Genomic DNA, 57,037 nt, shown 5'->3' on the forward strand with positions numbered 1-57,037 from the left:
CTGCGCTGGCTCGGCGACTGGTGCACCGACCTCCGCAAGTGGATATTCACCCGGCGGGACGCCGAGTTCGACGTCAACTGCCACGTGCGCCGCGAGGGCTGCGTCAGCCAGCAGCAGGCCCTGCTCTTCCGAGACCACCTGCGCGCCCACCCCGAGGCGCGGCAGCGGTACGAGGACGTCAAACGCGGACTGGCCACGCGCGAATGGCACACCGTCGACGCCTATGCCGACGCCAAGGGCGACTGTGTGTGGGCCATCCTGCGCGAGGCCGACGTCTGGAGCCAGTCCGGCTGGCGCCCATCCCCCACCGACGCCTGATCACCCCGGTCGGGTCGCCCCGGGGCCGACGTTGTGTGGAGGATTTTGGACGGGCACGATGGCGTCCGACCGAGCACGGCGGTCGCCGGGGACCTGCGGCGGCCGGTCATAGAGGGGGAACAGCATGATCCGGCTGTCGGACGAGCCCATGACGTGGGTAGCGACCGGGGACAGCATCACCCAGGCCGTGTTGCACACCCATGGTGCTCGCGGCTGGGTCGAGCATCTGCATGAGCGGGTCCGGTGGCAGCTGGGCCACCTCACCGATGTCGTCGTCAACACTGGCGTCTCCGCGTGGGGCGCCGTCGACGTGCTCGCGGCCCACCAGCGCCTCATCGGCCGGTTCGAACCTGATGTGCTGTCGGTTTCGCTCGGCACCAACGACTGCCTCGCCGGGGAGGACGGACTGCCCGAGTTCCATGACGCGATGCATCGGATCATCGCCGGGGCGGGGCCGCGTACGCAGGTCGTCCTGCACACGCCGGCGCTCGTCAGCGCCTCGGGCCGGGAGCGGCGCGCGGCACTTCCGGCGTACTGCCAGGCCGTGCGGGAGATCGCACAGGAAAGCGGCGCGCTGCTCGTCGACCACGAGGCCCACTGGCTGGAGCACCACGGGACGGATGATCCGATCCCGTGGCTCGACGACCCGGCCCACCCCAACGCCGTCGGCCACCTGCAGATGGCGAACCACACCCTGCGGACCATGGGTCTGGGCGAACTGGACCCTCTCTAGGCCGCAGGGTGAGCCCCCCTGGTGCGGGCATATATGAGCCTGTGACGGGCGACGATAACCAGGGGCGGGCGGAGCTGTCCGTCCGCCCCGACGTCTTGGACGCGCTCGCCGACCAGATCGGCGTCACGGTGGAGCGGCGCGAGGAGATCCGGGTCTGGTCGATGTCGGCCGTGGAGCGGCTGATCCTGTCCGACGGATCGACGCTCATCCTGAAGTACGCCCGAGAGGTCTTCTCGGGCGAGCCCGACGTCCTCAGGCATGCCGCCGCGCACGGCGTCCCCGTACCCGAGCTGCTGGCCGGCGCACGGCAGCCGGACGGCTCCGTCGTCATGATCATGGAGGATCTCGGGGGCCCGGTCCGGGAGCCCGCCCTGGTTGACGCGGCGACCGCCGCAGTGTCCGTCCATGCCTGCCCACCACTGGCAGGGCTACCGGTACTGGATGAGAACGCGCTGACCAGGCTGCCGCTGCGCTCGTTGGAGTGGCTGGACGCGCTTCAGAGCGCAGGCCGTTGGACCAAGGATCCCTTCGGCCTCCGGCAGAAACTCGAGGCTCTCGGCACCGCCGCACCCCGGCGCGCCAAGGGGGCAGCCATTCCGCCGTACGGGATGTGCCACAGCGAGTTCCACCCAACATCCCTGATCATCCAGCCGGACGGGACACCGCGGGTGCTCGACATGGCCCGCGCCTACACCGGCAACGGCCTGCTGGACCTGGTGTCGTGGCAGGGAACCCCTGAGCCGCTGGACCTGGACGCGGTCAAAGACCTCATCGACGCCTATGTTGCCGCCGGAGGTCCCGAGGACGCGCTTCTCGACCGGGGCGGGCTGCCCGCCCACGTCTGGGCATCGGGCTGGGACAAGCTCTGGATCGTCGACTGGTTCATGGAGAGCAACCTCCGCTGGGACGATCCCGCGCGCGACCACGCCATGCAGAGGGCCATCAGCCGACACCTCGAAGAAGCGGTGGATTGCCTCGTGAAGTAGGCCAGGTCCACCCTGCCGCGCAGTGAGGATCGCAGCCTCTCTCCGTCGTCGGGCGGGATCTGGGGATCGTCCGGTCGAAGGTCGGAGTCCTTCAAACGATGCACGCCAGGACCGGACGAGCGGACGAGGCCGGGCCGGAGATCGCGCAGCGGCACCTGGTGCTCGTCCCGAGGCTCGTCGAGCGGCTTCCGCTTCCCTGGATCGGCTGGTCACGTGTCGCGATACTGGGGATGCCGACGGGGCCCGCTCCGTTGGCGTAACGGTGCGGGCCCCGTGGGGTTGGCCGGTCGTTGTCAGGTGGTGCTTGGCAGGTAGACCTTGGTGCGGGTTTCGGCGGTGCAGTTCCGGCGGGCCACATCGGCCGGGCTGCAGCGCCAGGTGACCAGGTTGCGCATGATGCCGGGCATGCGGGTCACGACGGTGAAGGTGATGTCGGCGCTGTGCCCGGCCGGCAGGTCGCCGGTCCAGGTGAAGGCGCCGCGCGTGCGGGTGACGTGGCCGGTGGTGGCGTGGACGGGTCCGCGGATGCGGCCGCTGCGCAGAACGCCGGTCAGATCGTCGGTGAAGGTCGCGTCATTGAAGACGGAGTGGCAGGTGTTGGTGACGTGGATGCGGTACCGGACCTTGCCTCCGACTCGGACCCTGGCCCTGTCCGCGGTCTTGTCGATCTTGAGTTTGTCCCAGCCGCAGGGCCGGGGCGGTGGGGGTTCTTCGGTGATGGTGACGGTCACCGGCGCGGACGTTGAGGGCGGACATACCTCGTTGCCCTCGTAGCGGGCGGTGATGTGGTGCCGGCCCCCGGGCAGTTCGGTGGTGGTGAGGGTGGCGACGCCGTCGGTGTCCAGTTCGGCGGTGCCGATGACGGTGTCACCGTCCAGGAAGGTGACGGTGCCGGTCGGGGTGCCCGCGTTGCAGGCCACGCTCGCGGTCAACCTCACCTCCTGACCTGGCTTCGCCGTCATGGGCTCAGCGGTCAGTGACGTGTCGCTGCTGACCCGTTGGGCTATGAGCAGGGAGTGGTAGAGGCCGGCTGCGACCTGGCTGACGTTGAGATGTCCCGGCAGCAGCATGAAGACCGGGGTGGGTTGTTGGGTGGTGGTGCCGTCACCCAACTGCCCGTCGGCGTTGCCGCCCCAGCCCAGGGCGCGGCCGTCGGAGGTCGCCGCCACGCTGTGGGTGGAGTGGGAGTCGAGCTGGGTGACGGTGACGCCCGCGGGCAGCGCCACTTCCACCGGTGTGTTGCGATCGGTGGTGGTGCCGTCGCCCAGCTGCCCCCGGTTGTTCTGGCCCCAGGCCAGGGCGCTGCCGTCGAAGGTCACCGCGAGGCTGTCGCGATCGCCGGCGGCGAGTCGGGTGACGTCGGCGCCCGGGGGCATCCCGACCTGCACTGGGCTGTAGTTCCAGGTGGGGTTGGTTCCCAGTTCCCCGAACTGGTTCAGGCCCCAGCCCCAGACATGGTGGTCGGAGGTCAACGCCAGACCGTGGTTGTCGCCAGCGGCCACCTGGGTGATGGTCAGGCCCGGGGGCAGCGCCACCGGCCCCGGGGTGTCGCGGCTGGTGGTGGTGCCATCGCCCAACTGCCCATAGCCGTTGTAGCCCCAGGCCAGGACGCGCCCGTCCGTGGTCAACGCCAGGCTGTACCCATAGCCCGCCGCGACCTGCTTGGCTTTGGCGCCGTCGGGCAGTGCCACTTCAATGGGTACCTCGCGGCTGGTGGTGGTGCCGTCCCCCAACTGCCCGTAGCCGTTGTACCCCCAGGCCAGGACCCTGCCATCCGAGGTCACGGCAAGGCTGTGGTGGTAGCCGCCGGAGACCTGGGTGACGGTGGCCCCCGAGGGCAGCGTCGCCCGCACAGGAAGGTTGACGGCGCCGCTGGTCTCACCGTTCCCCAGCTCACCGAAGGCGTTCTGGCCCCAGCCCAGGACCTGGCCGTCGGGCGTCACCGCGAGGCTGTGGTAGAAACCGGCGGAGACCTGGGTGACGGTGACGCCCGTGGGCGGCGCCGCTTCCCCCGGAGTACTGCGCGAGTTGAAGGTGCCGTCGCCCAGCTGCCCGTTGAAGTTGTAGCCCGTCGCGAGAGCGAGACCGGCGGGCGCGGCCGCCGGATTCGGGCGGCGGGCCGCCGCCGGGCCGGCGACCACGCAGGTCACCACCATCAGCAGGGCCGTCAGACCGGCCAGCCGTGTCCGAGGCCGCCACCGGCCGCCCCCTGGTCTGTTCCTCATGCCGCTCCGGCACGTCCTCATCGCTATCCCCCCGGATGACGCTCACTGAGCTGGAAGATCGGCCCGCTCACGACGGGCCGGCGCGATTTCCCACCAGGACGCCCGACCGATCGGACACGAACAGCAGGACCGGGGGTGACGACTCCCCGTGATCATGCTCTCGATGACAATAACGCTCCGGAGCGTCACCGAGCGTTATTTGATCACCGCGCGGCCAGCCGTGGCTCCTGTCACCAGGAGGCCGAGGCGGGCGCGAAGGCGGGCGCGCCTCGGCACTCCCCCGTCCTGTGTGGCCGCGGAACACCGAGGCGATGTCCCGTCGCGTCCTTCCAGGTCGTAGCGCGCCCGTTGCGGCGAGGCGGGGCTATCGGGCGGTTTGGGCCTCGACCTTGGCGGTCTCGAACTCGACGTATTCGATGACGGCGCCGCCGGGGTGCTGGACGGTGAGGTTGCGCCCGGTGGGGACGTCGTTGGGGCCGTCGAGGGTCTCGCCACCCTCACGGGAGACGATGGCGAGGACGTCGTCGAGGTCGTCGACGACGGTCGTGGCCTGGACGTTGCGGTACGGGGCCAGCGCCTCCGGGGTTCCCGCGACCAGCAGGTAGCCGCCGATGCTCGCCAGTTCCACGCCCCCGTAGAGGAAGCGCAGGCCCGGGCGGGCGGCGGTGAGCGCCTCGAAGGTGGGCAGGGCGGTATCCAGATCATCGACGTAGACGCGGGCGTAGCTGCGGAGGACGGCCATGGAGACTCCTTGATCATTTCGGCGTTTCCGAAACAAGGGAATGATCGTATGCTGTGCCGAGCGGGACATGTCAACCGGGCGGACAGAGGAGAGCGGGATGGGATCGCTGGCTCAGCCGACGGCGACGGATCTGGAGATGGTCGCCGTCCTGCGCGCGCTCGCCGACCCCGTCCGCCTGGAACTGGTGCGCCGGCTCGCCGCGGGCGGCGAGGTGTCCTGCAGCCCGGACGACCTGGACGTTCCGCGTTCGACGCTCTCCAACCACTGGCGCGTCCTGCGGGAGGCGGGCATCACCTTCACCCGCGCCGAGGGCAAGGCCCGCTACATGACGCTCCGGCGGGACGACCTGGAGGCGCGCTTCCCGGGCGTCCTGGACACCATCCTCGCCTCGACGGCGTCGACGTCCTGATCAGTCGCCGGGCCCTACGGTGGCGCGGAGTCCCAGGTGGTCGGAGACGTAGCCGGGTCCGCCGGGCATCGGCCGCTTGGTGGTGAACAGCAGGCCGGTGTCGTCCACCTCGACCTGCTCGGTGTGCAGGATGAAGTCGATGCAGTGCGTGCTGTGGCCCGGGGTGGCGTACTCGGCGTGGAAGGTGGGCGGGCAGGATCCCGCGAAGGCGTCGGTCAGGTCGCTGTCGCGGATGAAGTCGCGGAACAGGTCGGAGTCGCGGGCGACGTTGAAGTCACCACAGACGACCGCGGGAACGGACACCGCTCGGACGGCGTCGGCCAGCGCTGCGAGCTGCCCCTGTTGCAGGGTATGGAAGCGGTTCCCCTCGGACCAGTCCTTGTCGGTGTTGGCCATCGGGTGCGTGTTGACCACCGCCAGCCGCGTCCCCGCCGGGCGGGTGATCAGGCAGCCTCTCAGGGACGCCTTGAACCGGGTGTACCTGGAAAGACCAGAATCGGTCGGGGTGTTCGCGAACCGTCGGAAGGTATGTCCGGGCAGCGAACGCCGCGACACGGTGACCAGGCCGCCCGCCGGGCCCGGGAGCGACGGCCGGTAGACCACGTGGGAGAACGAAGGCATCCGGGTGGTCAGCAGCCGCAGATGGTGGTAGCTGAAGACCTCCTGAAAGCAGACGACGTCGATGTCGGACGCTTCGAACTCCGCGGCGATCGCGGCACAGCGTGCGGTCAGCCGCCCTCCCACCAGGGGGATCCCCAACGTGTTGAGGGACGCGATGGACAGCCGGTCGTCTTCCTGCATCCGGACGGGGGCGCTGAGTCTCGGTTCCCGACGCATCGGCCGGCCTCCTGATCACCCTGGGGAGACGTCCGGCTTGCCCGTCTCTCGCTCGACGGTCTTCTCTCCGACACTTCGACGCGCCTTCCCCCCGGATCGTTCCTGTTCGGCCTCGATCGCCGCCGCACCATCCCGCATTTGCCACTCGACGCGTCCCCGAATTACGCGTCGACGCATTCAACTTCCCCCTGGGTAAAGAATGCGCTAAGGTCGTCGACAGGTGAGCCGGGAAGTCTGGTCGGCACTGCGTGACGCGTTGTCCGAGTGCGTTCTGACCAGGGAGATCTCGATGGCACCTTCCATCTCTTCACACCTCGCCGTGCCGGTGGGGTTCACCGCGCGGTCGTATCTGATCGCGACGTACGGTCTTCCTGATCCGCCGTGATCGGTACCGCACGCGGGTCCACCTCCTGACTGCGGGTCCTTCTCTCTCCTTCGCCCGGCGACCGTTCTCGCGGCTTCGCCCTGGGCTCTCCTAATGCTGCCCTCAGACGCGGAAGATTTCTTCATGAGTGCTTTCTTGGATGCCGCGCTCGGATTCCCAGCCGCCCTTTTCAGTTTCGCGCTGATCGTGGTGGCCGGGTACTGGGTGCTGGTCCTCCTCGGTGCGCTGGGGCTCCATGTCCTGGACACCGACGCCGACACAGGGGCCGGCGTCGGTCACGGACATGGGCATGGCGGTCACGGAGAGGGGACGGGCGGGCCGCTGTCCGCCGCGGGGCTGGCCGGTCCGCCGGTCACGGTCACGCTGTCGCTGCTGATCGCGCTGGCGTGGTTCCTCAGCCTGGCGGGACGGGTGCTGGCGGACAGGCTGGCCGGCGACGGGCCGGCCGGGGGCTGGCCGGGGGCGGCCGTCCTGGTGGTCGCCGTCGCGGGGGCCTGGGGCGGGACCCGGCTGCTGGTGCGGCCGCTGCGCCGGGTCTTCCCGGACGTGGCGCCGCCGTCGCGGGTGGACTTCGTGGGCCGGACGTGCGTGATCCGCACCGGGCGGGTGACCGGCGACTTCGGCCAGGCCGAGGTCACGGCCGACGACGGGTCGACCGCGCTGGTGCAGGTCCGCACGCCCGAAGCCGCGTTGGAGGCCGCGCCCGCGGCCGGGTCCGGGGCAGAGCCCGAGGCCGCGTCCGGGGCCGGAACGGGGGGCCTCGGACGCGGCGCGACCGCCCTGATCTTCGACTATGACGCGGCGTCCGAGGTGTTCCTGGTGATGCCGTTCGACGAGACGTTCGGCGCGGGCCGTTGACCTCGCCTCGGCGGCAAGGCGGGCCCGTCCGGCTCGCGGCCCCGTGTTCTTTCTCTTCCCTCCACAAAGACGGGACTGTTCGATGGATGCACTGACCATGGGGATCGGTGTGCTGGTGGCCGTGGTGCTGCTGGTGGCGCTCGGTCTGCTGCTGATGGTGACCCGCCTGTTCCGCAAGGTCGAGCAGGGGCGGGCGCTGATCGTGTCCAAGACGCGGTCGGTGGACGTCACCTTCACCGGGGCGATCGTGCTGCCGGTGCTGCACAAGGCCGAGGTGATGGACATCTCGGTGAAGACGATCGAGATCGAGCGGACCGGCCGGGACGGGCTGATCTGCCAGGACAACATCCGCGCCGACATCCGCATCACCTTCTTCGTCCGGGTGAACAAGACCGCCGAGGACGTCATCAAGGTGGCGCAGGCGATCGGGACGCATCGCGCCAGCGACCGGGAGACGCTGCAGGAGCTGTTCGCGGCCAAGTTCTCCGAGGCGCTGAAGACGGTCGGCAAGCACCTGGACTTCGAGGACCTGTACACGCGCCGCAACGAGTTCCGCGACCACATCGTGCAGGTCATCGGCACCGACCTGAACGGCTACAGCCTGGAGGACGCGGCGATCGACCACCTGGAGCAGACGCCGCTGCACTCGCTGGACCGCGACAACATCCTGGACGCCCAGGGCATCCGGAAGATCACCGAGCTGACGGCGCGCGAGCACGTGGCGACCAACGAGCACTCGCGCAACGAGGAGAAGGAGATCACCCGGCAGGACGTGGAGGCGCGCGAGGCGATCCTGGAGCTGGAGCGGCGGCGGGCCGACGCCGAGATCCGGCAGCGGCGCGAGATCGACACCGTCCGGGCGCGGGAGGGCGCCGAGGTGGAGCGGGTGCAGGCCGAGGAGCGGCTGCGGGCGCAGACCGCGCACCTGCGGACCGACGAGCAGCTCGGCGTGCAGCAGGAGAACAAGGCGCGCGAGGTCGCGGTCGCGGAGAAGAACCGGGAGCGCGTGATCGCGATCGAGTCCGAGCGGATCGAGAAGGACCGGCTGCTGGAGGTCATCGCGCGAGAGCGGGAGACGGGGCTGTCGCGGATCGCCGCCGACAAGGAGGTCGAGACGGAGAAGCGCGCGATCGCCGAGGTCATCCGGGAGCGGATCGCGGTGGAGCGGACGGTGGCCGAGCAGGAGGAGTCGATCAAGCGGCTGCGGGCGACCGAGGAGGCCGAGCGGGACCGCCAGAAGATCATCATCCTGGCCGAGGCGGAGGCGCAGGAGAAGCTGGTCAAGGACATCAAGGCGGCCGAGGCCGCGGAGGCCGCCGCGCAGCACCGGGCCCGCGAGCGCAAGGTCCTGGCCGAGGCCGCGCAGGCGACCGCCGAGCTGGAGGCGGACGCCAAGCGCAAGCTCGCCGAGGGCGTCCAGGCGGAGAAGGCCGCGCCGGGGCTGGCCGACGTCCAGGTGCGCGACCGGGAGGCCGAGGTCATCGAGAAGGTCGGGCGGGCCAACGCCGCCGCCGCGCAGGAGGTGGCGCTCGCCGAGGCCGCCGCGATCCGCGAGAAGCTCAAGGCCGAGGCCGAGGGGCTGACCGACAAGGCCGCCGCGATGGCCGCGCTGGACGACGCGACCCGCCAGCACGAGGAGTACCGGCTGCGGCTGGAGGCCGAGAAGGAGCTCCGGATGGCCGGGCTGGAGACGCAACGGCAGGTCGCCGAGGCGCAGGCGGCGGTCCTGGCCGCCGGGCTGGAGAAGGCCGACATCGACATCGTCGGCGGCGACAGCATGTTCTTCGACCGGCTCATCGGGTCGATCACGCTGGGGAAGAGCGTGGACGGTTTCGTGGGCGCCTCGGACGTCGCGCAGAGCCTGGCCCGGCCGTGGCTCGACGGCACGGGGAGCTTCACCGACGACCTCGGGCGGCTGCTGGCGTCGGTGGACGCCTCGGGCGTGCGGGACCTGACCCTGTCCGCGCTGCTGGTGCGGCTGATCAAGGCGGGCGGCCCGGACAGCGCGCACCTGGAGAAGCTGCTGGGCGCGGCCCGGGAGCTGGGTGTCGCGGACGCTCCGCTGGCGTCCGCAGGCGCGTCCGGTGAGCGCAGGCACGCGGCCAACGGGGCCGTCCCCGCTCAGATCTGAGGCGACGTGGACCGGCGGCGTCCCGTGCCTGAACAGGAACGGGAGCGGGGGGCCGCCGGTCGTCGAGCAGGCCCAGCAGGCATTCAGGAGGAAGCGTGACCGAGGCCGCAACGGCATCCGAGCAGTCCGCCGCGCCGGACGCCGGCCAGACCGTGGGACAGGACGTCGACCAGGTTGCGGGGCAGAGCGCCGGGCAGGACACGGCCACGGGGCTCGACCAGGGCACCTACGACGTGCTGCGGTCGCGGCTCGCCGCGCAGGCCGCAGAATTGGCCGACCGGGCCGAGGCGCTGAACGCGCGGCGGCTGGAGACCTTCGGCGGGTCGGAGCTGCGCCTGGCGGGGACCGAGGTCGTCCGCACCGCGCACGACAGCGTGGCGCGCGATGTCGTGTCCGTCGGCGGCCTGCTGCTGTTCGGGTCCAACGGCACGTCCGGCGCGGAGGGCGAGATCCCCGTCGGGGACGTGTTCGCCCTGCGCCGCCTCGTCCCGTCCGAGGACGGGCGGACGACGCTCGCCGACGCCGGGCTGGACGCGCTGCCCGGCCTGCTGGACGATCCGGGGTTCCGGCGCGACTTCGGCGAGCTGCAGCGGTACTACAAGCAGACGCGTCTGCTGCGCCTGCGGCGGGCCGACGGACGGCTGCTGGCGGTGTTCCAGACCGGTCCGCGCCTGACCGACACGCGCGTCCTGCGGTGGCGGCTGGCGAACGACGGCACCGCCGAAGGCGCGGTGTCGTACGAGGACAACCGGGGTGAGCGCGACGACGTGCTCCCCTCCCCCTACGACTTCTCCTGGACCGAGGCCACCCGCGACGACCACGTGCAGGGACGGTTCCCGCACATCCGCGTCCAGGACGGGCTGTTCGTCGCGACGGTCGGCGGCCACCTGACGGTCAAGACCGAGGACGACACCGAGACCGGCGCCGGGATCTACCGCGAGCCGGTGGACGAGCCGCTGCAGAGCCTGGCCGACGCCGAGGTGCTGCACGCGCGCGTCGGGGCGCTGGTCCTGCTGCGCGTCCGGCCCTACAACGAGACGGCGTGGCGGCACCTGGTCTTCAACACCCGCACGCGGAGGGTGGAGCGGCTGGACGGCATCGAGCAGGCGTGCCGCCGCCTGCCCGGCGACCGGGGCGTCATCTTCCCCGGCGGCTACCACCTGGACACCGGGGTCACCAAGACCTTCGACGTCGACGTCACCGGACTCGAATACCAGGGCGTCGTGCGCTCGCCCAACGGCGAGGACGTCCTGTACGTGTTCGGCTCCCGCGCCGACGGGCGGTGCCTGCTCCTGCCGTACAACACCATCCGCGAGCAGGCCGCCGCGCCGATCACGGGCCGGGGCTTCTCGCTGTTCGACGACGGGACGCTGGTGGTGCTGCGCGGCTCGGGTGAGACGCCGTCGCGCGCGCATCCGACGCAGGTGTGGCGGACGCCGTTCGTGTCGGAGGAGCACGCGGCGTCCCGTCCGGCGGGCAGCGGGCCGCTGGAGCGCGTCGGCAACGCCGACCTGGTGCGCGGGCTGTCGGACTGCCTGGCGGTGACGCGGATGGCGCGCGACGCCGAGCCGTCCGCGGAGATGTTCCGGGCTCTTGTCGCGGCGTGCGTCCAGGCGGCCGACCGGCACCACTGGCTGGCCGACCCGGAGCTGGGCGGCCTGGCCGGAGCGCTGGACGAGGTGCGCGGGACGGCCGCGCTGGCGGTGGAGGAGTACACGACCGTCCAGGCCCTGACGGCGCGGGCCGCTGCCGCAGTGGACGAGGCCGCCGAGCAGGCCGGTGCGCTGGTGCGGCGCGCGGACTCCGACGTCCCGACCGCCGCGGACGGGTGGGTGGACCTGCTGGCCGAGCTGCGCCGCGCGCAGGGCCGGGTGGAGACGCTGAGGGAGATCCGCCACGTCGACACCGGGCGGATCGACGACCTCGCGGCCTCGCTCGGGGACGCCCTGGACACGGCGGGACGGCGCGCGGTCGACTTCCTCGTCCGCGAGGACGCGTTCGCCGGTCACCACCGCGAGATCGAGCGGCTGGCCGAGGAGGCCGCCGCGATCCCGACCGTCGCCGCGGCCGGGCCCGTCGCCGAGAGGCTCGCCGCGCAGAGCGAGGGCCTGGAGGTCGTCACCGAGGTCGTCGGCTCCCTCGACGTGGCCGACGCGGTCGTCCGGACCACGATCCTGGAGCACGCCGGGGCGGTCCTCGGCGGGATCAACCGCGCGCGGGCCGTGCTGGACGGACGCCGCCGCGACCTGCTCGACAGCGAGGGGCGGGCCGCGTTCGCCGCCGAGTTCGCGCTGCTGGACCAGGCGATCGCCGGGGCGCTCGCGGGCGCCGCCACGCCGGAGCGCTGCGACGAGGGCCTCGGGCGGCTGCTGCTGCGGATCGAGGCCCTGGAGGCGCGGTTCACCGACTTCGACGACTTCCTGGCCGACCTGGACGCCAAGCGCGGCGACGTCCACGAGGCGTTCGCCGCGCGCAAGCAGGCCCTGCTGGACGACCGGACCCGGCGCGCCGTCCGGCTGACCGAGTCCGCGGGCCGCGTCCTCACCGGGCTGCGCCGCCGTGCCGGGACGCTGGCCTCGCTGGAGGAGGTCAACGCGTTCTTCGCCGCCGATCCGATGGTGGCGCGGCTCGGCCGGATCACCGCCGACCTGCGGACGCTGGGCGACCCGACCCGGGCCGAGGAGCTGGACGGCCGCCTGAAGGCGGCCCGGCTCGAGGCCGGACGGGCCCTGCGCGACCGGCTCGACCTCTACGCCGACGACGGCGCCGCGCTTCGCCTGGGCCGTCACCGTTTCGCCGTCAACACCCAGCCGCTCGAGCTGACGCTCGTCCCGGACGGCGACGACCTGGCCTTCACCGTGACCGGGACGGGCTACCGCTCGCCCGTGCGCGACGAGGGGTTCGCCGACACCCGCCCGTTCTGGAACCGGTCCCTGCCCTCGGAGAACGGGCAGGTGTACCGGGCCGAGTACCTTGCCGTGTCCCTCCTGGACCGGGCCGCTCCGGGCGACGACCTGCTCGCCCTGGTCCGCGAGGCCGCCGCCGCGCGCTACGACGAGGGGTACGAGCGCGGCGTCCACGACCATGACGCCGCCCGCATCCTGGAAGCGCTCATCGCCCTGCGCAAGGACGCCGGTCTGCTGCGCTACCCGCCCGAAGCGCGCGCCGCCGCCCAGTTGTTCTGGGCCTTCCACGCCGACCCGTCGTGGGCGACGCAGGCGGCGTCCCTCGTGCGGGCGCGCGAGGCGTTCGGCCGCACCGCCCCCGTGACGCAGCTGGTGGAGCGGCTGGCCGAGGCCATCTCCGGCCCTGACGCCGCCCACGCCGCCCACGCCGCGGACGCCGCCCACGCCGCGGACGCCGCGCACGCCGCGCACGCCGTGCTCGCCGCCGAATACCTGGTGGAGGAGCTGGCCTCCGCTCCGTCCGGGTTCGTCACCGGGGAGAGCGCGCGGAACCTGCTGCGCGACTTCACCGAGGCGCTGGGCGACGCGCACGCCGAGTTCGTCCGCGACCTGAACGCCCTGGAGGACGACCCGCAGGCCCGCCGCCGCCTCGCCGAGGCTTGGCTGGAGCCGTTCGGCGACCCGGCCGACCTGCCCGAGGCCGTCGCGATCGTCCTGTGCGGGGACCGGCTCCCCCGCCACGACAGCGCCGCCGAGCTCGCCACCACGGTGACCGGCCTGCTCGGCACCCACCCCCGGATCACCGACCGCGCCCTGACGCTGCGGCTGGACGAGACGCTGGCCCGCGTCCGCCGCTTCCAGACCCAGGACGTCCCCGCCTTCCGCCGCTACCAGCGCCGGCGCGACGCCCTGCTCACCGCCGAGCGCTCACGGCTGCGCCTGGACGAATACCGCCCGCGGACGATGACCTCGTTCGTCCGCAGCCGCCTGATCGACGAGGTCTACCTGCCGCTGATCGGCGACAACCTCGCCAAGCAGCTCGGCACCGCTGGCGACGCCCGCACCGACCGGTCCGGGCTCCTCATGCTGGTCTCCCCTCCCGGCTACGGCAAGACCACGCTGATGGAGTACGTCGCCGACCGCCTCGGGCTGCTGCTCATCCGCGTCGACGGGCCCGCGCTCGGCCACGACGTCACCTCCCTCGACCCGGCCCACGCCCCGAGCGCCACCGCCCGCCGCGAGATCGAGAAGATCAACCTGGCGTTCGAGCTCGGCGACAACGTCCTGCTCTACCTGGACGACATCCAGCACACCTCGCCCGAGCTGCTGCAGAAGTTCATCCCGCTCTGCGACGCCCAGCGGCGTGTCGAGGGCGTCCACGACGGGGAGCCACGCGCCTACGACCTGCGCGGACGGCGCTTCGCGGTCTGCATGGCGGGCAACCCCTACACCGAGTCCGGCGCCCGCTTCCGCGTCCCGGACATGCTCGCCAACCGCGCGGACGTGTGGAACCTCGGCGAGGTCCTGACCGGCAAGCAGGACGCCTTCGCGCTCAGCTTCATCGAGAACGCCCTGACCTCCAACCCCGTCCTGGCGCCCCTGTCCACCCGCGACCGCGGCGACGTCGCCCTGCTGGTGCGGCTGGCGTCCGGCGACCGGACCGTCCGGCCGGACCGGCTCAGCCACCCCTACCCGCAGGCCGAACTCGACCAGATCCTGGCCGTCCTGCGCAAACTCCTGCGCGTCCAGCGCACCGTGCTGGCCGTCAACCGCGCCTACATCGCCTCGGCCGCCCAGTCCGACGCCTCGCGCACCGAGCCGCCCTTCCGGCTCCAGGGCTCCTACCGCGACATGAACAAGCTGGCCGCCCGCATCGTGCCGGTGATGAACGACGACGAACTGGAGGCCGCGATCACCGACCACTACACCGGCGAGGCCCAGACCCTCACCACGGGCGCCGAGGCCAACCTCCTCAAACTCGCCGAGCTCCGCGACCTCATGACCGCCGTCCAGGAGCGCCGCTGGGCCGACGTCAAGGCCGCCCACCAGCGGACCGTCTCCCAAGGCGACGGCGACGACCCCCTGACCCGCGCCGCCAACGCCATCACCCTCTTGGCCGACCACGTCCGCGCCATCGAATCCGCCATCGACCGAGCCGCCCACCACCCCACCCCACCCACCGGCCACTGAAAGTCGATGAGTCTCAGCACCCCTGACGCAGCTACCGTTCACTGGGTGCAGAGCAGTGAAGTAGAAGAGTCGTCGGCAGGGGCACTGGACGGGCGGGTCGCCGTGGTGACCGGAGTCAGTCGCAGAGCGGGGATCGGCTTCGCGGTGGCGGCCGAGCTGCTCGCTGCCGGCGCCTCCGTGCTGGTGCACTCGTGGTCGCCGCACGATGCCGACCAACCCTGGGGCGCCGACCCCGCAGGGGAGGCGGGGATCGTGGAACTGCTGGGCGGCGAAGGTCCCCGGCTGCGGCACATCGCCGCCGACTTCGCCGACCCGCAGGCGCCTCAGCGGGTGGTGGACGCCGCAGTGGAGGCGTTCGGCACGGTGGACGTGCTGGTCGCCAACCATGCCCGCAGTTCGAACCAGAGCCTGGCCGAGGTCACCGCCGCCGAGCTGGACCTGACCTGGGCGGTGAACGCCAGGGCCAGTGTCCTGCTGGCCCAGGCGTTCGCCGCCGTTCACGACGACGACCGGCCCGGCGGCCGGATCATCCTGTTCACCTCGGGACAGCACCTGGGTCCGATGAGCCAGGAGTTGCCGTATGCCATCAGCAAGGGCGCCATCCACCAGATGACCCTCAGCTTGTCCGACGCGCTCATCGGCCGGGGAATCACGGTGAACACCGTCAACCCCGGACCGGTCGACACCGGCTGGGCGGACCCCGATCTCGCCGAGCGAGTCGGACGCGCCCTCCCCCAGGGACGCTGGGGAAGCCCGGCCGATGTCGCTCACCTGGTCCGCTGGCTGGCCGGGGACGACAGCGCCTGGATCACCGGCCAGGTCATCAACTCCGAGGGAGGGTTCCGCCGCTGGGCCATGTGAGCGGCCGCGCCACGCCGGCCGCTTCAGCAGCGTGACCGACCCGATGGGCGATGTGTGGTCAGGGCGGGGTTCAGTTCAGGCCCAGTGACCTGACCAGGTCGAGCATCTCGGCGCGGTGGAGGGCGGCGGGGTTGCCTGCCACGGGGTGGATGTGGCCGTCGATCTCCAAGGCCACCAGGCCGTGCATCCGGCCCCAGACGCGTAGGGCGAGGGCCGCCACGGCGGGCGGCACGTCGGGGAGGTCCTCCCGGATCTTCGCGACGTAGTCCGGGTGGAGGTCGGACCAGGAGGTGTCCTCGGGCTGGTGCTGCCGGGCGTGCGGCCACGCGGCCGCCACCAGGCGGGTGAGGTCGCGGCACACGCGGCGGGCCGTCTGGTCGACCGGCCCGTCCTCGGGCGGCTGGTAGCCCGGGACGGGCTGACCGTAGAAGAGCCGGAAGCTCTCCGGATGGGCCAGTGCCCACTCCCTCAGCGCCTGGCCCCAGGCCATCAGCCTGCCACCGGGGTCGGTGCCCGGCACCGCGTCGCTGGCGGACTCCAGGGTGTCGGCCAGCGAGGCGGCGATCTCGCTGATCAGCGCCGTGATCAGGTCGTCCCGGGTGGGGAAGTAGCTGTAGATCGCGCGTGCGGTCATGCCCATCTCGCGGGCGATGCCCCGCAGCGAGATCGCTCCCGGCCCGTCCTCGGCCATCTGCCGCAGCGCGATGGCCTTGATCTCCCGGCTCGTCTCCACCCGCAGCCGCTCCCGGCGGCTCATCGTGCCGCCGGTGCGTTCGCCCTCATCGATGCCCACCTTGAGCAGGTTACAGGGATGCATTACTCTCCATCGAGTCAAAAGTACACGGTGTGTCCAAACGAAACGGGGTTTCCGTTGCCTGCTTACGTCATCGCCAACGTCGACGTCCTCGACGAGGAGGCCGGCTGGGCCTACGCCCCCGTGGCCCAGCGCTCGATCCTCGACCACGGCGGCCGCTACCTGGTCGCGGGTCCCGTGCCCGAGCCGACCGAGGGCGCCTGGGACTCCTCCCGGCTTCTGATCATCGAGTTCCCCGACATGGACCGCGTCCGGCAGTGGTACGACTCCCCCGAGTACCGGCGGGCCAGGGAGATCCGGGACGGCAAGGCCCGGGTCGGGCTGCTCTTCGTCGAAGGCTCCCCGCCCGAAGGCTTCACCCTGCCCTCCTCGGACGCCTCCGGCGACGTCCCCCCGGCCCGGGTCTCTTAGATCCGGCCTCGGATGACGCGGTGGGCAACGGCATGCCGTCACGACCTGATCGCACGCATGCCGTTGCCACCGCCCGTGGTCGGCGCCTTCCACCGGAAAGGCGGCGCGACCTGCCTATGCATAGTGTGTATACATGTGATGTATAGTCCCTGCCCGTGGCTATCGGACAGACTTTGCTGGGACTTCTGGAGTCCCGCCCCCAGCATGGATACGACCTCAAGCGGGCCTACGACGAGCAGTTCGGGCGGGATCGTCCGCTGCACTACGGGCAGGTCTACGCGACGTTGTCGCGGCTGCTCAAGAACGGGCTCGTCGAGGTCGAGGGGGTCGAGCCCGGCGAGGGGCCGGAGCGCAAGCGGTACGCGATCACCGAGGCGGGGGTCGCGGACGTGGAGCAGTGGCTGGGGAAGCCCGAGGAGGCCTCGTCCTACCTGCAGAGCACTCTGTACGCCAAGGTCGTCCTCGCGCTGCTCACCTCGCGGGACGCCGGGGAGATCCTGGACGTCCAGCGGACCGAGCATCTGCGGGTGATGCGGGAGCTCACCCGCCGGAAGGCCGACGGGGACCTGGTCGACCAGCTCATCTGCGACCACGCGTTGTTCCACCTCGAGGCCGATCTTCGTTGGCTGGAGCTGACGGCGGCGCGGCTGGGGCAGCTCGGCGAGCGGGTCGGGGGGCGGGCATGAGCGCCGCGCTGCTGGAGGGATCCGAACTCCGGAAGAGCTTCGGTGTCACGCCCGCGCTGGACGGGGCGTCCATGGACGTCGCGGCCGGGGAGGTCGTGGCGGTGATGGGGCCGTCCGGGTCTGGGAAGTCGACGCTTCTGCATTGCCTGGCGGGGATCGTCCGACCCGATTCGGGTCGGCTCACGTTCGCGGGGCGCGACCTGCTGGCCATGTCCGATCGCGAGCGGAGTGCCTTGCGGCGCACCGAGTTCGGGTTCGTGTTCCAGTTCGGGCAGCTCGTGCCCGAACTGACATGTGCCGAGAACGTGGCACTGCCGTTGCGGCTGGAAGGCGTCCGGCGCAAGGAGGCGGAGCGGCGGGCCGCCGAGTGGCTCTCCCGGGTGGACGTGGCGGACCTGGCCAGCAAGCGGCCCGGCGAGGTGTCGGGCGGGCAGGGGCAACGCGTCGCGGTCGCGCGGGCGCTGGTCACCGGCCCCAGGGTGGTCTTCGCGGACGAGCCGACCGGCGCCCTCGACTCGATGAACGGCGAGCTGGTCATGACGCTGTTCACCCAGGCCGCCAGGCAGACCGGCGCGGCCGTCGTGCTGGTCACGCACGAGGCGCGGGTCGCCGCCTATGCCGACCGCGAGGTGATCGTCCGGGACGGGCGCAGTCGTGACATGCGTGCGGTGGCATGAGCGGGAACGTTGCGGTCCGGTGGACGCGGGACGTCGGGCTCGGGGCGCGGCTGCTGTTCTCGGGCGGACGGGACGGCTGGCTGCGTGCCGCCATGACGGCCGTGGGCGTGGGGCTCGGCGTGGCGTTGCTGCTGGTCGGGGCCGCGGTGCCGACCATGTTGCAGGCCCGCAGTGAGCGAGGCGACCGGCGGGTGGCGAGCGTCGGCGCGGAGCTCGCCAAGGACAAGGACACCCTGCTCGTCGGGAGTGCCGACTCGGAGTTCCGGGGCGAGCCGATCCACGGCCTGGCCGTTCAGGCCGAGGGGTCGCGGCCGCCGCTGCCACCGGGTGTCGCCCGGCTGCCGGGGCCGGGCGAGATGGTGGTCTCCCCCGCGTTGGCCCGCCTGCTGGCATCGAGGGAGGGGGAGCTTCTCCGGCCCCGCTTCGACCGGAAGATCATCGGGACGATCGCGCCGGAGGGACTGATCGGTCCCGCCGACCGTGCCGTCTACCTGGGAAGCGACCGGCTGAGTGCCGACCGGGGGCCCGCGGGACGGCGCATCGACCACTTCGGGGCGGGCGGCCGGCACGAAGGGCTCGACCCGGTGCTGCTGCTGCTCAGCATCATCGGGATCGTGGTGCTGCTCGCGCCGATCGCGGTGTTCGTGGCCGCGGCCGTCCGGTTCGGCGGCGAGCGCAGGGACCGGCGGCTGGCCGCGCTGCGCCTGGCCGGGGCGGACTCCGCCATGATCCGGCGGATCGCCGCGGGCGAAGCGCTGGTCGGAGCCGGACTGGGCATCGGGACGGGCCTGGGGGTCTTCCTGCTCGCGCGGCCGCTGATCGAGCGGATCACGCTGTGGGACATCAGCGTGTTCGCCGGTGACGTCCGTCCGGCCCCGGCGCTGGCGGCGCTCATCATCCCGGCCGTGGCCGCCGTCGCGGTGGCGGTCAGCGTCCTCGCGCTGCGCGGCGTCGTGATCGAGCCGCTGGGCGTCGTCCGCCGGTCGGAGCCGGTGCGCCGCCGGATCTGGTGGCGGCTGCTCCTGCCGGTCGCCGGGCTGGCGCTGTTGTACCCGCTGGCCGGAGGCGGTGTGCGCGACTGGAACGGGGGAACCGGCCAGATCCGGGTGATCGCGGGGGCCGTCCTGTTGCTCCTCGGGGTCACGGCACTGCTGCCCTGGCTGATCGGCCTGGTCGTCCGTGGTCTGCGCGGCGGGCCGGTCTCATGGCAGCTCGCCGTGCGGCGGCTCCAGGTCGACAGCGGGACGTCGGCGCGGGCGGTGAACGGCGTCGCGGTGGCGGCGGCCGGGTTCATTGCGCTCCAGATGATGTTCGCCGGGATCGCCGCCGACTACACCAAGCCGACCGGTCAGGATCCGAGCCGCGCCACGACGTACATGACGTTCAGCCCGGGTGGGCCTGGGCGGGACGTCGTCAAGGCACGGTTCGCCAGGACGGCGGGAGTGCGCGACGTGGTCGCCTACGACACCGTCGAGGTCTCACCCACCGGCGCGTCCGACCAGCTGACCTCGTTGCAGTTCGGCGACTGTGCCGCGTTGCGAGCGCTGGCCGACGTCCCACGCTGCAAGGACGGGGACGTCTTCGTCGTGCGCGACCCGCGGGCGGACGCGGGCGCCCTGGTCCCGCATGCGGGCCAGCGGTTCCGCGTCCACGGCGGGACTGTGTGGACGGTGCCCGCCAAGGCGCGGAGTGTGACGTCCCATGAGGACCCGCGCGGCTTCACGGCGCACGGCCTGTTCCTCACGCCCAAGGCATGGGCCGGGAAGCGGCCCGTCAGCGCCGAGACCGTCGTGTACCTCAAGGTGGACGGATCCAGCGGCCCCGACGTCTACGAGCACGTCCGCAACACTGCGACGTCGATCGATCCCGTGGCGCTCGTGAGCGACCTCCAGGCGACCGACCAGAGCCGGAAGTTCGCCAACGTCAAGCGCGGCCTGCTCATCGGCACCGTCGCGACGCTGACGCTGATCGGGACGAGCCTGCTGGTGGGCATCCTGGAGCAGATGCGTGAGCGGCGCAGACTGCTCGCGGTGCTGGCGGCGCACGGCACGCAGCGCGCCGTCCTGACCCGGTCGGTCCTCTGGCAGAGCTTGCTGCCGGTGTTCCTGGGCCTGGCCTTGGCGGCCGTGGCGGGCACCGCGTTCGGCGGGGCGCTGCTCGCCATGGTCGGCCGTCCGTTCCGGTTCGACTGGACGGCGGTCCTCGGGATCTCGGGAATCGGCGCGGCCGTCGTGCTGCTGGTGACGGCGCTCAGCCTGCCGACGCTGGTCCGGCTGACGCGTCCCGAGGGCATCCGCACCGAGTAGACGGGCCGATGTGACGCTGAACGCGATGGTCGAGGCCAGGGCGAAGGCTCCGCCCTGCCTCGACCATCGCGCGCAGGTCCACGTTCGTCGGCGTCGTCACCCGGCCGCTTCGGCCTGTCGGCGGAGCTCCTTCTTGTCCGGCTTGCCGACGCCGGTGAGCGGCAGGGCGTCGGTGAAGTCGACGCGGTCCGGGACGTACATGGCGCCGAGTCCGCGCTCGACCCAGGCGCGCAGGTCGTCGGCGGTGGTCTCGGACCCGGCCTCGAGGACGAGGGTCGCGTGGACGCGTTCGTGGCCGCCCTCGCCCTTGACCCCGTAGACGGCGCTCTGCCGCACGCCGGGATGGGTGTTGAGGAACTCCTCCAGCTCGGTGGTGTAAACATGGCCGCCGACCACCGCGATCATGTCCTTGATGCGGTCGACGACGGTGAGGCGGCCGTCCTCGTCCAGGCGTCCGACGTCGCCGGTGTGCACCCAGCCGTCCCGCAGGACCTGCGCGGTCAGCTCGGGGTCTTTCCAGTACCCCTCCATGACGTACTCGGCCTGGACGCAGATCTCGCCGAGGGAACCGGGCGGCAGTGCTTTGCCGTCGGGGTCGCGGATCTCGACCCGGACGCCCGGAAGCACGCGTCCGGCGGTGCGCAGGACGTCGAGGCGGTCGGGGTCGTGCTCATCGGCGGGCAGCAGACTGATCAAGCCCACCTCGAACTGCCCGTAGCCGTGCCGGAAGACGCGTCCGAAGCGGCGGACGGCGTCGGCGATCCGGACCGGCGAGGACGGGGTGCCGCCGTAGGTGACCTGTCTGAGGCTGGAGGTGTCGGCGCGGTCGGCGTCCGGATGGTCCAGCACCTGGTACAGCAGCGGTGGCAGCACCCACATGTTGGTGATCCGCTCGCGCTCGATCGTCGCGAGGATCTCGCCGGGGTCGAAGCCGTAGTGCAGCACCACGGTGCCGCCGTTCGCGAGCGTGCTGTCGGCGATGAACCCGCCCGCGTGCGACAACGGTGTGCAGACCAGGTCGCGCGGCGCGTCGGCGCGCTCGAAGACCTCCCCCAGCAGCCTGAGGCCCTGCATCCGCCCGAAGGTGCTGCGGATGCCCTTGGGGTGCCCGGTCGTCCCACCGGAATGCCGGATGAAGCACAGGTCGCCGGGCCGTGCGGAGCTGGGCAGCGGCTCGTCCGACTGCCGCTCGGCGATGGCCAGCAGGTCCTCGCCGAGCGCCGGGGCGTCCTCGGTGACCGGGCCCAGCAGCAGGACGCGCTCCACCGGCACCGCCTCGACGAGTTCGGCGGCGCGGGCGGCCAGACGCGGATCGACGATGAGCGCGTAGGTCTCCACGTCGCGGATCATCTTGGCCTGCACGTCCGCGGCGAGCCGGTTGTACAGGTGGTTGTAGTAGCCGCCCAGCAGATTGACGGCGTAGCGGACGGCCATCGTCTCCGGCAGGTTGCCGCACAGCAGCGTCACGGTCGTCCCGCGGCCGACGCCGCACGACCGGAGGGCCCGCGCCGTCCGGTACACCATGCTTCGGAACTCGTCGGCGGTGATGCGGCGATCCCCGCTGACCACGACCTCCCGTCCAGGCACGTCGGACAGCCCGTCAAGGACGTCCTCCACGTAGTTACGGAACTTCGGCGTGAAATCCGGCATGAGGGCCATCCTCACCGAGCGATCCCCCACCGATAACCCACCCGCCCCGCAGACCTCCCTGTCCCCGCAGACCACCGCCCTATCACCCGAACGACAAAGGCACAGGAGCCCTGGGGGCACTGCGACGAGCACTCACCGAACCCAGGGCGGGGTCGGTCATGCGCCGAGCTCAGGACCACGCCCTGTCGGGGCAGCGACGTAGCGATAGAGCGCTACGACCCGGCAGCTGCTCCGTGGGCGTCGGCGTTCAGTTTCTCTCGCAGAGACGATGGGCAGTCGCCCAGGTGGCGGCGGATGGTCCGGGTCAGGTGGGCGTGGTCGGCGAACCCGTATTCGGCGGCGAGTTCGGCGAGTGGGGTGCCGCGGCCTTGGGCCAGGTCTTCCAGCACCGCGCGCACTCGCAGGTCGTTGCGGTATGCGGTGATCGTGCGGCCGGTGACCCGGCGGAAGACCCTGCTCAGGTGATCGAGGTGTAGGTGTAGTTCTCTCATCGACGGCGGGCCAGGAGCGGTTCGCCCAGCCGGCGAAGGGCGTCGGTCCGGCCATCACCTGCTGCTGATTGGGATATGCGCGGGGCATGCTGTTGGCGACCATCGGGCTGTGGCCCTGCCTCACCTCATGGCGTGGCTGCCGACGAACCATGGCCTTGGTGCCGGTGCGTTCGTCCAGGCAGTCCACGCCAGGGCAGCGGCAGGATCAGTGCGTTGTGGTGGTGTCGGTGTCGGGGCGGTGGTCGTCAAGTTCGTCCACGAGGCCGCGCAGGATGGGGCCGTATTCGGGGTGGGCTAGGGCGTGGGCCATCTGGGCGACGAGGTAGTCGGCCGGGTTGCCGGTGTCGTACCAACGGCCCTGGATGAGCTGCCCGTACACCTCCCTGGTGGCGGCGTAGGCGTTGATGGCATCGGTCAGGTAGACCTCGCCCACCGGCCGGCCCGCCTTCTCGGCCTCGTACCAGCGCCGTGTCTGCTCGCCCAGTTCGTCGATGACGCCGGGGGTGACGACGTAGCCGCCGATCGCCGCGTAGGAGGACGGCGCATCGGCCGGGGCCGGCTTCTCGACCAGGCCGGTGATGCGCAGCAGGCCTCCGCCGAGGTCGTCCTTGACGATCGGCACGCCGTAGCGCTGGGAGTCGCCGGGGTCCATGTGCATGAGGGCCAGCACCGGACAGCCCGTCTGCTCGTAGGCGCGGATCAGCTGCTGGGCCCGGGGCACCTCGGCCACGAACACGTCGTCGGGCCACAGCACCAGCACAGGCTCGTCGCCGAACGACCGGGCGGCATTGAGCACCGGGGTGCCGTTGCCGTACGGGCCGTGCTGGTCGAGATAGGTGATGTGGCCCTGGCGGGCGAGCTCGGCAACCTCCTCGACCGCGTCCGCGTAAGCCGTCTTGCCATCGGCGCGCAGCTGCGCGACCAGAGCGGGGTTGGGCCGGAAATGGTCCTGGATGAGGGACTTGCCGCCGGAGACGACGATGGTGATGTCGGTGATGCCGGAGTCCACCAGTTCGCGCACGGTGTGCTCGATCACCGGCTTGTCGCCGACCGGGAGCATCTCCTTCGGAATGGCCTTGGTCAGCGGCAGCAAGCGAGAGCCCAGCCCGGCGGCGGGGATCACGGCCCTGCGGATCGTCGGGGACATCAGGTCTCTCCCGGTCATCGAACGAGTCACCGTGCCGGCGGACACGGCATCCCCTCGACGCTACCAACGCGCCTCTTCTTCTGGTGGGAGGAGCGCCCGTGCGTCAGCCCACCGTTCGTGAGGGCCGATCCCGGTTCCGGCGGCGGCCCTCCCCGCTAGCCTTGCTGCCTGTCGTCCGCCGGGTTCGAACAAGGCCGAGAAGGTGCTGTGGTGAAGGTCCTCATCGCTGGTGGAGCCGGTTACATCGGCAGTACCGTCGCCTCGGCCTGCCTGGACGCGGGCATCACCCCCGTGATCCTCGACAACCTTGTCCGGGGCCGCCGCGAGTTCACCGAAGGACGCGCCTTCTACGAGGGCGACATCGCGGACGGCACACTGGTCGACCGGGTCTTCTCCGAACACCCCGGCATCTCCGCCGTGGTGCACTGCGCGGCGCTGATCGTGGTGCCGGAGTCGGTCGCGGACCCGATCGGCTACTACGAGGCGAACGTGGCCAAGAGCCTGGCCTTCGTCGGGCACCTGCACCGCAACGGCTGCGACCGCGTCATCTTCAGCAGCTCGGGCTCCATCTACCAGGCCGAGGACGGCTCGCCCGTCAACGAGGACTCGCCGCCGGCGCCGCAGAGCCCCTACGCGCGGACCAAGGCCGTGTGCGAGGAGATGTTCGCCGACATCGCCGCCGCCGGGCACATGCGGGTGCTGTCACTCCGCTACTTCAACCCGGTCGGAGCCGACCCCGAGCTGCGTACCGGACTCCAGCTCAAGCGACCCAGTCATGCCCTGGGGGTGCTCATCCAGGCACACCAGGAGGGCCGTCCGTTCCCGATCACGGGGACGAACTATCCGACGCGCGACGGTTCGGGCATCCGGGACTACGTGCACGTCTGGGACCTCGCCGCGGCCCATATCGCGGCGATCGAGCGCTTCGACTCCATCCTCGCGGGGACGAGGCGCTCGATCGCGATCAACCTCGGCACCGGCTCCGGCACCACGGTCCGGGAGTTGTGCGCGGCGTTCAATCGCGTCGTCAGCCCGCCCCTGGCAACGATCGACGCCGATCCGCGGCCCGGTGATGTCGCCGGCGGCTACACCAAGAGCGACCGCGCGGCCGAGCTGCTGGGCTGGACACCGAAGCTGTCCCTGGAGGACGGCATCCGCTCCGCCCTGAACTGGATTCCGGTGCGCGACGAGCTGCTGAACGACTGATCCGCCCTCCCCCTCCCACCGGACTGAAGTCATCGGATCTCTCGGGCCGATATTGGAGCATTGAAGGGAAAAATACGTGGCAAGTCTCGTTACGATGCCTCTAGGAGACAAATTGGTCTGACCACGATGCCGCGTCACGATGCCGACGGGGAGACAGGAGACGGTGTGGCCGAAGAGAGCACGCCCAGGACGACCGTGACCCAGCGGGCGATCGAGCAGATCAAGGCCAAGCTGGCCTCGGGCGACCTGCTCCCGGGACAGCGGCTTCCGACCGAGCGCGACCTCGCGGCCGAGCTGGGGCTTTCGCGCAGCTCGATGCGCGAGGCCATCCGGGCGCTCACCGTGCTCGGCGTCCTGGAGGCCAGGCACGGCGCCGGGGTGTACGTGACGCAGTTGGAACCCAGCGACCTGCTGGAGACGTTCGGCGCCGTCGCGGAGATCTCGCGCGGCGAGACGCTGGTGCACCTCGTCCAGGTCCGCAAGATCCTCGAGCCGGCCGCCGCGTCCACGGCCGCCGCGCGCATCACCGAGGAGGGCCTGGCCCGGTTGCGCGCCGAGATGCGGGCGATGGAGCGCGGGACGACCGCGGAGGAGATCGTCGGCCACGACATGGAGTTCCACCGCATCATCACCGAGGCGGCGGGCAATCCCGTCCTGTCGGCGATCCTGGGCGGGCTGAACAACCGCACGTTCCGCGCCCGCGTCTGGCGCGGTTATGAGGAGGAGCACGTCTTCGCCCGGACGTTCCGCGAGCACGAGGCCATCTACCGGGCACTGACCGAGCGTGACCCGGAGGCCGCCCGCACCGCCGCCGCCATCCATATCGGCGCCGTCGAGGGCTGGGCCCGCGCCCGTGCCGAGGAGGACGAGTCCTGACGCGCAGCGCCCCGCCCCTCCGTCTCGCGGCGGGGCCGAGGACGAGCGAGCCTCCTTACGTCCCGATGCCATAGACCCGGCAGGCCGTCCCGCCGAATAGCTGGGCGTGCTCGGTTTCGCTCAGCCCTTCGGCTGCCCGCTCCGCGATGTCGAGCACCACGCCGTAGCCGGTGGCCAGGGTCGCGACCGGCCAGTCGGAGCCGAACATCACGCGAGCCGGCCCGAACGCGTCGATCACGTGCCGTGCGTAGGGCAGGACATCGGACGGTTTCCAGTCCCGTCCGGCCTCGGTGACCAGGCCCGACAGTTTCACCGCGACGTTGGGCAGCGCCGCCAAGGCCGTGATCCACGACGCCCATGGCTCCCAGACCCCACCGGCGATGTCAGGTTTGCCTGCGTGATCGAGCACGAACCTCAGGTCCGGACACGCCCTCGCTATGGCCAGCGCCGCGTCCGCCTGTGGCGGTTTGACGAGCAGGTCGAACACCAGGCCCGCCTCGCCCACGGCGCGCAGCCCACGGCGGACGTCCGCCCGCGTCAGCCAGTTCGGATCGGGTTCGTCCTGGGCCTGGTGCCGGACGCCGACCAGTGGCCCGGACAGTCCGGCGATGGTGTCGGCCACGTCCGGGGCGGTCAGGTCGATCCAGCCGACCACGCCTTCGACCGGGCCTGCGGCCGCGACGCCGAGCAGCTCGCGCGTCTCGTCCAGGCTGTGCAGGGCCTGGACGACGATTGAACCGGTCACCTCGTGGTCCGCCGCCAGCCCGGTGTAGCGGGCGAGGTCGAACCGGCCGCGGATCGGATCGGCCCACGGCCCGTCCATCCACGGATAGTCCCTGGTGGCGGTGTCCCACAGGTGGTGGTGCGCGTCGATCAGCATGGGCCGTTCAGCTCCGTCCAGAGTGCCGGTGGGATGTCCCACCTGAACAACGTCGTGTTGTCCTCCACCTCGGTCGGCGTCCGGCAGCCGGTCAACACGCTCACGACCGCCGGATGTTCGAACGGGAACCGCATCGCGGCAGCCCGTAGGGGCACCTCGTGGCGCGCGCATATCTCCCGTAGCCGTTCGACCCGTTCGAGCGTCTCGGCAGGGGCGGGGGCGTAGTCATAGGTCGTCCCACCAGCAAGAACACCGGAGTTGAAGACGCCGCCGATGACCACGGACGTGCCCCTCTCGAGGCACGCGGGCAGCAGTTCGGCCTCCGCCGAGCGGTCGAGCAGCGTGTGGCGCCCGGCGCACAGCACCACGTCCAGGTCCAGCCGCTGAACGAAGCGGGTGAGCATCTCCGCCTGGTTCATCCCGGCGCCGATGGCCCGGACGACGCCCTCGTCCCGTAGCCGCGCCAGCGCCGGGTAGGCCTCGGCGTAGACCTGCTCCTCGTGGTCGTCCGGGTCGTGCAGGTAGACGATGTCCACCTGTTCGAGGTTCAGCCGTTCCAGGGACGCCTCCAGCGACCTGCGGATCCCGTCCGCGCTGAAGTCCCACTCCCGCTTGCGGGGAGGCTCTCCGGGGAACCCGGCGTCGTCGGGTCGTTCCCCGGGCCGCCGCGGTCGCAGCAGCCGGCCGACCTTGGTGGAGATCGTGTACGTCTCCCTCGGTGTGTCCTCGAGCGCCGCGCCCAGGGCGCGTTCGGCCGTCCCGGCGCCGTAGTGGGGAGCGGTGTCGAGATAGCGCATCCCGTGGTCGAGGGCGGACCGCACGGTCCGCGCGCCGCCGGCGACCGGCTCGTACAGGCCGCCGATGGCCGCGCTGCCGAACGACAGCGCGGTGACCGGCACGCCGGACCGTCCGAGGGTCCGCCGTTCGTCCACGTCCATGGTCGTCACTCCTGTGCCTGCCCGGACGTCACCCTGGAGACGACCAGCGCGAAGAGGATGATCGCACCGTAGATGGCCTGCTTCCAGAACGACGCGACCTGGGCGAGCGTCAGCAGGTTGTCGACCACGCCGAGCAGCAGCACGCCGGTGATCGCGCCGGTCATGGTGCCCTTGCCGCCGTTCATCGAGATCCCGCCGATGACGGCCGCGGCCATCACGGTGAAGATCATGTTCTGGCCCTGGTTGGCGTTGATCGCGCCCACGTAGCCGGTCAGGCAGAGCCCGGCCGCGGCGGCGAGCACACCGGCGATGGTGTAGACGGCCCAGGTCACGCGCTCCACCCGGATGCCCGCCGCCCGCGCCGCCTCCGGGTTGCCCCCGATGGCGTACAGCGACCGTCCGAGCCGGTGGTAGCGCAGGACGAATCCGGCCGCGGCGAAGCACGCGACGGCCAGCCACACCGACATCGGCAGTTTCAGGAACGTGGTGGTCGCGATGGAGAAGAACGACGACGGCATGTCGAAGAGCGTCTTGCCCTCCGTCGCACCGGTCAGCAGGCCCCGCAGCACGATGAGCATGGCCAGCGACACGATGAAGGCGTTGAGCCGCAGCTTCACCGATAGGAAGCCGTTGAACGCGCCGATCGCGCCGCCCACCACGAAGATGGCGAGGATCCCCAGCCAGGCGGGCCACTTGGTGCCGAAGCCCGCCGACGCGGCGGGAATGACCAGCAGCGCCCCGAGTCCGGGCGCGATGCCGACGGTCGACTCCAGCGACAGGTCGATCTTGCCGGTGATGAGGATCAGCGACTCCGCCAGCACCACCAGGGCGAGCGCGGCCGAGGCTCCCAGGATGCTGATGATGTTGCGTTCGGTCAGGAAGCTGTCGTTCACGACCGCGCCGAGGACGACCAGCGCGATCAGCGCGGGGACGAGTGTGAACTCGCGCAGCCTGCGCAGCATCGCACCGGATCCGGCGCGGTCCCCCGCCGCGGCTCGGGGCTTGGCCATGGCCTCGGTCATCAGGAGACCCCTTCGATCGATGCGACCAGGTCGTGGTCGTTCCAGCCGGCGGAGTGCTCGGCGGTGATCCGGCCGTGGAGGAAGACCAGCACCCGGTCGCAGGGGCGCAGGTCGTCCAGTTCGTCGGAGACGACGATCACGGAGGTGCCCTGGGCGCGGATCTCGTCCACGATGCCGAGCAGCGCCTCCTTGGACTTCACGTCCACCCCGGCCGACGGGTTGATCAGGATCAGCAGCTTCGGGTCGATGGCGAGGGCGCGGGCCATGACGACCTTCTGCTGATTGCCGCCCGACAGGCCGTTCACGGGCTGGTCCGGCCCCTGGGTCTTGATGTCCAGGTCGGCGATCGCCTTGGCGGCGACCGCGCGCAGCCGCCTCGGTCTGACCATGCCGTACGGGCCGAGCTTGTCCGCGACCGTCATCGTCGCGTTCTCCCCCACCGGCAACCCCGCGACCAGGCCCTGCCGGTGCCGGTCACGTGGGACGAATCCGATTCCTGCGGACATCGCCCGTCGGACGTCGCCGAACGGCAGCGGCGCGCCGTCCATCGTCGCGGTTCCGGAGCGGGGTCTGCGCAGTCCGACCAGCGTCTCGGCGAGCTCGATCTTGCCGCTCGCCGAGGACCCCGCCAGCCCGACGACCTCGCCGCGCCGGACGTCCAGGTCGACGTCCTCGTACGCGCCGTCCGACAGTCCCTTGACCTCCAGCCGCACCTGCGTGGTGACCGGTTCGCGGCGGCCGGTGCTGCGGCCGAGGTCGGCCGCCTCCCCGGTCATCGCCTCCACCAGCGCGGCCTGCGGCAGGTCGGCCACCGGCCGGGTGGTGATCCACCGGGCGTCGCGGAAGACGGTGACGGTCTGGCAGACCTCGTACACCTCCTGGAGGTGGTGGGAGATGAACAGGAAGGTCACCCCGGACTTCTGCAGGGACCGCATCCGGGTGAAGAGCCGCTCGATCTCGGCGCTGTCGAGCTGGGCGGTCGGCTCGTCCAGGATGATGAACCGCGCCCCGAACGACAGGGCCCGCGCGATCTCCACGAACTGCCGGTCCTGGACGTTCAGCTCGCGCGCCGGGACCGCGGGGTCGACCTGGACGTCCCAGGTCTCCAGCAGCTCGGCCGCCTCACGCCGCATGCGCCGCCACGAGATGACGCCCCGCCGCCCGGGCTGCCGGTTGACGAAGAGGTTCTCGGCGACCGTGAGCTCCGGGATGATCGTCGACTTCTGGTAGACGCAGGCGACCTTGGACCGCCAGCCGTCGCGGTCGCCCGGGGACGGGGCGGGCTCGCCGTCGAAGCGGACCTCACCGGTGTCCGGCGGGAAGATCCCGGTGAGGACGTTGACGAGCGTGGACTTGCCCGCCCCGTTCCGTCCGACCAGCGCGTGCGACTCGCCGGGGTCGACGGTGAGCCGCGCGTCGGCCAGGGCGACCGTCGAGCCGAAACGTTTGGTGATGCCGCTGGCTTCGGCGAGCGGCGGGACGGGGTCGTCGAGTGGTTCGGCGGAGGTCATCGTCCCACCGTGTTGCCCCACAGCGCCTTGTCGTCCACGTTGTCCTTGGTGACGAGCGGCGCGGGCAGCTGGTCCTCGAGGATCCCGCTGGGCAGCTTGACGATCTCGCTGTCGTGGTCGGTCTTGCCGGGCTGGAAGGTCTTCCCCTCCATCGCGGCCTTGACGTAGTACATGCCCCACTTGGCGTAGGCGTCGGCGGGCTGCGACACGGTCGCGTCGATCTCGCCCTTGCGGATCGCGTCGAACTCCTGCGGGATGCCGTCGTTCGACACGATCGCGATGTGCTTGGGGTCGCCGGCGCTGTGCAGCATGCCCTTGCTCCTGAGCGCCTGCAGGGTCGGCGCCAGGTACACGCCGCCGGCCTGCATGTAGATGCCCTTGAGGTCGGGGTTGGCGTTCAGGAGGCTGTCGAGTCCGGACGCCGCCTTCTCCGACTTCCACTCGGCCGGGATCTCCAGCACCTTGATCTGCGGATATCCGGACTTCATGCAGTTGCGGAACGCGGTCGACCGGTCGCGTCCGTTGACCGAGGCCAGGTCCCCCTGGATCTGCACGACCTTGCCCGACTTGATCTTGTCGCCGAGGTACTTGCAGGCCTTCTCGCCGTAGGCGACGTTGTCGGCGCGCACGACCATGGCGACCTTGCCCTTGTCGGGCGCGACGTCGACCGCGACGACCGGGACGCCCTTGCGTTCGGCCTGGTTGAGCCCGGCGACGATCGCGGCGCTGTCCAGCGGCGCGACCACCAGCCCGGCGACGTTCTGGTTGAGCAGGTTGTTGATGTCGGTGATCTGCTGCGTCGGGTCGGAGTTGGAGTTGACCGTCGGCAGGATGCTCACGCCCTCCTGCTTGGCCATCTGCGGCACGTAGTTGTTGTAGGACTGCCAGAACGGCGAGGTCAGCAGAGGCAGGCCCACGCCGACCTTGCCCTTCTTGACGCCGCCGCCGCTCCCGCCCTTGGTGTCGGTGGTGCTGCCGCACCCGGCCAGGACGACGGCCGACAGCGCCGCGGCGGTGGCCGCCAGAATCTTGGTGCTGATCATCGTTGACTCCTCCTCGGAAGTCCGTGCGGCGGTGGATCAGGTTCGGGGCCGAAGCCGGAGGCCCTGCATGCCGCCGTCGACGGCGACGGCGATGCCGGTGGTGGCGGAGGCCAGGGGCGAGGCGAGGTGGGCGATCGCCGCGGCGACCTCCTCGGGTGAGACCAGCCGCCCGGACGGCTGGCGGGCCTCGAGCGCGGCGCGTTCGGCCTCCGGGTCGTCCGCCCTGGCCAGCAGGCGGCCGATCCAGGGGGTGTCGGCCGTGCCGGGGTTGACGCAGTTGACGCGGATGCCCTCCCGCAGGTGGTCGGCGGCCATGGCCAGGGTCAGGGAGAGCACCGCGCCCTTGGTCGCCGAGTAGAGCGCCCGTTCGGGCAGCCCGGCGGTCGCGGCTATCGAGCAGGTGTTGACGATCGCCGCGTGCTCCGACGCGCGCAGGTAGGGCAGCGCGGCCCGGCTCACCCGCACCATCCCGACGACGTTGACGTCGAAGACGCGGTGCCATTCGGCGTCGTCGTCGGCCTCGATCGTGCCCTGCGCGCCGATCCCGGCGTTGTTGACCACGACGTCCAGGCCGCCGAGGCGGCTGGCCGCGTCGGCCACCGCGGTCCGGACCGAGGCGTCCTCGGTCACGTCGGCCTTGACGGTGACCAAGGGCGCGGGCGCCTCGTTCAGGTCCAGGCAGGCCACCTTCGCGCCGCGCTCGGCCAGCAGCCGGGCCGTCGCCAGGCCGATGCCGGACGCGCCGCCGGTGACCAGGGCCCTGATTCCGTCGAACTCCATCTCAGCTCCTCCAGGCACTGCCGTCGGGATGGGCGTAGGACGAGAGGCTGGCCGTCCGCATGCGGGTGGACATGCCGGGCGCGGCCGGCGCCACGTAGTGGCCGTTCACGATCCGGACCGGGTCCTCGAAGTGTTCGTGCAGGTGGTCGACGTACTCGATGACCCGGCCTTCGGTGCTGCCGCTGACCGCGACGTAGTCGAACATCGACAGGTGCTGGACGGCCTCGCAGAGCCCGACGCCGCCCGCGTGCGGGCAGACGGGCACGCCGTAGGCGGCGGCCAGCAGCAGGATCGCCACGTTCTCGGTGACCCCGGCGACCCGGCAGGCGTCGATCTGCAGGACGTCGAGCGCCCCGGCCTGGAGCATCTGCTTGGCCATGACCCGGTTGGCGATGTGCTCGCCGGTGGCGACCTTGACCGGCGCGACACCCCGGCGGATCGCCGCGTGCCCGAGGACGTCGTCCGGGCTGGTCGGCTCCTCGATCCAGTACGGGGCGAACGGCCCGAGCGCCCGCGTCCACTCGATCGCGGGACCCACGTCCCAGCGCTGGTTCGCGTCGATCGCGATGCGCACGTCCGGGCCGACCGCCTCCCGGGCCAGCCGCATCCGGCGCACGTCGTCGGCCTGGTCCGCGCCCACCTTGAGCTTGATCTGGGTGAAGCCCTCGGCGACCGCCTCACGGGACAGCCGGACGAGCTTCGCGTCGTCGTAGCCGAGCCAGCCGGGCGTGGTGGTGTAGGCGGGGTAACCGTGTTCCAGCAGGTCCCTCGTGCGGGCATCGCGTCCTGGGACCGCGTCCTGGAGCAGGTCGAGCGCCCGCGCGGGGGTGAGCGCGTCGGTGAGGTACCGCCAGTCGACCAGGTCGACGATCTGCTCGGGCGCCATCTCGGCCAGCAGCCGCCAGACCGGCTTGCCCGCGACCTTCCCGGCCAGGTCGAACGCGGCGTTGATGATCGCCGCGGCGGCCATGTGCACCGCGCCCTTCTCCGGCCCGAGCCACCGCAGCTGCGAGTCGTGCAGCAGCCGCCGGGCGAAGCCCCCCAGGTCGTCCAGGTCCAGGTCGACGCCCTCCACCAGCGGCGCGTGGGCGTTGATCGCGGCGACGCAGACCTCGTTGCCCCGGCCGATCGTGAAGCAGAACCCGTGGCCCTCCAGCCCCTCGTCGGCGCGCAGGATCACATACGCGGCCGAGTAGTCGGGGTCGGGGTTCATCGCGTCCGAGCCGTCCAACTCCCGGGAGGTCGGGAACCGCACGTCATGGGCTTCCAGCGAGAGGATCTTCATGCCACCGCCTGACGCTGGCGCCCGAGCCCTTCGATCTCCAGCTCCACGACGTCCCCGGCCCGAAGGTAGGGCTCGCCGGGCCGGCCGAGCGCCACGCCTGCCGGAGTGCCGGTGTTGATCACGTCACCGGGGTCCAGGACCATGAACTGGCTCAGGTACCAGATGATGTGGTCGACGCCGAAGACCATGTCCTTGGTGGAGCCGTCCTGGCGGAGCCCACCGTTCACCCAGAGCCGGAGCGCGAGGTTCTGCGGGTCGGGGATCTCGTCGGCGGTCACCAGCCAGGGGCCGAGCGGATTGAACGTCTCACACGACTTGCCCTTGTCCCAGGTGCCGCCGCGTTCCAGCTGGAACGCCCGCTCGGACACGTCGTTGCTGATCGCGTAACCGGCAATCAGCTCACGCGCCTGGGCGGGCGAGTCCAGGTACCGGGCCCGGCCGCCCAGCACCACCGCCAGCTCCACCTCGTAGTCGGTCTTCACGCTGCCACGCGGGATCATCACCTGATCGCGTGGTCCGACCACCGTGTTGGCGGCCTTCATGAAGACCACCGGCTCGGCCGGAAGTTCCGCGCCGGTCTCCTCGGCGTGGTCGCGGTAGTTGAGCCCGACGCACACGACCTTGGGCGGCCGCGCCAGCGGCGCACCGACCCGCTCGGTCCCGTCGAGCACCGGCAGTCCTCCCACGTCAATGGCGCGGCGTGTGCGCTCCAGACCGCCGCTCGCCAGGAAGGCGCCGTCGATGTCATCGGTGATCTCGGACAGGTCGAGGAGCGTCCCGTCCTCGGTCAGAGTCGCGGGCCGCTCGGCACCCGCCGGGCCCACGCGCAGCAACTTCACCCAGGCTCCTTCAACTCATCGGATCTCTCGCGATTCATCAGACCATTTCGACCCCAGCCAGGGGCAAGGGCCGTGACGAAGCTGTTACTTCGCTCGATTGGTCTGATCACTCGCGTCGTGGCAGGATGCCCGCGACAGCGGGAGGCATCGGATGACCGAGAACGGCGGAAGCCTGGACCACCAGATGGAGGAGTACATGCGCGTAGCGCTGCACACCCGCCTCAAGCCCGGCACTGAGGAGGCCTACGAGGCGGCCCACCGCGAGGTCCCGTCCGAGCTCGTCGAAGCCATCCGCGCAGCCGGAGCCCACGACTGGACGATCTGGCGCAGCGGCCTGGACCTCTTCCACGTCATCGACTGCGACGACTACGCCGGCCTCCTGGCCGCCCTCGAGAACCTCCCGGCCAACGTCGCATGGCAGGCCCGCATGGCCGGCTACCTGGACGTCGTCCACGACTACACGGCCCACGGCTCCGCCGCGGGACTCCCCGAAGTCTGGCGTCTCACCTGAGCGCGGAGCAGGGAACACGAACTCAGCAACACTTCCGGCGGCTGCGCGCACAGGCGTGCTTCGCCGCCGAGCGCTTCCGCAGTGGCTCCAGGCCTGCGATCACCACTGCGGCTCATTCGCACTCGGCGGCGAACCTTCCGTCGGCTGCGTCCCCAGCTCAGGGGACGGAACGGCTAGCCGCGGCCGATCTGGACCTTGTGGAATCCGGTGTAGCGGGTCGGGTAGCCGTCGCCCGGGTTGTTCTGCTCGTCGTTGCCCGCCTCGCCGATGCGGCGCAGCACGTCCAGGCCCTCGGTGACCCGGCCGAACGGGGTGTAGGCGGGTGAAAGCTTGGTGTCCTTCCAGGTGAAGAAGAACTGGCTGCCGTTGGTGTCGGGGCCGGCGTTCGCCATCGCCACCGTGCCGGCCGGGTAGGTGGCGCCCTCCAGGTTCTCGTCCGGGAACTGGTAGCCGGGCGCCCCGCTGCCGGTGCCGGTGGGGTCGCCGCACTGCAGGACGAAGATCCGCTGGGTCGTGGAGCGGTGGCAGTGCGTCTTGTCGAAGAAGCCGCGCTCGGCCAGGAAGCGGAACGAGTAGGTCGTGCAGGGCGCCTTGTCCGTCAGCGCCGCGAACGCGATCGTGCCCTGGGTGGTGCGCAGCCGTGCGGTGTAGGGCTCGGCGGCCTTGGCCGGGTCGAAGACGGGCAGCCCCACCCACTTGCTGATCGGCTTCACCTGCGTGTAGGCGCACGCCTGCGCCGTGGCCCTGGCCGGGGCGGCTACGGGGCGGGACGGGAGCGGGCGACGGCCTGGGTGAGCGCGGCGACGTGCTCGGCGAGCGCCGTGACCAGCTCGGGCGGGTTGCGGATGGTGAAGGGCCAAGGCAGGCCGGTGAGGATGCGCGCCATGGCGGGCAGGTCTTCCGCGCCGCTGATCAGGAGCACGCCGCCGTCGGGGCAGGCCTGTAGGTCACCGAACGTTGCGGACAGATGGTCGCGGGCGGTCCGCAGGTCGGTGTCGAGCCACACCTCGGCGCGGTGGGTCCAGGCGTCGAGTGTCAACGCCCGCAGCACGTGGGCGACCGGGTCGAAACCCTCGGGCGGGGTGAACCGGCCGGGCAGTTCGGCCGCCTCGCCGATCCTGTCCAGGCGGTACATGCGGACGGCGGCGCGAAGATGGTCGTGTCCGACCAGGTACCAGCGGCGTGCGTGCACGACGAGCCCGTACGGGTCCACCTCGCGTGCGCCGCGCGTGTGCTCGATCCGGACGGTCCGCCGCGCGTGGACGGCCGCGGCCAGGGTCAGCGCCAGATGCGGTTCGGGCGTCAGCGGGCCCGCCGTCGCCGAGGTCGCGGCGATCAACGCGGTGACGCGCAGGCGCAGCGGTCCGGGCAGGACGCGGTTGAGCTTGACCAGTGCCCGATCCGTCGGACCGGGCTCCCCCACCCGTTCGTGCTCCTTGCCGGTGGCCAGCGCGACCGCGACGGCGACCGCTTCGTCGTCGGCGAGCATCAGGGGCGGCAGGCGCACACCGCGGGCCAGCTGGTAGCCGCCGTAGCGTCCGCGGATGGACTCGACGGGGATGTCCATGTCGCGCAGGGCGGTGATGTAGCGGCGGACGGCACGGGCGTCGACGTCCAGGCGCCGGGTCAGTTCGTCGGCGGACACCAGGCCGCGGTCTTGCAGGATCTCCAGCAAGGCCAGGACGCGGGTCGCGGGACGGGACACGGTCGCGATCCTAATGAGGGCAGAAAGCGTCCACAATCCTCCCTAACGTCGCGTCGACAGGAGATCGATCGAAAGGAGTCGACCCGGTGTCGACCATCGTTCTTGTCGGCGGCTCGTTCCTCGGCGCATGGGCTTGGGAGCGCGTCACGCCGCTGCTGACCTCGTACGGCCACCAGGTGCATCCGCTGACGCTCACGGGTTTCGGCGACCGCGAGCATCTGGGCTCGTCGGACACGACGCTCACCACGCATGCCCGGGACATCACGTCCGCGATCGAATACGCCGGGCTGCGCGAGGTGGTGCTCGTGGCGCACTCCTACGGCGGAGCCCCGGCCACGATCGCCGCCACCATGATTCCCGAACGGATCGCCCGGTTGGTCTACGTCGCCGCGGTGCTGCCCGAAGCGGGCAGGAGCCTGTTCGACGGCACGCCCGCGCCCGTCGTCGAGGCGATCATGGAAACCGTCCGGGACGGGCGGATCCCGGTGATGAGCGACGAGGTCCTCGACGCCAACTTCGGCGAGCACGGGCTGACCCCCGAGGACCGGGCCTGGCTGCGGGCGCGTGGCGTCGGCCAGCCGATCGGCACCTACCGGGATCCGGCGCCGGCCGACCTCAGCGCGGCGCGGGGCCTCCCCCGCACCTACATCGCCTGCGCGGACGGCCCGCCGCACCCACCGGGCCTCGACGTGATCACACTGGACGCCGGGCACTGGCCGATGATCACCGAGCCGGACGCCCTGGCCCGGACGCTGGACGAGGCGGCCCGGTCATGATGCGGCCGTACCGCGTGGAGATCCCGCAGGAGAGCCTGGACGACCTTGCCGCCCGGCTCGCCGCGACCCGCTTCACCCGCCCGCTGCCCGGACAAGGACTCGGCGTGCCCGGCGACCGCGTCCGGCGCCTGGTCGAGTACTGGCGCGACGGCTACGACTGGCGCTCCTGGGAGCGGCGGATCAACGAACATCCGCAGTTCCTGACCGAGATCGACGGGCTTGACGTGCACTTCCTGCACATCCGTTCGCCCCGGACGGACGCCCTGCCGCTCATCCTCACCCACGGCTGGCCCATGTCGGTCGTGGAGTTCCTTCCGCTGATCGACCGGCTGAGCAACGCCTTCCACCTCGTCATCCCCTCAGTTCCCGGCTTCGGATTCTCCGGCGTCCCGACCGAGCCGGGCTGGAACCGCCGCCGCGTCGCCGCGGCGTGGGCGGAGTTGATGCGCCGGCTCGGATACGAGCGCTACGGCGTGCACGGCAACGACGTCGGCTCGCTCATCTCCATCGAGCTGGGACGCCTGGATCCGCACCGCGTCGTCGGGGTCCACGTCACCCAGATCTTCTCCCTGCCCTCCGGTGATCCGGCGGAACGCGCCCTGCTGGGACCGGACGACCAGGCGAGGCTGGCCGTCCTGGAACGCTTCATGGCCGACCGGAGCGCCTACCTCAGCCTCCAGTCCACCCAGCCCCAGACCCTGGCGCACGCGCTCGCCGACTCCCCCGCCGGCCAGCTGGCCTGGAACCTGCAGCTGTTCAGCGACACCGTGAGCGACGACTACATCCTCACCAACGCCGCCATCTACTGGCTGACCGACACCGCCGGCAGCTCAGCCCTGACCGCCTACCACGGCAACAAGCCGCCCTCCGAGCCGTCATCGTTCCCCCTGGGCCTGGCCTGTTTCGCCGGCGACTTCTTCCCCTCCATCCGCCCACTAGCCGAACGCGACCACACCGCCATCACGCACTGGAACACCTACGACAAAGGCGGACACCACGCCGCGCACGAGCAACCCCAACTCCTCGCCGACGACCTCCGAACCTTCTTCACCCCCCACCTCTGACCCCGCCACCCGCGCATCGACCCCAGCACCGATGGTGTTCAGCGGGGTCATGTGTTGGGTGGGTGGCCGTGCTCCAGGTACACCGGGCCCCGGCCGCCGCGGGCACCGAACGCCGCACGCAGACGCCGTGCGTCTGGGGCGGTCAACCGGGTCGCCGCCTCCTCCAGCGGTAGGAACGCCGCTTCCATCAGTTCGGTGTCGGGCAGCCGGATCGCTGCGGCTTCCTCACCGTCCACCAGACCGCCGTCGAAGACGAACAGCAGCTCGGCGAACCCCTGAGCATCACGAGGAGGAATCCAGTCGACGACCAGCAGCTCCCCGAGAGGGACCCTCGCCCCGAGCTCCTCGACCAGCTCCCGCTCACACGCCTGCCGCGGGCTCTCGAGCAGTTCACCGCCGCCGCCAGGCATCAGCCACCGGTCTCGGTGATACGACGGCCGGACCAGCAGCACCCGGTCCAACCCGTCCACGATCACTGCGGCGGCCATCGGCCAGCACGCCCGCACATACCCCGGCGACACCTCAACGTACTGCGGATGAGAACGATGCGACATCCATGTCATCTTGGTGGTCGCCGAGCCGCGCAACGGAGCAGATCGGGGAAACCACAGTTCAACGGCCTGGCTGCCACGCCAGGCGACGTAGTCGCGCCTTCCCGCGGCATCGTCGGCTGCGCTCGCCTCCAGCACGCCGTCCGAATGAAGGCGCCGGCTGGGGTGTCCAAGCGACTACGAGCTTCCCTCGACTCGGCGGCAGATCGGATGGCTGTGAACGGCACACCACCCGCAGACCGGGCTCGCCTGGCGGACGCGCTCAGCACGCAGAAGACGCCCTACCGGTGGCGTTCAGTGACGTCGTACTTCGCACACACGGTCCCGCCCCGCGAGGTCGTCAGCAACGTGCACGTGGTGCCGTTCGTGGGGAGTCGCGTCGTGCTGTTGCACGCGAAGGAATCGGGCTGGGGTCCGTCCGGTGGGACCTTGCAGGACGGCGAGTCCATCGAATCGTGTGTGCGACGTGAACTGGCCGAGGAGATCGGTGCCGTAGTTCGGCACTACGAGCTGTTCGGTCAGTGGAACAGCATCTCAACGGCCACCAAGGCCTACCGGCCCTGGCTTCCGCACCCGCGTTTCTCGATCGTTTTGGGTTGGGCGGATGTGGTCATCATGGGCTCCTCGGAGGATGACGGCGGAGTCGAGATGGAATCGGTCACGGAGGTCGTGATCGTGCCCATCCAAAGCGCTGTGCGGCGACTGGTCGAACACGGCGAGCACCACCTGGCAGCCCTGTACCAGGTCGCCTACGAAGTGCGTCGCGCCGCCAACGGGTGAACCTCTCACAGCTGCGCGCCTGGCAACCAGCTCCTTCCGCCTCGACCCCACGGCGGGCGTCGTCCGGGGGCGGACCGGCGCCGAGGGTGCCGCATGGGGCGGTGGCCTCGGCGCCGGTGCTCAACGGGGCTGTTGGTGGTCAGGTGCGGGGGGTTGCGTTGGGGAAGGTGCCTCGGAGGATTGGGCGGAGGGAGAGCAGGGCGGAGGCCACGGCGAGTGCGAGGCAGGCCAGGGTGCTCAGGCCCAGTGCCGTCCAGGGCAGGTCGTAGGGGATGCGGGCGTTCCCGGTGAGGACGGAGCCGTTGATGGTCCGGACGGTGACCGCTTGCGTGACGGCGGTGACGGCCAGTGCGAGCAGCGCCGCGGTCATGACGGTCAGGAGCGTCTCGGTGGCGACCGCGCGCGACACCTGGCGGCGGGTGGCGCCGACGGCGTTGAGCGCGGCGACGTCGCGGAGGCGATCCCGGGTGGACATGATCAGGGTGTTGACCACCGCGATCAGGGCGTACAGCAGTGCGGGGCCGAGGATCGCCAGGATGGTGAGCCGCTGGAAGTGGGCCGCTGCGGCGGCGTCCGCGTCGTGGCCGTCCCCGGCTCGGGACACGACGGCTCCGGGGACGGGGCCGGCGGGACGCTCGGACAGGTACGCACGGGCAGGCGGGACGGTCCGGTGCAGCGCCGAGCCGGGCAGGATCACCTCGGGCAGTTCGAAGGTGGGACGGACGGTGGCGACCAGGCGCAACGCGGCCGGCGTCCCGTCGGGCAGGCGGGTGTTGAGGCGGTCTCCGACCTTCCAGCCGTAGGCGCGGGCGAGCTCGGAGGAGACCGCGACGGTCGCGCCTCGAAGGTCCGCCGTGGTTCCGGACGTGACGCGCAGGCGCCACGCGGCGGTGAGGTCTCCGTCCACGACGAGGGCGCGGTAGGGCACGGGCGGGTTGGCGGCGTTCTCGTCGGTGCTGAGCGGTTCGACACCGAGGCCCGTCACCATGGCGGACGCCGTCGTGGCGACGACCAGGCCAGGTCGGGGACGCAGTGCCTGCAGCGTCTGCGGCGGCAGCACCGCGCCGTTGGCCGGGGCGGCGACGTAGGGAGCGGCGGCGATGTTCCGCGCCTCGAGGTCGCGGGCGCGGGCGAAGGCGAGTCCGGCGCCCACCACCGAGCCGGTGAGGGCGACCACCAGGAACACCGGTGTCGCGGTGGAGATCGTGCGGCGTGCGGACGCGCGTGCGCTTCGTCCGGCCAGCAGGCCCGCGGAACCGCGCAGCAGGGGCAGCGGAAGGGCGATGGCCCGCACGAGCGGTGGGACCAGTAGTGGGGCGAACAGCGCCAGCCCGATGATCAGCATCGTGTCGAGCTCGAGCGACCAGGTCGCCTTGCTGTCGGGGCCGCGCATGCCCGGGGCGCGGAGCTGGTAGGCGGGCATCGACAGGTAGGAGACCGCGTAGCCGCCCGCGGCGAGCAGGTACACGAGGCTCCAGGCCCAGCGTCCGGCCGTCATGACCCGGCCGTCCACGGCGGCCTCGGCCAGCGCCTCCGCAGGACGGACCCGGCCCGCCCGCCGTGCGGCGGCGAAGGAGCCGAGAAGCGCGACGGCCAGTCCGGCCACCGCGGCGAGCAGCGGCGGGCCCGCGCCGAAGCCGGGTTCGAACCCGGCCGGGGCCAGTTTCTCCGAGACCAGCCAGGACGCCAGCAGCAGGGCGGGCACCGGGCTGAGGACGGCGCCGGCGACGGCGGCGGCGAGGCCGACCAGCAGCGACTCGGCCAGGATCAGCGCCCGGATCTGTCCGGGCGTCGCGCCGGCCGCCCGCAGCCGGGCGGTCTCGCCGCGGCGCTGGGCGACGGCGAACGCGAAGGTGCCGGCGACGACGAACACCGCGACCAGGCCCGTCAGCCCGGCCATGAACTGGAGCAGCTTGGCCGGTGAGGGGGCCTGCGGGTCGACGGGGTCGGGCACGCGGGTCACGAGCTGGCCGACGGCGGCGATCAGCGCCACGCCCAGTGCGAGCGCCACGAACGAACCGGCCATGGCCGTCCGGCGGCGCCGCAGCGTCGCGGCGGCGACCGGGAGCAGGGTCATCATCTGGCCGACTCCAGCGCGGTCATCCGGGCGGCGACGGCCTCGGCCGTGGGCGCCGCCAGCTCGTCCACGATCTGCCCGTCGGCCAGGAAGACGACGCGGTCGGCGTACGCGGCCGCGGTCGGGTCGTGGGTGACCATCACGGTGCTCTGCCCCGCCTGGTCGACCAGTTCGCGGAGCAGGTCCAGCACCGCGCGTCCGCTGGAGCTGTCCAGCGCGCCGGTCGGCTCGTCGGCGAACAGCACCTTGGGCCGGGTGACCAGCGCGCGAGCGATGGCCACCCGCTGCTGCTGCCCGCCCGAGAGCTGCGAGGGCAGGTGTGTCAGCCGTTCGCCGAGGCCGACCTGTTCCAGGGCGGCGCGGACGGCGGTCCGGTCGGGGCGCCGTCCGGCGAGCCGGAAGGGCAGTCCCACGTTCTGTTCGGCGGTCAGCGCGTCCAGGAGGTTGAACGACTGGAACACGAAGCCGACGCGGTCCCGGCGCAGTTCCGTGAGCTGCTTCTCGTTCAGCGTGCCCAGCTCCACACCGTCGATGTGGACGCGGCCGGCGTCGGGCCGGTCCAGCCCCGCGGAGCACTGCAGCAGAGTGCTCTTCCCCGACCCCGAAGGCCCCATCACGGCGGTGAACGAACCCCGCTCGAAGCCGATCGACACACCGCGCAGTGCCCTGACGGGCTCGGGGCCCGTCGTGTAGGAGCGTTCCACCTGCTCCAGGGACACCATCGTCTCAGAACCCACCGGGCCCCCTCTTTTCTCCAACCGATGAGTTTCGTCGTCGCCCGGATCAGGGACCGTCGGCACGTCGGACGTGCGCACGCCACCGGGAACACCCACCGGTGACGGCATCGGGCGGCACGCCATGGCATGCCTCGAACTGGCCCCTTCTCGGGGTCAACGCCCGAAAGTGCATACTTTGTCACATTTGGACGCTTAAGTAGCCACGACGGCACCGACTACCGCTCGCATGGTGAGGGTCGAAACCCGACTGGGACCTCCTCGAGATCGGCCGCCCCGGAGGAGCGGCCCGGCCCGCGACGGCACGACCGGCGCACACGCCGCGCCGCCCCTCGGTCACGGAGGCCGACGGCGCACACTCGGACCGGTTCGCCTCGTCTGGACGATTCAAGAACGCGGACGCCCCCTGGGAGCCGCCCGGCCACTCACGCGCAGCGAGCTACGGGAGGGCTGTCAGGCCGCCTCAAAACCGGACCATGCTCTGCAGTCGCCCCTGAGGCAATTCTGGTGGGAGCGACTTCCTGAGCGGAATTTCGATGCCGGTCACTTCCAGAAGACCTTGTATTCATTCGACGGCAGTCCTGCGCCTTCATCATGAATTTCCCAACGAGCTTTGACCACTATCGACTTGGGAGCGAAGACCAGCTTCGCCTCCTCCAAGGTACTATTCCGTTCCGACGTCATCTTCTCAGCATCAGCCGTCTTACATGTCTTGGGAATGCTGAAATTTCCAACCTTCGTTTCATCATCGGCACTACCTCCACCAGGGAGAATCCCTCCCATGTTGCCTACGATGGCATCGGCATCCGGTTTATCCATGAGGTCATCACTCAGGTTCTTCAAAGAGAAATGAATACAGTAGGGCACCTCGACCCCGAGCGCCCGACCGTCCTCCGGAGTGAAGTCGGCGACAGGAACCTTCACGATGGATTCGACCCTCAGCCCTACGCGCCGATCGAGTCCTCCCATCGGCCCCTTCGCAAAAACGATTGCCTGCGTTCCGAGTTTGAGGGTCCGCCCAGATGGGGTCACATCGCTGCCGGACCAGAAATATATGCCGGCGACACCGGCGACCAAGGCGCATATCGCAAGGACGACAAGTGCGATAGTGCCACGCCCCCAGCTCGACGGCGGATTGGTCGGAAACTTCTCCGGGCCTGGCGGCGAAGTGGTCGCCATCGGTTCCGGGTTCAGTGATGGTGGGGGCTGATTCAAATTCAGTGGGGGCGGGGGCGGAACCATTCCCAGGTTTGGTGCCCGCGGAGCCACCGCGGGGGCCTCATGCAGGCGCGCGATCACTGCGGAAGCGTCGTACGGACGATCGTCCGGCCGTTTGGCGAGCAGGTCGAGCACCAGAGCGTCGAGGTGGCCCGGGACATCGGGGCGCAGGGAGCTCGGTGGAGCGGGGGTCTGTTCCAGATGCTGATAGAGGATCGCGGCCATGCCGGAGCCGGTGTCCACCCACGAAGTACCGGTGAGCATCTCGTACAGAACGCAGCCGAAGGCGTACAGGTCCGTGCGCTGGTCGGCGGTACGACCTTGGATCTGCTCGGGTGCCATGTACAGGGGCGTGCCGGCGGACCCGCCGGTCGCGGTGATCTTCGTGGCACCGGCGAGGCGGGCGATCCCGAAGTCGCAGACCTTCACCCCGCCGCTCTCCAAGAGAAACAGGTTGGCGGGCTTGAGGTCTCGATGCACGATGCCCAGTCCGTGCGCCGCGGACATCGCGTCGAGCACCTGAACGGCCAGGTCCTCCACCCGTTCGACGGGCATCCCGCCCGGATGTTCGGCCAGCGCTCGTTGCAGGTCCCGGCCCCGCATCAGCTCCATCACCAGGAAGAGCAGGCGCTCGTCACCGAGTCGGTGCTCGTCGATGTCGAACACCGTGGTGATGCCCGGGTGGTTCAACGTCGCGGCGATCTCGGCCTCCCGACGAAACCTCGCCACGGCAGCCGGATCCGCCGCCATCACCAGCGGCAGGAGCTTGACCGCCACCGGACGGCGCAACCGCAGATCGACGCCCCGCCACACCTCGCCCATGCCACCCCGGCCAAGCGGCTCCTCCAACCGGAACCGGCCGGCCAGCTCCAAACCACCCCGCACCCACGCCTCCGCTCGGCCGCCAGGGATAGGTCACGTAACCGGCACATTCCACCAGCCCCGGCCGCGAGGATCCAGTGACGTTTCTCAGCGCGATCCGGCCGCGCGGCGGACCGGCCGGCGATCGGTGCGCATCTGCGGGCCGCCGTCGCTCCGAGGGCGTTACTCGAACAGACTCCACGTGGTCCGGCCGCCACGGTTCCCCCGCAGGCCGCACGTACAGATCGTGCTGGCCGGAGCAGGTTTCACCGCCTGGACAGACCACTCGGAAGTCCACGCGGCAGGCCGCGGGCGGCCCGCCGCGGACAGTGGTCGCCCGCGCAGCCCTCTGCGCGGTCACGGCGTGCGACGTTCCTGACCGGAGAGGAGCCGACCGCTCCCGGCCACGGCATCCGCCGACCAACCGCAGTGGCCTACCGGCCACTGAATGCCGCTGGTCGCGTCCGCGGTCATGGTCAGTGAGCCTGCCCGACTGGCTGCGCACAGTGGCCTCGACGTGCCGATCGTCCGCACCAACCCGCCGGTGTGGATGCGGGACACCTTCCCGGAGCTGGAACGCGGCCGCGCCCACGGAAGATCGTGCTTGTCCCTTGACCGGAGCCGCATCGGGCGCAGAATCGTAACGGCCAGGACGGCGTCGCGCTGACGGGAGACGGCAATGAAGAAGAAGCTCAGCATTCGGATGGCACTCGCCTTGGGGATCGGTGTCCTTTCCCTCACTGGACTCGCCGGAACAGCCACCGCCGCGACGGCCAGTCCGGACGGCGGCCCCGCCTGCATCAGCTGCTGGGGCTAGGCTCGGCACACTTTCACCGCGCCCACCCGCCGGAACGTCCCTCGTCCACCGCGTCACCTTCAGGACGAGGAACGTTTCCGAGCCAGGCCGCAGAAGGGGACGCTCTGTGGGTGGTGTTCGCCCCCATCTCTCCCTGCGCGGCGCAGTCCGTAGGCGGCGTTGGGGTGCACGAGTGTCCGGGTGAACCAGGACATGGGGCCCACCTCGCGGTTCGCGGAATGTGTCGGGAGCGAGCCGAGGGCAACATGAGGATGCAGGGCACAACAAGAACGGGCAGCATCGTTCGGACTGCATCATCTGGAGTGAGGGAGGTCCCCTGCCGTGGCCGAGAACACGACCCCGGGCGACCCGGCGGCCGCTGCGGAGGCTGGGACGCCGGCCGCTCCCGTGGCACGGGCCTCGAGTGTTTCGCACGGGACTACGCCTGGACTGGTGGACTACCGCGCGTGGGTCGACCGCACCGACTGGGACAGCGGCACCGGCACCGGCACACGCGTCGTGGGCGGCGCTCGGCCCGGCGTGATCATCGATACGCCGGCCGGGACGACCAGCTACCACGATCCCCACACCGGCAAGACTTCGAAGTGGGAGTACGCCACCTGGACCTCACCTGTGCGCGAGTTGAGGGTGCCTGCCACGGAGGCGGTCGCGTCCTGGAACGCTCATACGCCCGCCGGAACGTGGATCACCGTGGAGCTGCGCGGCACCTACAACGACGGGGCTGTCACGCCCTGGTATGTCATGGGGCGTTGGGCTGCGGGCGACCAGGACATCCGGCGGACGTCGGTAGGCGGGCAGACCGACGGCCGCAGCTCCATCTCGACCGACACCTTCACCATCGATGATCCGGCCGGCGGTCTGAGACTCACTGCCTACCAGCTCAGGCTGACCCTCCTCCGCGAACCGGGCAAGGGCGCCACGCCGACGGTGTGGCGGCTGGGCGCCATGGGCTCGGCCATTCCCGACCGGTTCGAAGTCCCCGCCTCCTCACCCGGCCCCGCCCGGAACCACGAGCTCGGTGTGCCGCGCTACTCGCAGGAGATCCACAAAGGCCAGTACCCCGAGTACGACAACGGCGGAGAGTCCTGGTGCAGCCCCACCTCCACCGAGATGGTCAGCGAGTACTGGGGACACAAACCGACCCCTGCCGACCTCGCGTGGGTCAACCCCGCCTACAGCGATCCGCAGATCTGCCACGCGGCGCGCTCCACCTACGACTACCAGTACAAGGGCTGCGGCAACTGGCCCTTCAACGCCGCCTACGCGGCCACCTACCATGACATGCAGAGTGTGATCACGCGCCTGGGCTCCCTGAACGACGCCGAGCTGCTGACCCGCGCGGGCATCCCGATCATCACCTCGCAGTCCTTCCTCAAGACCGAGCTGGACGGCGCCGGATACGGCACAGCGGGCCATCTGATGACCGTCATCGGTTTCACCGCCGACGGCGACGTCATCGCCAACGACCCCGCCTCGCGCTCGGACGCGGCGGTCCGACGGGTCTACAAGCGGCGCCAGTTCGAGAACATCTGGCTACGCACCAAACGCAGAAACGCCGAAGGCAAGACCGTCGGCGGCAGTGGCGGCGTCTGCTACATCTACTTCCCCACCCACCTCAGCGACGCTCAGCGCCGCGCCCTCGCCACCGTCGGCATCATCTGAACGCTCTGCCGTCCCATCGGATGGCCCTGGGTGATCAAGAATGGCGCGGCATGGGATGGATCGGAACCGCGACCGGCCATGAGCTGACCGTTGAGGGGACGAGGCGGCCGGTGCTCGCCTGCCGGACGTCCGCGGAACGCGTACTGGCGAAGGTGCCCGCCAAGGTCAGGAAGGATCCGACCGCGATGCGGCTCGCCGCCCTCAGCGGACGGCTCGGCGAGCACGCACGAACGTGCACGACCAGGTCGAGGCCTGGATGGTGCGGTCGCTGCCCGTCCCGGCCACGGTGTCCGCAGCCGCGTGGGACGACCCAGTGGCGCGAGACGCTCACCGACCTGGTCACCGCCCCGATCGTCGACGACGCGTCCGGCGCCTCCGCCCGTCCTGCTGGCCCGACCTGTCCGCCCTGGCCCGGCCCTCCGCCGCGACGACGCCGCCGATGTCGCTCTAGCCATGGGGGGCCTGCACTTCCTCGGTTCACCCAACCCACTGAACGCCGCGACCCGGCTGGAGTGGCGTCCCCGCGGCCCGCGCAGTTCAGTGTGCGATGGGGAGTTCTCTGGCCAGCGCGCGGGCTCCGGCCCGCACGGTGGTGAGGTGGGAGTGGAGCCTTCCGCGTTGCCGCGGTAGTGGTAGCGGACGCGCGTGCGTAGCTGCTGGGCGCTGGTGCGGGTGGTCATGCGCCGGGGCGCGATGCCGACGTACAACAGCGTCCGGGCTGGGAGGTCGGGGTGAGGGCTGGTATCGAAGTGCCGTCCGTAGACGCCGGGCTCGGGCGGCACGACGCTGGGCCGCGCCAGAACTTCGGCGAGTACCCGCAAGGGCCCAGCGCGTCCACGAGGTGTCGAAGCCACAGAGTCGACGGACGGTCCCCGGTGGCCGGACGAGACCCGCGGCAGCGCTTCTCGAGCACCTCGGAGCCGTGACATGCCACGCAGCCGCCCCCTGAGAATTCTGGGAGGAGCGGCCACCTGCGCGAGTCCTCACAGCCCCGGATTCCTCGCCGCCCAACACGGCGTCCGGGGCCCGTTTCGCTGGCTGGACGGATGGCGCAATGTGACGTCGGCCGGGCTTCGTCGGAACTCGCCGTTGGGCAGGTAGCCGTCATGGGCGAGGACCTTGATCCACTGTGCGACGGGAAGTCCGTCGAGGGGCTGGCGGAATGCCTGCGGCGGCTTCGGGCGCACGCCGGGAACCCCTCGCTTCGTCAACTCGAGTTGTGGGGGCAGCGGAACCGCAGGCCGCTGGCGCGCAGCAGCGTGTCGGACCTGCTGCGGGGCAAGCGGCTGCCGTCGCGAGAGTTGTTCCTGGCGTTCCTGGAGGCCTGCGGGGTGGACCCGGTCGAGGACACGCGGTGGCTGGCGGCGTGGACCTTGCTCGCCGCGAACCGCAGTGGTCCCGGCCCCGCGTCGCCGGAGCACCTTCCCGAGCGGCTCGCCTCTGACGTCCACGCGGCCGGGCTGCTCCGGCTCGGGACCACCTACCTTCCCGACCTGGGGTGGAAGCAGTTGTTCGCGACGGTCAGCGAGCTGGACATCTTCGTCGTCTACGGCCAGACCTGGCGGCACCTGCACGCCCCGGAGCTGAGCCGGCTTTCGCGTCGTCCGGACGCGAGGATCCGCGTCTTCCTCGCCGACCCGGCCGACGCGCTCACCGTCCGGGTCCTGTCGGACAGGTTCGCGCTCGACCGGAAGGAACTGGTCAGCCGCATCGAGAACACCAGACGCGACTACCAGGCGCTGGCCCGGCCCGGTGGCGCCTCGATCGACGTGCGCTACTGGCCCGGCGACCGGGCGTTCTCCTGCTACCGCTTCGACGACACCGCGGTACTCGGTCTCTACAGCCACGGTCGTTCCCGCGCCGCGGCCGTGCCGGTGCTGGTGTGCGCCGAGCCCGGTGAACTGTTCCAGTTCGTCAAGGGAGAGCTGGAGGCGATCGAGGCCGGCAGCCGCCCCGCCAGGTGAGCCCTGCTTCCTCTACTGGCTGTCCGGTGTCGTCCGGGCCTGTGCCGGACTGGGCTCGATTCCGCGTGGTGTTCGCCCACGCATGCGGCGGGGTCGCGGCCCGGGTGTCCGAGTACGTCCGTTGCCCAGCGGCGGCGCGCGCGATCGAGGTCACCTGGGACGCAGCCCGGGGACCCTCCTCGGGTGAAAGGGGACGTCGATGAATTCCATTGTCCGACTGCTGGCACGCCTTCGCCCGCCCGGTCAGGAAGAGGCCGCGGCGGATCTCGGTCCTGAACTGGCGGCGTGGAAAGGGTGGGCGCGGCGGTCGCAGGAGATGGCCGAGACCAGCACGCTCACCATGACCCGCCGGCTGCCGCGCCTGATCGGGCAGGTCGGACGGCTCGGCTGGCAGGCCAACCGCCGTGACCTGGTCTTCACCGTCGCGTTCAACGCCATCGCGGGGGTGTTCACGGCGTTCGGGCTGCTCGCCACGACCCGCGTCCTCACCGCGCTGTTCGCCGCCGGGCCCACGCCCGATCGGGTCCGCGCCGCCGTGCCGGCGCTCGCGCTGGTCGGAGCAGCGATCACCATTCGGGCCTCGCTGACGTTGCTGGCGCAGTGGTCGCAGGCCCGGCTGCGTCCGCAGGTCGAGCGGATCGTCGAGCAGCGGTTGTACGAGATGACCACGGCGGTCGACCTGGCGCGCTTCGACGACAGCGACCATCAGGACGCGCTGCACCGGGCGCAGGTTCGCGGCCTGCAGTCCGCCACGTCCATGGTGGACAACGCGGTCGATCTCGGCACGGCCGCGATCGGCGTCATCGCGGCCGCCGGAGCCCTGGGCATCCTGCATCCGGTCCTGCTGCCGCTGCTGATACTGACCGCGCTCCCCGAGGCCTGGGCGGCGATCCGTTCGGCACGGCTCGGGTACCGGGCGCAGCTGTCGCTGATCGCGGTCCGCCGGCGTGCCTGGATCCTCTCGGATCTCATGACCGAGCGCCGTCACGCCGCCGAGGTCCGGTCGTTCACGGTACGGCCGTATCTGCTCCGCCAGTACGGCACCCTGGCCGACCACGTCCGCCGCGTCCTGGTGCGGGTGGCGCGCAGCCGCACCCTTACCCAGGCCTACGGGGACGTGCTGCGCGGAATCGTGACCGCCGGGCTGTACGCGACGCTCGGGGTGCTGCTGTGGCAGGGCATGATGCCGCTGGCCGTCGCCGGGACGGCCGTCCTGGCGATTCGCACTGGTCAGCAGTCGCTGCTCAACCTCGTCCACGCCCTGAACCGCACCTACGAGGACGGCCTGTACTTCTCCGACTACCTCGCCTACGTCGAGATGTCCGATGAGTCCACCGGCCGCCTCGAGCTCTCGACCACGCACGACGCTGCGGCCGAGACCGTGGCCGTCCAGGCGCTTCGGGACTTCCGTCAGATCACCGTGGACGGCATCACCTTCACCTACCCCAGCAGCGACCAACCGGCGCTGCGGAACGTGTCGGTCCGGCTGCGGCGCGGGCAGGTCGTCGCGCTGGTCGGGGAGAACGGGTCCGGGAAGACGACCCTCGCCAAGATCATCTCCGGGCTGTACGCGCCGCAGGAAGGACGGATCCACTGGGACGACACCGTCGTCAACGGGCTGGACCTCGACGTCGTGCGCCACAACATCGCGGTCGTCGCCCAGGACCACACCCACTGGCCGATGACCGCCGCCGACAACATCGCCATGGGCGACGACCTGGCCGACACCCGCATCCACGACCGGATGCGCACCGCCGCCGCCGACTCCGGAGCCGACGAGGTGATCGACACCCTCCCCCGTTCCTACGAGACCCTGCTGGACAAACGTTTCGACGGGGGCCAGGAACTGTCCGGCGGGCAGTGGCAGCGCCTGGCCGCCGCCCGCGGCTTCTACCGGGACGCGCCGCTCCTGGTTTGCGACGAACCGACCGCCGCCCTCGACGCCCGCGCCGAACACCGCATGTTCGAGCAGATCCGCGTCCACGCCCAGGGACACGGCCGGACCGTCCTGCTGATCACCCACCGCCTCGCCAGCGTCCGCCACGCCGACCACATCTACGTCCTCAAGGACGGCCAGGTCATCGAGGAAGGCGACCACGGCACGCTCCTCGCCACAGGCGGCCTGTACGCCGAGCTGTACGACCTCCAGGCCTCCGCCTACCGCCCCACCACCGACGACAACGCCCCTTCGGCAGCGGAAGCCCTCGCCGAATGACACCCGCTCCTGAAGACGGAGGTGATCCGGGAGCCGTCCAAGGCCCGGCCGATCATCCGGCGGCCTCGGCCTCCTGGAGGTGGGGCTTCGGCGCCCAGCCGGGGCCCCGGAGGACGAATCCGACCCGGTCGGGCCAGTTCGTAGCGCCGAGGACGTCCTTGGCGATCGCCACCAGCTCGTGGGTCTGCGCGCGCACGAAGTCGTAGGTGCCGAGGTTCGTGGTGAGGCCGTAGCGCACACGCTCGCCCTCGGGCTCGAAGGTGCCGAAGAGCCGGTCCCAGAGGATCAGGATCCCGCCGTAGTTCCGGTCGAGGTACTGCTCCTGCGATCCGTGGTGCGCCCGGTGGTGGCTCGGGGTGTTGAAGACGAGCTCGACCGGCGCCCACAGCCTGTCGACGAGCTCGGTGTGGATGAAGAACTGGTAGACGAGGTTGAGCGCGTAACACGTCATCAGCATTCCGGGACTGACACCGGTCAGGACCACCGGGATCAGGAACGGCAGTGTCGTGACCGCGAGGAGTGGCTGCCGAAGTGCGACCGAGAGGTTGTACCGCTCGCTGCTGTGGTGAACCACGTGCACGGCCCAGAGGACCCGGATCTCGTGATGCGCCCGGTGGTACCAGTAGTACGCGAAGTCGACCGCGATCATCGCCGCGGCCCAGCCCGCCCAGCCGTCGAGCCGCCACGGGATCACCGAATGGAGCCACAGCAGCACCGCGGCCTCGACGATCGCCCACGGAACACTCACCATCTGGTTGCCGAGGGCCGTCGCAATGTTCAGGGCCGAGTCGCGCCTGTCGTAGGAGGGCATCCGGCGACGGCGCAGCACGAGCAGTTCCACCAGCATGCCGACGACGAAGACCGGGGCGGAGAGCAGCAGGAGGAGCGAGGGGAGGCTCATGGGGCCGAGCATAGGGTTACTGGTCCAACCAGACAATGAGTAGTGCAGTGCTCGCTCCGCTCAGTACGCTTGGCGCGTGACTCTTCACCCCGTGGGCACCCAGCCGCTCTCCGGCCAGATCCACCGCCAGCTGATGAACGCGATCCTCGACGGCAGGCTCACGGACACGCTCCCGTCCGAGCGCGAGCTCGCCGAGACGTTCGGCGCCAACCGGCATGCCGTCCGCGAAGCGATCAAGCGGCTGCAGCAGGGCAACCTGGTCGAGGTCAACCAGGGCGGAGCGACCCGCGTGCTGAACATCGCCGAGCACGCGGGGCTCGATCTGCTCCCCGAACTGATCGTGCGCGGAGGCCGGTTGAACGGCGACGCGACCGTCGGCGTCCTCGAGCTTCGCGCATGCATCGGCGCCGACGCCGCCGCCCTCTGCGCCGAGCGCTCGCCATCGGTCGGCGAGCGACTGCTGAAGCTGCTGCCGACGGACGCGATGACGGATCTCGAGCTTTCGGAGAACACCGTCGCGTACTGGACGGCACTCGTCACCGGTGCGGACAGCCTCCCCTACCGTCTTGCGCTGAACACGCTGATGGGCGGCATCCACGCGGTCGAGCAGTCACCGGCCGCAACGGGCCTCATGGCGGTGCTGCGCGACGAGTCCCAACGTTCCGCCGACATGGAGGAGATCGCACACGCGGTCGGCCGAGGCGATTCCGGGGCAGCCCGCGAAGCGGCCAGACGCCTGCTCAACACGTCAATCGCAGCTGTGAGGGCCGCGGGCATGAGCACACTCGTCCAAGGCTGACACCGTGGCGCGGGCCGCGCGCCCACTTCCGCCCCCAGGAGGTACCGGTCCGCGTATGGTCGGGCACACTCGAGGCTTGCCCGCGACCCGGACGACGCACCGCAGGAGAACCCATGACGGCTCCGAAGGCCAACTCCGCGACCACCCCGACCACGCCCGACGAACACGGTAGCCAGGACGGGATGACGCTGGCGGAACTCGGCCGGTGGGCCGATCGGCAGGGCATGCTGCTGGCGGAGAAGTTCAACCTCGGCGACTCCGAGCAGGACCGTGCGTTCTTTCTGCTCGCCGCGGCCGCCAAGCTCGGCGAGGAGGCCGGGGAGCTGCACCGTGAGGTGCTGGGGTCCATCCGCCACCAGCGAGCCGAGAAGCTGGAGCAGTTCACCCTGCAGTCCGCGGCCGACGAGATCGCCGACGTGATCATCTGCGCGGCGATCCTGGCGGCGCGGATGGGCGTCGACGTCGAGAGCGCCGTCCGCGACAAGGTCGCGCGCGTCTCCCTGTGATCAAGCCACTGTGACCGTCATGGCCCGGTCGGTGTTCCCCCTCGTGATGGTGTCAGTGCGCGAGCACGTTCGGGAGGCCGAACGTCGCGGCCAGGTCGGGGGCGTGGAACTTGATCACTCGGGAGACGCCGGTGGTGGTGGGGGCCAACACGACTGCGCCGTCGGCTCGGAGTGTGCCGTCCGAGTCGCGGTGATACACGACGGCGGCGGGTTGGCCGTTGGCCGTGGTGCGGATCATCCGCCAGTCGCCCGGTGTGCCTAGCACGTACGTGTCGAGCAGGTGGATGCACATCGTCCGGCCCGCCTGCCATTCGCGGAATGGGGTGGCCTCCAGCGTGGCGTCCGCGCGCAGTACCTGTTCCAGCAGGCGGGCGTCGGAGTTCTCGAAAGCTGCGATGTAGCCGTCGAGAAGGGCGCGTGCCCGTGGGTCGGTCGGTTCGAGCAGTGTCTCGGGCTGCGGCACCAGGTCGTCCAGCCGGGCACGGGCGCGTTGCAGGCCGCTCTTGACCGCCGCCGTGGTGGTGTCGAGGATCTCCGCGGTCTCGGCCGCCGAGAACGCCAGCACCTCGCGCAGGATGAGGATCGCTCGTTGGCGGGCGGGCAGGTGCTGCAGGCCGGCGATGAGCGCCAGCCGCAGCGACTCGCGTTCGACCACCACCGCGGCCGGGTCGTCGGCGGGCGGGGCCGTCCATGCGTCCGGCAGCGGTTCCAGCCACGAGACCTCGCCTGGCGGGACGGGCGTCGGCGGACGATCGGCACCGTCTTGGGAGGCTGCTGTCAGACCTGAGGGCAGCACTCGGATCGGACGCGGCTTCAACGCCGTCAGGCAGACGTTGGTGGCGATCTTGTAGAGCCAGGACCGCATCGACGCCCGGCCCTCGAATCCGGAGGAGGACCGCCACGCCCGCAGATAGACCTCCTGCACCAGGTCCTCGGCGTCGTGCGCCGAGCCGACCATGCGGTAGCAGTGCGCCAGCAGCTCCCGGCGGAACCGCTCGGTCTCGGCGGTGAACCGGTCGTGATTCGGCGCCGTCCGCAGATCCGATGTCACGCCGGGAGCCTGGTGCCGCGACACGTCCGGGCGAGGTCCCTGTTGTAGTGACGTTCGAACGCGTCGACGTCGGAGGGCCTGTCGTACATCGCGACGAGTCGCGCCGTCCGCTCGGCGGCCGGGCCCACGGTTGCGGTCATCTGTTTGAACTCCTGTCATGGAATGCCCCGGTTTTGGGGCGTCACCGGCGCGAAGCCGGGCGGTTTTCAGGGCAGGAGGGCCAGTTTTCCGACGGTGGCCCTGGCTTCCAGGTCCGTCAGCGCTTTCGGACCGTCGGCAAGCTCGTACGTGATCGGCGAGGTGGGGACGAGGACGCCGGCTGCGATCAGCGCGAACAACTCCCCCATCAGCTCGCCGAAGATCTGCGGTGCCGCCTGGATCAGCACACCGATGTTGAGGCCGATGATGTGGACCTGGTGTTTGTAGACCAGCTCCCAGTTGGTGATCGCGGCTTCGCCGCCCGCGAGGCCGAAGACGATGACCCGGCCGGTGACCCGCTTGGCCGCGGCCAGGCTGGCGGCGAAGGTGTTGCCGCCGACGGACTCCAGAACCACATCGACGCCGGAACCGCCGGTCAGCTCCATCACCTCGGCGGCGAGGTCGCCGCTGCGAGAGTCCAGGACGTGGTCGGCTCCCAGTGTCTGCACCGTCTCGTGCTTGCTCGGCGAGGCGGTGGCGATGACCGTCGCACCGTAGTGCTTGGCCATTCTCACCGCTGCCTGGCCGGTCCCGCCCGCCGCGGCGTGGATCAGCACGATCTGCCCGGCGGTGATGCCGCCGAGAGGTTTGAGCGCGGCCAGTGCGGTAGGCCAGTTCACGACCAGCCCCAGTGCCTGCTGCTCCGTCCAGCCCGGAGGCACCGGTACCGCCGCAGCCGCGGGCAGGACCATGTACTCGGCGAAAGCGCCGGTTCCGACACCGACGACGCGGGCCCCCGGCTGCGGGTCGGTCACGTCCTGCCCCATCGCGACGACCTCGCCCGCGGCCTCGAACCCCGCCAGGTACGGCGGCTGCGGGCCGTCGGCGAACGTGCCGTGGGACTTGGAAATGTCGGCGAAGTTGACCCCGGCGGCGGTCACGCGGATCAGGACCTCGCCCTGGCCGGGGCTCGGCACCGGCGCATCCGTGGTCAGGCGCATGTCCTGCGGACCGTTGAGGGATGTCTGCTGCAGCGCGCGCATGGTCGCGGGAATGCTCATTGGCGATCAGCCTTCTTGGTCGACGTCATGAGGAGACCGACCGGCCCGTCACAGGCCGTGCCTCCCACCATGTAGACCTCGGCCACCACAAAAAGGAATCGCCCTCACCCGAACCGCAGGAAGTCAGCTTGCGCCGAGGACGGGCTTGCGGTTCATGTTGAGCTCCCCCGTAGGGATGCACCTGCTACCAGGACGCGTGCTCAGGCCGCGCCCGTCCTCCTGGGGAGCGCGTTCTCGTTGCGGCGACATCGCCTCACCGCAACGCCGAGGTGAGCTGGGAGAGCCCATCGGGGTCGTCGAGTGCGGCGAACACCATGGCCGCAAGGATCTTGGTGTCGGACGGAGTCTCCTGGAGGGAAGCGACCTGCTCGGCGGTGAACCACTCCAGGGGATGCTCGCCCGGCATGGTCGGCGTGGGATCCGTGCACCGCACCAGCCAGATGTGGTCGATGTGGCCGTGAGGCTGGTCGAGGTGGTTGTCGGGAGGACAACTCGTCAGTTCGGTGATCCACCATGGCTGCGGCACCACGTGAAGCGGAAAGCCCTCCGGCAGGCGCGGGCCTGGGGAGGGCAGGAGTTGCAATCCACTGAGCCCGGTCTCCTCGACCGCCTCACGGATCGCGGCCTCGGCGGGGTTCTCGTCGTCCTCCACGTGTCCTCCGGGGGCCATCCAGCAGCCCAGCCGAGGATGGCGGATCAGCGCCATCCTCCACCGCGCGTCGGCCCACGTTCGACACAAGATCAGCACACTCGCGGTCGCATGTTTGACCACCTCTGATCTCCGATCCGTCCGAGCTCAGGCTTGGCAGCGGCCCCTGCTGCTGGACGGTGCGGCGGGGCGCGTCGATCGGCCTACGGCAGGAGCTTGGTGAGGAGGGTGCGGAGTTCTTCGGCGCCGTCCGGGCCGAGGATGTCGTCGATGTCGTGTTCCATGCTCTCCAGGGCTTCGCGCACCACGGGGATGCGGGCGCGGCCGAGGTCGGTGAGCTGGAGGGCATAGCGCCGCCGGTCATGTGGGTCCTGGCCGCGGGACACCACGCCGGCCTGCACCAGCTCCTCGACGAGGGAGGCGGTGGCCGGTCCGGTCAGGTGCAGGTATCGGGCCAGTTGCTCTTGCGGGCAGGGACCGAGCCGGTCCAGGGCGGGCAGCAGGGCGAAGTGGCGGGTGCGCAGGCCGTACGCCTCGAGCCGGTGATCCCCAAGACGGCGCAGCCGGTAGTGGGCTTGAGCGATCAGGTGCTCGACGCTGTGGATGGCGGAGGGTCCGTCGTCGGCGACGAGCATGGTCAGCAGCGCGGTGAGGCGTTGCCGTTCGGGCTCGGTGAGCGCGGCGGTGAGCTGGGCGTCGCGGTCGGCGACGGCTTGGCGCATGCCGTCCAGGGCGGTACGGCCCGCCTCGGTCAGGGACAGCATGTAGGTACGGCGGTTGGACGGGTTGCGGATGCGGACGACATGGCCCGCCTCCTGGAGCCGGTCGAGCAGCCTGACCATGATCGTGCGGTT

51 protein-coding genes (2 of these 51 running past the window's edge) are annotated in these 57,037 nt (G+C 70.8%); 24 read left to right on the forward strand and 27 right to left on the reverse strand.

The window, feature by feature from the left end:
* The 4 genes from AB0L06_RS08540 to AB0L06_RS08555 form a co-directional block, all read left to right on the forward strand.
* Positions 1-318, forward strand: partial view of a GrpB family protein gene (locus AB0L06_RS08540; protein ID WP_500230292.1) — the 3' portion only. Its footprint begins 306 nt before the window's first position; 318 of the gene's 624 nt are visible here — the last part of the coding sequence; its start codon lies off the left edge, out of view; it ends in the stop codon at positions 316-318.
* 124 nt (positions 319-442) lie between these two features.
* Positions 443-1,051, forward strand: coding sequence for an SGNH/GDSL hydrolase family protein (locus AB0L06_RS08545; protein WP_500230293.1), 609 nt, complete (start codon positions 443-445; stop codon positions 1,049-1,051).
* A gap of 41 nt (positions 1,052-1,092) precedes the next feature.
* Positions 1,093-2,037, forward strand: a complete 945-nt coding sequence (locus AB0L06_RS08550) for an aminoglycoside phosphotransferase family protein (protein WP_500230294.1) — start codon at positions 1,093-1,095, stop codon at positions 2,035-2,037.
* Positions 2,038-2,135: 98 nt separating this feature from the next.
* Positions 2,136-2,297: a hypothetical protein gene (locus AB0L06_RS08555; RefSeq protein WP_500230295.1), complete on the forward strand. Its 162-nt coding sequence runs from the start codon at positions 2,136-2,138 to the stop codon at positions 2,295-2,297.
* Between the two features lie 33 nt (positions 2,298-2,330).
* On the opposite strand, the gene AB0L06_RS08560 is transcribed toward AB0L06_RS08555, so the two are convergent.
* Both AB0L06_RS08560 and AB0L06_RS08565 read right to left on the reverse strand, forming a co-directional pair.
* The gene (locus AB0L06_RS08560) at positions 2,331-4,262 is read right to left on the reverse strand and encodes an RCC1 domain-containing protein (protein WP_500230296.1); all 1,932 of its coding nucleotides are present in this window, start codon (positions 4,260-4,262) and stop codon (positions 2,331-2,333) included.
* A gap of 364 nt (positions 4,263-4,626) precedes the next feature.
* On the reverse strand, positions 4,627-5,004 hold the full coding sequence (locus tag AB0L06_RS08565) for a VOC family protein (RefSeq protein WP_500230297.1): 378 nt from the start codon (positions 5,002-5,004) through the stop codon (positions 4,627-4,629).
* 97 nt (positions 5,005-5,101) lie between these two features.
* Here AB0L06_RS08565 and AB0L06_RS08570 point away from each other — a divergent pair, with 97 nt between their 5' ends.
* Complete coding sequence (locus AB0L06_RS08570) at positions 5,102-5,413, forward strand: ArsR/SmtB family transcription factor (protein WP_500230298.1); 312 nt, start codon at positions 5,102-5,104, stop codon at positions 5,411-5,413.
* Here AB0L06_RS08570 and AB0L06_RS08575 read toward each other — a convergent pair whose 3' ends face one another.
* Entirely contained in the window at positions 5,414-6,250 is an 837-nt protein-coding gene (locus AB0L06_RS08575; protein ID WP_500230299.1) for an endonuclease/exonuclease/phosphatase family protein, read from the reverse strand.
* Positions 6,251-6,758: 508 nt separating this feature from the next.
* Between AB0L06_RS08575 and AB0L06_RS08580 the strand changes: the two genes are divergently transcribed.
* The 4 genes from AB0L06_RS08580 to AB0L06_RS08595 all read left to right on the forward strand — a co-directional run bounded on the left by AB0L06_RS08580 (position 6,759) and on the right by AB0L06_RS08595 (position 15,581).
* A complete protein-coding gene (locus AB0L06_RS08580; protein WP_500230300.1) occupies positions 6,759-7,493 on the forward strand; it encodes a DUF1449 domain-containing protein in 735 nt (244 codons plus the stop codon).
* Positions 7,494-7,575: 82 nt separating this feature from the next.
* Entirely contained in the window at positions 7,576-9,624 is a 2,049-nt protein-coding gene (locus tag AB0L06_RS08585; protein WP_500230301.1) for a flotillin family protein, read from the forward strand.
* Between the two features lie 152 nt (positions 9,625-9,776).
* Complete coding sequence (locus tag AB0L06_RS08590; protein ID WP_500230387.1) at positions 9,777-14,720, forward strand: DNA repair ATPase; 4,944 nt, start codon at positions 9,777-9,779, stop codon at positions 14,718-14,720.
* 45 nt (positions 14,721-14,765) lie between these two features.
* On the forward strand, positions 14,766-15,581 hold the full coding sequence (locus tag AB0L06_RS08595; protein ID WP_500230302.1) for an SDR family oxidoreductase: 816 nt from the start codon (positions 14,766-14,768) through the stop codon (positions 15,579-15,581).
* Positions 15,582-15,651: 70 nt separating this feature from the next.
* Here AB0L06_RS08595 and AB0L06_RS08600 read toward each other — a convergent pair whose 3' ends face one another.
* Entirely contained in the window at positions 15,652-16,374 is a 723-nt protein-coding gene (locus tag AB0L06_RS08600; protein WP_500230303.1) for a TetR/AcrR family transcriptional regulator, read from the reverse strand.
* A 78-nt stretch (positions 16,375-16,452) separates the two neighbouring features.
* On the opposite strand from AB0L06_RS08600, the gene AB0L06_RS08605 reads away from it, so the two are divergent.
* From AB0L06_RS08605 to AB0L06_RS08620, 4 genes are all read left to right on the forward strand, one after another.
* Positions 16,453-16,806, forward strand: coding sequence for a DUF1330 domain-containing protein (locus AB0L06_RS08605; protein ID WP_500230304.1), 354 nt, complete (start codon positions 16,453-16,455; stop codon positions 16,804-16,806).
* Positions 16,807-16,961: 155 nt separating this feature from the next.
* Complete coding sequence (locus AB0L06_RS08610; RefSeq protein WP_500230305.1) at positions 16,962-17,492, forward strand: PadR family transcriptional regulator; 531 nt, start codon at positions 16,962-16,964, stop codon at positions 17,490-17,492.
* A complete protein-coding gene (locus AB0L06_RS08615) occupies positions 17,489-18,169 on the forward strand; it encodes an ABC transporter ATP-binding protein (protein WP_500230306.1) in 681 nt (226 codons plus the stop codon). Before AB0L06_RS08610 ends, AB0L06_RS08615 begins: the two co-directional genes overlap by 4 nt.
* Complete coding sequence (locus AB0L06_RS08620; protein WP_500230307.1) at positions 18,166-20,475, forward strand: FtsX-like permease family protein; 2,310 nt, start codon at positions 18,166-18,168, stop codon at positions 20,473-20,475. The genes AB0L06_RS08615 and AB0L06_RS08620 overlap by 4 nt, the downstream gene beginning before the upstream one ends.
* 96 nt (positions 20,476-20,571) lie before the next feature.
* Here the strand turns inward: AB0L06_RS08620 and AB0L06_RS08625 are convergent, their stop codons facing one another.
* The 3 genes from AB0L06_RS08625 to AB0L06_RS08635 form a co-directional block, all read right to left on the reverse strand.
* The gene (locus AB0L06_RS08625; RefSeq protein WP_500230308.1) at positions 20,572-22,125 is read right to left on the reverse strand and encodes an AMP-binding protein; all 1,554 of its coding nucleotides are present in this window, start codon (positions 22,123-22,125) and stop codon (positions 20,572-20,574) included.
* Positions 22,126-22,337: 212 nt separating this feature from the next.
* Positions 22,338-22,616 carry a helix-turn-helix domain-containing protein gene (locus AB0L06_RS08630; protein WP_500230309.1) on the reverse strand — a complete coding sequence of 93 codons (279 nt, stop codon included), beginning with the start codon at positions 22,614-22,616 and terminating at the stop codon, positions 22,338-22,340.
* Positions 22,617-22,821: 205 nt separating this feature from the next.
* A complete protein-coding gene (locus AB0L06_RS08635; RefSeq protein ID WP_500230310.1) occupies positions 22,822-23,763 on the reverse strand; it encodes a UTP--glucose-1-phosphate uridylyltransferase in 942 nt (313 codons plus the stop codon).
* Between the two features lie 210 nt (positions 23,764-23,973).
* Between AB0L06_RS08635 and galE the strand changes: the two genes are divergently transcribed.
* The gene (gene galE, locus AB0L06_RS08640; RefSeq protein ID WP_500230311.1) at positions 23,974-24,969 is read left to right on the forward strand and encodes a UDP-glucose 4-epimerase GalE; all 996 of its coding nucleotides are present in this window, start codon (positions 23,974-23,976) and stop codon (positions 24,967-24,969) included.
* Positions 24,970-25,134: 165 nt separating this feature from the next.
* Positions 25,135-25,845 (forward strand): FadR/GntR family transcriptional regulator, encoded by a 711-nt coding sequence (locus AB0L06_RS08645; RefSeq protein ID WP_500230312.1) that lies wholly within the window; start codon positions 25,135-25,137, stop codon positions 25,843-25,845.
* A 55-nt stretch (positions 25,846-25,900) separates the two neighbouring features.
* Here the strand turns inward: AB0L06_RS08645 and AB0L06_RS08650 are convergent, their stop codons facing one another.
* Genes AB0L06_RS08650 through AB0L06_RS08685 form a run of 8 tightly spaced genes read right to left on the reverse strand, consistent with a single transcriptional unit; the run spans position 25,901 to position 34,143 of the window.
* Positions 25,901-26,725 (reverse strand): amidohydrolase family protein, encoded by an 825-nt coding sequence (locus AB0L06_RS08650; protein ID WP_500230313.1) that lies wholly within the window; start codon positions 26,723-26,725, stop codon positions 25,901-25,903.
* On the reverse strand, positions 26,719-27,663 hold the full coding sequence (locus tag AB0L06_RS08655; protein WP_500230314.1) for an aldo/keto reductase: 945 nt from the start codon (positions 27,661-27,663) through the stop codon (positions 26,719-26,721). Before AB0L06_RS08655 ends, AB0L06_RS08650 begins: the two co-directional genes overlap by 7 nt.
* A 5-nt stretch (positions 27,664-27,668) precedes the next feature.
* Complete coding sequence (locus tag AB0L06_RS08660; protein WP_500230315.1) at positions 27,669-28,685, reverse strand: ABC transporter permease; 1,017 nt, start codon at positions 28,683-28,685, stop codon at positions 27,669-27,671.
* Positions 28,685-30,196 carry a sugar ABC transporter ATP-binding protein gene (locus tag AB0L06_RS08665; RefSeq protein ID WP_500230316.1) on the reverse strand — a complete coding sequence of 504 codons (1,512 nt, stop codon included), beginning with the start codon at positions 30,194-30,196 and terminating at the stop codon, positions 28,685-28,687. Before AB0L06_RS08665 ends, AB0L06_RS08660 begins: the two co-directional genes overlap by 1 nt.
* Positions 30,193-31,239, reverse strand: coding sequence for a sugar ABC transporter substrate-binding protein (locus AB0L06_RS08670; RefSeq protein ID WP_500230317.1), 1,047 nt, complete (start codon positions 31,237-31,239; stop codon positions 30,193-30,195). Before AB0L06_RS08670 ends, AB0L06_RS08665 begins: the two co-directional genes overlap by 4 nt.
* Before the next feature lie 36 nt (positions 31,240-31,275).
* Positions 31,276-32,019 carry an SDR family NAD(P)-dependent oxidoreductase gene (locus AB0L06_RS08675; RefSeq protein ID WP_500230318.1) on the reverse strand — a complete coding sequence of 248 codons (744 nt, stop codon included), beginning with the start codon at positions 32,017-32,019 and terminating at the stop codon, positions 31,276-31,278.
* A gap of 1 nt (position 32,020) precedes the next feature.
* Positions 32,021-33,304 (reverse strand): enolase C-terminal domain-like protein, encoded by a 1,284-nt coding sequence (locus AB0L06_RS08680; protein ID WP_500230319.1) that lies wholly within the window; start codon positions 33,302-33,304, stop codon positions 32,021-32,023.
* The gene (locus AB0L06_RS08685; protein ID WP_500230320.1) at positions 33,301-34,143 is read right to left on the reverse strand and encodes a fumarylacetoacetate hydrolase family protein; all 843 of its coding nucleotides are present in this window, start codon (positions 34,141-34,143) and stop codon (positions 33,301-33,303) included. Before AB0L06_RS08685 ends, AB0L06_RS08680 begins: the two co-directional genes overlap by 4 nt.
* Positions 34,144-34,294: 151 nt before the next feature.
* Here AB0L06_RS08685 and AB0L06_RS08690 point away from each other — a divergent pair, with 151 nt between their 5' ends.
* A complete protein-coding gene (locus tag AB0L06_RS08690; RefSeq protein WP_500230321.1) occupies positions 34,295-34,654 on the forward strand; it encodes an L-rhamnose mutarotase in 360 nt (119 codons plus the stop codon).
* 173 nt (positions 34,655-34,827) lie between these two features.
* On the opposite strand, the gene AB0L06_RS08695 is transcribed toward AB0L06_RS08690, so the two are convergent.
* Together AB0L06_RS08695 and AB0L06_RS08700 are read right to left on the reverse strand one after the other, a co-directional pair.
* Positions 34,828-35,367 carry a peptidylprolyl isomerase gene (locus AB0L06_RS08695; protein WP_500230322.1) on the reverse strand — a complete coding sequence of 180 codons (540 nt, stop codon included), beginning with the start codon at positions 35,365-35,367 and terminating at the stop codon, positions 34,828-34,830.
* A gap of 44 nt (positions 35,368-35,411) precedes the next feature.
* Positions 35,412-36,359, reverse strand: coding sequence for a helix-turn-helix transcriptional regulator (locus tag AB0L06_RS08700; protein WP_500230323.1), 948 nt, complete (start codon positions 36,357-36,359; stop codon positions 35,412-35,414).
* Positions 36,360-36,445: 86 nt separating this feature from the next.
* Here AB0L06_RS08700 and AB0L06_RS08705 point away from each other — a divergent pair, with 86 nt between their 5' ends.
* On the forward strand, positions 36,446-37,135 hold the full coding sequence (locus AB0L06_RS08705; RefSeq protein ID WP_500230324.1) for an alpha/beta fold hydrolase: 690 nt from the start codon (positions 36,446-36,448) through the stop codon (positions 37,133-37,135).
* Positions 37,132-38,199 carry an epoxide hydrolase family protein gene (locus AB0L06_RS08710; RefSeq protein WP_500230325.1) on the forward strand — a complete coding sequence of 356 codons (1,068 nt, stop codon included), beginning with the start codon at positions 37,132-37,134 and terminating at the stop codon, positions 38,197-38,199. Before AB0L06_RS08705 ends, AB0L06_RS08710 begins: the two co-directional genes overlap by 4 nt.
* Before the next feature lie 47 nt (positions 38,200-38,246).
* Here the strand turns inward: AB0L06_RS08710 and AB0L06_RS08715 are convergent, their stop codons facing one another.
* Positions 38,247-38,888, reverse strand: a complete 642-nt coding sequence (locus tag AB0L06_RS08715) for an NUDIX domain-containing protein (RefSeq protein ID WP_500230326.1) — start codon at positions 38,886-38,888, stop codon at positions 38,247-38,249.
* A gap of 72 nt (positions 38,889-38,960) precedes the next feature.
* On the opposite strand from AB0L06_RS08715, the gene AB0L06_RS08720 reads away from it, so the two are divergent.
* Positions 38,961-39,530 (forward strand): NUDIX hydrolase, encoded by a 570-nt coding sequence (locus tag AB0L06_RS08720; RefSeq protein ID WP_500230327.1) that lies wholly within the window; start codon positions 38,961-38,963, stop codon positions 39,528-39,530.
* A gap of 139 nt (positions 39,531-39,669) precedes the next feature.
* Here AB0L06_RS08720 and AB0L06_RS08725 read toward each other — a convergent pair whose 3' ends face one another.
* From AB0L06_RS08725 to AB0L06_RS08735, 3 genes are all read right to left on the reverse strand, one after another.
* The gene (locus tag AB0L06_RS08725; RefSeq protein WP_500230328.1) at positions 39,670-41,610 is read right to left on the reverse strand and encodes an FtsX-like permease family protein; all 1,941 of its coding nucleotides are present in this window, start codon (positions 41,608-41,610) and stop codon (positions 39,670-39,672) included.
* Positions 41,607-42,329, reverse strand: a complete 723-nt coding sequence (locus tag AB0L06_RS08730) for an ABC transporter ATP-binding protein (RefSeq protein ID WP_500230388.1) — start codon at positions 42,327-42,329, stop codon at positions 41,607-41,609. Before AB0L06_RS08730 ends, AB0L06_RS08725 begins: the two co-directional genes overlap by 4 nt.
* Positions 42,330-42,884: 555 nt before the next feature.
* Positions 42,885-44,444 (reverse strand): serine/threonine-protein kinase, encoded by a 1,560-nt coding sequence (locus AB0L06_RS08735; RefSeq protein WP_500230329.1) that lies wholly within the window; start codon positions 44,442-44,444, stop codon positions 42,885-42,887.
* 1,225 nt (positions 44,445-45,669) lie between these two features.
* Between AB0L06_RS08735 and AB0L06_RS08740 the strand changes: the two genes are divergently transcribed.
* The 3 genes from AB0L06_RS08740 (at position 45,670) to AB0L06_RS08750 (ending at position 51,078) form a co-directional block, all read left to right on the forward strand.
* The gene (locus tag AB0L06_RS08740) at positions 45,670-46,899 is read left to right on the forward strand and encodes a C39 family peptidase (protein ID WP_500230330.1); all 1,230 of its coding nucleotides are present in this window, start codon (positions 45,670-45,672) and stop codon (positions 46,897-46,899) included.
* Between the two features lie 1,106 nt (positions 46,900-48,005).
* Positions 48,006-48,863, forward strand: a complete 858-nt coding sequence (locus AB0L06_RS08745; protein ID WP_500230331.1) for a helix-turn-helix domain-containing protein — start codon at positions 48,006-48,008, stop codon at positions 48,861-48,863.
* Positions 48,864-49,179: 316 nt separating this feature from the next.
* A complete protein-coding gene (locus AB0L06_RS08750) occupies positions 49,180-51,078 on the forward strand; it encodes an ABC transporter ATP-binding protein (protein WP_500230332.1) in 1,899 nt (632 codons plus the stop codon).
* 52 nt (positions 51,079-51,130) lie between these two features.
* Here AB0L06_RS08750 and AB0L06_RS08755 read toward each other — a convergent pair whose 3' ends face one another.
* A complete protein-coding gene (locus AB0L06_RS08755) occupies positions 51,131-51,979 on the reverse strand; it encodes a sterol desaturase family protein (protein ID WP_500230333.1) in 849 nt (282 codons plus the stop codon).
* Positions 51,980-52,070: 91 nt separating this feature from the next.
* On the opposite strand from AB0L06_RS08755, the gene AB0L06_RS08760 reads away from it, so the two are divergent.
* Together AB0L06_RS08760 and AB0L06_RS08765 are read left to right on the forward strand one after the other, a co-directional pair.
* Positions 52,071-52,778 (forward strand): FadR/GntR family transcriptional regulator, encoded by a 708-nt coding sequence (locus tag AB0L06_RS08760; protein WP_500230334.1) that lies wholly within the window; start codon positions 52,071-52,073, stop codon positions 52,776-52,778.
* A 113-nt stretch (positions 52,779-52,891) separates the two neighbouring features.
* Positions 52,892-53,284 carry a hypothetical protein gene (locus AB0L06_RS08765; protein ID WP_500230335.1) on the forward strand — a complete coding sequence of 131 codons (393 nt, stop codon included), beginning with the start codon at positions 52,892-52,894 and terminating at the stop codon, positions 53,282-53,284.
* A 52-nt stretch (positions 53,285-53,336) separates the two neighbouring features.
* Here AB0L06_RS08765 and AB0L06_RS08770 read toward each other — a convergent pair whose 3' ends face one another.
* The 5 genes from AB0L06_RS08770 to AB0L06_RS08790 all read right to left on the reverse strand — a co-directional run.
* Positions 53,337-54,335 carry an RNA polymerase subunit sigma-70 gene (locus AB0L06_RS08770; RefSeq protein WP_500230336.1) on the reverse strand — a complete coding sequence of 333 codons (999 nt, stop codon included), beginning with the start codon at positions 54,333-54,335 and terminating at the stop codon, positions 53,337-53,339.
* Positions 54,332-54,475 carry a hypothetical protein gene (locus AB0L06_RS08775; RefSeq protein ID WP_500230337.1) on the reverse strand — a complete coding sequence of 48 codons (144 nt, stop codon included), beginning with the start codon at positions 54,473-54,475 and terminating at the stop codon, positions 54,332-54,334. The genes AB0L06_RS08770 and AB0L06_RS08775 overlap by 4 nt, the downstream gene beginning before the upstream one ends.
* A gap of 66 nt (positions 54,476-54,541) precedes the next feature.
* On the reverse strand, positions 54,542-55,534 hold the full coding sequence (locus AB0L06_RS08780) for an NADPH:quinone oxidoreductase family protein (protein WP_500230338.1): 993 nt from the start codon (positions 55,532-55,534) through the stop codon (positions 54,542-54,544).
* Between the two features lie 253 nt (positions 55,535-55,787).
* Positions 55,788-56,240: an NUDIX domain-containing protein gene (locus tag AB0L06_RS08785; RefSeq protein WP_500230339.1), complete on the reverse strand. Its 453-nt coding sequence runs from the start codon at positions 56,238-56,240 to the stop codon at positions 55,788-55,790.
* A 146-nt stretch (positions 56,241-56,386) separates the two neighbouring features.
* Positions 56,387-57,037, reverse strand: the 3' portion of a protein-coding gene (locus tag AB0L06_RS08790) for a MarR family winged helix-turn-helix transcriptional regulator (RefSeq protein WP_500230340.1). It continues 204 nt past the right edge of the window; 651 of the gene's 855 nt are visible here — the last part of the coding sequence; its start codon lies off the right edge, out of view; its stop codon occupies positions 56,387-56,389.

The organism is Spirillospora sp. NPDC052269 (genome assembly GCF_040679435.1).
GTDB lineage: Bacteria > Actinomycetota > Actinomycetes > Streptosporangiales > Streptosporangiaceae > Spirillospora.

Bases quoted from the DNA above. Each gene is read 5' to 3' on its own strand.
- AB0L06_RS08635 (WP_500230310.1), bottom strand. From the start codon at position 23,763: ATGTCCCCGACGATCCGCAGGGCCGTGATCCCCGCCGCCGGGCTGGGC.
- AB0L06_RS08675 (WP_500230318.1), bottom strand. From the start codon at position 32,019: ATGGAGTTCGACGGAATCAGGGCCCTGGTCACCGGCGGCGCGTCCGGC.
- AB0L06_RS08650 (WP_500230313.1), bottom strand. From the start codon at position 26,725: ATGCTGATCGACGCGCACCACCACCTGTGGGACACCGCCACCAGGGAC.
- AB0L06_RS08745 (WP_500230331.1), top strand. From the start codon at position 48,006: ATGGGCGAGGACCTTGATCCACTGTGCGACGGGAAGTCCGTCGAGGGG.
- AB0L06_RS08615 (WP_500230306.1), top strand. From the start codon at position 17,489: ATGAGCGCCGCGCTGCTGGAGGGATCCGAACTCCGGAAGAGCTTCGGT.
- AB0L06_RS08780 (WP_500230338.1), bottom strand. From the start codon at position 55,534: ATGAGCATTCCCGCGACCATGCGCGCGCTGCAGCAGACATCCCTCAAC.
- AB0L06_RS08725 (WP_500230328.1), bottom strand. From the start codon at position 41,610: ATGATGACCCTGCTCCCGGTCGCCGCCGCGACGCTGCGGCGCCGCCGG.
- AB0L06_RS08660 (WP_500230315.1), bottom strand. From the start codon at position 28,685: ATGACCGAGGCCATGGCCAAGCCCCGAGCCGCGGCGGGGGACCGCGCC.
- AB0L06_RS08620 (WP_500230307.1), top strand. From the start codon at position 18,166: ATGAGCGGGAACGTTGCGGTCCGGTGGACGCGGGACGTCGGGCTCGGG.
- AB0L06_RS08785 (WP_500230339.1), bottom strand. From the start codon at position 56,240: ATGGCGCTGATCCGCCATCCTCGGCTGGGCTGCTGGATGGCCCCCGGA.
- AB0L06_RS08720 (WP_500230327.1), top strand. From the start codon at position 38,961: ATGGCTGTGAACGGCACACCACCCGCAGACCGGGCTCGCCTGGCGGAC.
- AB0L06_RS08580 (WP_500230300.1), top strand. From the start codon at position 6,759: ATGAGTGCTTTCTTGGATGCCGCGCTCGGATTCCCAGCCGCCCTTTTC.
- AB0L06_RS08775 (WP_500230337.1), bottom strand. From the start codon at position 54,475: ATGACCGCAACCGTGGGCCCGGCCGCCGAGCGGACGGCGCGACTCGTC.
- AB0L06_RS08560 (WP_500230296.1), bottom strand. From the start codon at position 4,262: ATGAGGAACAGACCAGGGGGCGGCCGGTGGCGGCCTCGGACACGGCTG.
- AB0L06_RS08755 (WP_500230333.1), bottom strand. From the start codon at position 51,979: ATGAGCCTCCCCTCGCTCCTCCTGCTGCTCTCCGCCCCGGTCTTCGTC.
- AB0L06_RS08585 (WP_500230301.1), top strand. From the start codon at position 7,576: ATGGATGCACTGACCATGGGGATCGGTGTGCTGGTGGCCGTGGTGCTG.
- AB0L06_RS08570 (WP_500230298.1), top strand. From the start codon at position 5,102: ATGGGATCGCTGGCTCAGCCGACGGCGACGGATCTGGAGATGGTCGCC.
- AB0L06_RS08545 (WP_500230293.1), top strand. From the start codon at position 443: ATGATCCGGCTGTCGGACGAGCCCATGACGTGGGTAGCGACCGGGGAC.
- AB0L06_RS08565 (WP_500230297.1), bottom strand. From the start codon at position 5,004: ATGGCCGTCCTCCGCAGCTACGCCCGCGTCTACGTCGATGATCTGGAT.
- AB0L06_RS08575 (WP_500230299.1), bottom strand. From the start codon at position 6,250: ATGCGTCGGGAACCGAGACTCAGCGCCCCCGTCCGGATGCAGGAAGAC.
- AB0L06_RS08630 (WP_500230309.1), bottom strand. From the start codon at position 22,616: ATGAGAGAACTACACCTACACCTCGATCACCTGAGCAGGGTCTTCCGC.
- AB0L06_RS08670 (WP_500230317.1), bottom strand. From the start codon at position 31,239: ATGATCAGCACCAAGATTCTGGCGGCCACCGCCGCGGCGCTGTCGGCC.
- AB0L06_RS08555 (WP_500230295.1), top strand. From the start codon at position 2,136: ATGCACGCCAGGACCGGACGAGCGGACGAGGCCGGGCCGGAGATCGCG.
- AB0L06_RS08625 (WP_500230308.1), bottom strand. From the start codon at position 22,125: ATGCCGGATTTCACGCCGAAGTTCCGTAACTACGTGGAGGACGTCCTT.
- AB0L06_RS08690 (WP_500230321.1), top strand. From the start codon at position 34,295: ATGACCGAGAACGGCGGAAGCCTGGACCACCAGATGGAGGAGTACATG.
- AB0L06_RS08765 (WP_500230335.1), top strand. From the start codon at position 52,892: ATGACGGCTCCGAAGGCCAACTCCGCGACCACCCCGACCACGCCCGAC.
- AB0L06_RS08655 (WP_500230314.1), bottom strand. From the start codon at position 27,663: ATGGACGTGGACGAACGGCGGACCCTCGGACGGTCCGGCGTGCCGGTC.
- AB0L06_RS08665 (WP_500230316.1), bottom strand. From the start codon at position 30,196: ATGACCTCCGCCGAACCACTCGACGACCCCGTCCCGCCGCTCGCCGAA.
- AB0L06_RS08710 (WP_500230325.1), top strand. From the start codon at position 37,132: ATGATGCGGCCGTACCGCGTGGAGATCCCGCAGGAGAGCCTGGACGAC.
- AB0L06_RS08750 (WP_500230332.1), top strand. From the start codon at position 49,180: ATGGCCGAGACCAGCACGCTCACCATGACCCGCCGGCTGCCGCGCCTG.
- AB0L06_RS08730 (WP_500230388.1), bottom strand. From the start codon at position 42,329: ATGGTGTCCCTGGAGCAGGTGGAACGCTCCTACACGACGGGCCCCGAG.
- AB0L06_RS08680 (WP_500230319.1), bottom strand. From the start codon at position 33,304: ATGAAGATCCTCTCGCTGGAAGCCCATGACGTGCGGTTCCCGACCTCC.